Source organism: Moorella mulderi DSM 14980 (assembly GCF_001594015.1).
GTDB classification, from domain to species: Bacteria; Bacillota; DSM-521; order Neomoorellales; family Neomoorellaceae; genus Neomoorella; species Neomoorella mulderi.
In genome coordinates this window covers 1-40740 of sequence record NZ_LTBC01000018.1, presented here as the reverse complement: position 1 = coordinate 40740, position 40740 = coordinate 1, and the positions used below count along the sequence as shown (strand labels likewise).

Annotated in this window: 37 protein-coding genes, 1 tRNA gene and 1 pseudogene; 5 read left to right on the top strand and 34 right to left on the bottom strand. The window is 53.5% G+C overall.

Going from position 1 to position 40740, the window contains the following annotated elements; translation table 11 throughout:
• Positions 1 to 293: 293 nt before the first annotated feature.
• Positions 294 to 1844 (bottom strand): LexA family protein, encoded by a 1551-nt coding sequence (locus MOMUL_RS13780; RefSeq protein ID WP_169802212.1) that lies wholly within the window; start codon positions 1842 to 1844, stop codon positions 294 to 296.
• Positions 1845 to 3525: 1681 nt separating this feature from the next.
• Here MOMUL_RS13780 and MOMUL_RS13770 point away from each other — a divergent pair.
• On the top strand, positions 3526 to 4095 hold the full coding sequence (locus MOMUL_RS13770; protein ID WP_062285735.1) for a hypothetical protein: 570 nt from the start codon (positions 3526 to 3528) through the stop codon (positions 4093 to 4095).
• A 442-nt stretch (positions 4096 to 4537) separates the two neighbouring features.
• Here the strand turns inward: MOMUL_RS13770 and gltX are convergent, their stop codons facing one another.
• From gltX to MOMUL_RS13750, 4 genes are read right to left on the bottom strand one after another with little or no spacing between them, the layout of a single operon-like run.
• Positions 4538 to 6010 (bottom strand): glutamate--tRNA ligase, encoded by a 1473-nt coding sequence (gene gltX / locus MOMUL_RS13765; protein WP_062285734.1) that lies wholly within the window; start codon positions 6008 to 6010, stop codon positions 4538 to 4540.
• 12 nt (positions 6011 to 6022) lie between these two features.
• Entirely contained in the window at positions 6023 to 7156 is a 1134-nt protein-coding gene (locus MOMUL_RS13760) for a glycosyltransferase family 4 protein (RefSeq protein ID WP_062285732.1), read from the bottom strand.
• Positions 7157 to 7174: 18 nt separating this feature from the next.
• Complete coding sequence (locus MOMUL_RS13755; protein ID WP_062285731.1) at positions 7175 to 7630, bottom strand: CBS domain-containing protein; 456 nt, start codon at positions 7628 to 7630, stop codon at positions 7175 to 7177.
• A gap of 32 nt (positions 7631 to 7662) precedes the next feature.
• Positions 7663 to 8130, bottom strand: coding sequence for an HAD family hydrolase (locus tag MOMUL_RS13750; RefSeq protein ID WP_062285729.1), 468 nt, complete (start codon positions 8128 to 8130; stop codon positions 7663 to 7665).
• A 112-nt stretch (positions 8131 to 8242) separates the two neighbouring features.
• Here MOMUL_RS13750 and MOMUL_RS13745 point away from each other — a divergent pair, with 112 nt between their 5' ends.
• Positions 8243 to 8887 (top strand): CBS and ACT domain-containing protein, encoded by a 645-nt coding sequence (locus MOMUL_RS13745; protein ID WP_054937633.1) that lies wholly within the window; start codon positions 8243 to 8245, stop codon positions 8885 to 8887.
• Between the two features lie 3 nt (positions 8888 to 8890).
• On the opposite strand, the gene MOMUL_RS13740 is transcribed toward MOMUL_RS13745, so the two are convergent.
• The 5 genes from MOMUL_RS13740 to MOMUL_RS13720 form a co-directional block, all read right to left on the bottom strand.
• Complete coding sequence (locus MOMUL_RS13740) at positions 8891 to 12307, bottom strand: LAGLIDADG family homing endonuclease (RefSeq protein WP_064774445.1); 3417 nt, start codon at positions 12305 to 12307, stop codon at positions 8891 to 8893.
• A 73-nt stretch (positions 12308 to 12380) separates the two neighbouring features.
• On the bottom strand, positions 12381 to 13085 hold the full coding sequence (locus MOMUL_RS13735) for a two-component system sensor histidine kinase NtrB (protein WP_062285728.1): 705 nt from the start codon (positions 13083 to 13085) through the stop codon (positions 12381 to 12383).
• A 69-nt stretch (positions 13086 to 13154) separates the two neighbouring features.
• A complete protein-coding gene (locus MOMUL_RS13730) occupies positions 13155 to 15887 on the bottom strand; it encodes a UPF0182 family membrane protein (RefSeq protein ID WP_062285725.1) in 2733 nt (910 codons plus the stop codon).
• A 110-nt stretch (positions 15888 to 15997) separates the two neighbouring features.
• Complete coding sequence (locus tag MOMUL_RS13725; protein WP_062285723.1) at positions 15998 to 16927, bottom strand: D-alanine--D-alanine ligase; 930 nt, start codon at positions 16925 to 16927, stop codon at positions 15998 to 16000.
• Between the two features lie 2 nt (positions 16928 to 16929).
• Positions 16930 to 17781: a PHP domain-containing protein gene (locus tag MOMUL_RS13720; protein WP_084785669.1), complete on the bottom strand. Its 852-nt coding sequence runs from the start codon at positions 17779 to 17781 to the stop codon at positions 16930 to 16932.
• A 113-nt stretch (positions 17782 to 17894) separates the two neighbouring features.
• On the opposite strand from MOMUL_RS13720, the gene MOMUL_RS13715 reads away from it, so the two are divergent.
• A tRNA-Trp gene (locus tag MOMUL_RS13715) sits at positions 17895 to 17970 on the top strand.
• Between the two features lie 219 nt (positions 17971 to 18189).
• Here MOMUL_RS13715 and fusA read toward each other — a convergent pair.
• Positions 18190 to 20235 (bottom strand): elongation factor G, encoded by a 2046-nt coding sequence (gene fusA / locus MOMUL_RS13710; RefSeq protein WP_062285718.1) that lies wholly within the window; start codon positions 20233 to 20235, stop codon positions 18190 to 18192.
• Between the two features lie 184 nt (positions 20236 to 20419).
• On the opposite strand from fusA, the gene MOMUL_RS13705 reads away from it, so the two are divergent.
• Positions 20420 to 21961 (top strand): putative polysaccharide biosynthesis protein, encoded by a 1542-nt coding sequence (locus MOMUL_RS13705; protein WP_064774444.1) that lies wholly within the window; start codon positions 20420 to 20422, stop codon positions 21959 to 21961.
• Here the strand turns inward: MOMUL_RS13705 and surE are convergent.
• The 8 genes from surE to MOMUL_RS13670 all read right to left on the bottom strand — a co-directional run bounded on the left by surE (position 21922) and on the right by MOMUL_RS13670 (position 28364).
• Positions 21922 to 22704, bottom strand: a complete 783-nt coding sequence (gene surE / locus MOMUL_RS13700) for a 5'/3'-nucleotidase SurE (protein WP_062285714.1) — start codon at positions 22702 to 22704, stop codon at positions 21922 to 21924. The genes MOMUL_RS13705 and surE overlap by 40 nt on opposite strands.
• Positions 22705 to 22706: 2 nt before the next feature.
• Positions 22707 to 22862 (bottom strand): YpmA family protein, encoded by a 156-nt coding sequence (locus MOMUL_RS15420; RefSeq protein WP_064774443.1) that lies wholly within the window; start codon positions 22860 to 22862, stop codon positions 22707 to 22709.
• Positions 22863 to 22868: 6 nt separating this feature from the next.
• Complete coding sequence (locus tag MOMUL_RS13695) at positions 22869 to 23774, bottom strand: tetratricopeptide repeat protein (protein WP_062285712.1); 906 nt, start codon at positions 23772 to 23774, stop codon at positions 22869 to 22871.
• An 89-nt stretch (positions 23775 to 23863) separates the two neighbouring features.
• Positions 23864 to 24349, bottom strand: coding sequence for a Fur family transcriptional regulator (locus tag MOMUL_RS13690; RefSeq protein WP_054937623.1), 486 nt, complete (start codon positions 24347 to 24349; stop codon positions 23864 to 23866).
• Positions 24349 to 25314 (bottom strand): hypothetical protein, encoded by a 966-nt coding sequence (locus MOMUL_RS13685; protein ID WP_062285710.1) that lies wholly within the window; start codon positions 25312 to 25314, stop codon positions 24349 to 24351. The genes MOMUL_RS13690 and MOMUL_RS13685 overlap by 1 nt, the downstream gene beginning before the upstream one ends.
• A 17-nt stretch (positions 25315 to 25331) precedes the next feature.
• Positions 25332 to 26294, bottom strand: coding sequence for an acyl-CoA dehydratase activase (locus MOMUL_RS13680; RefSeq protein WP_062285708.1), 963 nt, complete (start codon positions 26292 to 26294; stop codon positions 25332 to 25334).
• Entirely contained in the window at positions 26269 to 27381 is a 1113-nt protein-coding gene (locus tag MOMUL_RS13675; protein WP_062285705.1) for a 2-hydroxyacyl-CoA dehydratase, read from the bottom strand. Before MOMUL_RS13675 ends, MOMUL_RS13680 begins: the two co-directional genes overlap by 26 nt.
• Positions 27378 to 28364, bottom strand: a complete 987-nt coding sequence (locus tag MOMUL_RS13670; protein WP_062285703.1) for an acyl-CoA dehydratase activase-related protein — start codon at positions 28362 to 28364, stop codon at positions 27378 to 27380. Before MOMUL_RS13670 ends, MOMUL_RS13675 begins: the two co-directional genes overlap by 4 nt.
• Before the next feature lie 138 nt (positions 28365 to 28502).
• Here MOMUL_RS13670 and MOMUL_RS13665 point away from each other — a divergent pair, with 138 nt between their 5' ends.
• On the top strand, positions 28503 to 28862 hold the full coding sequence (locus tag MOMUL_RS13665) for a TIGR04086 family membrane protein (protein WP_169802211.1): 360 nt from the start codon (positions 28503 to 28505) through the stop codon (positions 28860 to 28862).
• A 1-nt stretch (position 28863) separates the two neighbouring features.
• Here MOMUL_RS13665 and MOMUL_RS16735 read toward each other — a convergent pair whose 3' ends face one another.
• From MOMUL_RS16735 to MOMUL_RS13610, 15 genes and pseudogenes are all read right to left on the bottom strand, one after another.
• Positions 28864 to 29010 (bottom strand): hypothetical protein, encoded by a 147-nt coding sequence (locus MOMUL_RS16735; protein ID WP_161485026.1) that lies wholly within the window; start codon positions 29008 to 29010, stop codon positions 28864 to 28866.
• 2 nt (positions 29011 to 29012) lie between these two features.
• Complete coding sequence (locus tag MOMUL_RS13660; RefSeq protein WP_062285700.1) at positions 29013 to 29480, bottom strand: hypothetical protein; 468 nt, start codon at positions 29478 to 29480, stop codon at positions 29013 to 29015.
• Positions 29481 to 29695: 215 nt separating this feature from the next.
• Positions 29696 to 32476: a helicase C-terminal domain-containing protein gene (locus MOMUL_RS13655; protein ID WP_153018420.1), complete on the bottom strand. Its 2781-nt coding sequence runs from the start codon at positions 32474 to 32476 to the stop codon at positions 29696 to 29698.
• A gap of 28 nt (positions 32477 to 32504) precedes the next feature.
• Positions 32505 to 32885, bottom strand: coding sequence for a biotin/lipoyl-containing protein (locus MOMUL_RS13650; RefSeq protein WP_062285696.1), 381 nt, complete (start codon positions 32883 to 32885; stop codon positions 32505 to 32507).
• A complete protein-coding gene (locus tag MOMUL_RS13645) occupies positions 32882 to 33103 on the bottom strand; it encodes a hypothetical protein (RefSeq protein WP_062285694.1) in 222 nt (73 codons plus the stop codon). Before MOMUL_RS13645 ends, MOMUL_RS13650 begins: the two co-directional genes overlap by 4 nt.
• Positions 33104 to 33134: 31 nt before the next feature.
• Positions 33135 to 34691, bottom strand: coding sequence for an acyl-CoA carboxylase subunit beta (locus tag MOMUL_RS13640; RefSeq protein ID WP_153018419.1), 1557 nt, complete (start codon positions 34689 to 34691; stop codon positions 33135 to 33137).
• 161 nt (positions 34692 to 34852) lie between these two features.
• A complete protein-coding gene (gene thiL / locus MOMUL_RS13635; RefSeq protein WP_062285692.1) occupies positions 34853 to 35857 on the bottom strand; it encodes a thiamine-phosphate kinase in 1005 nt (334 codons plus the stop codon).
• 128 nt (positions 35858 to 35985) lie between these two features.
• The gene (locus MOMUL_RS13630; RefSeq protein WP_062285690.1) at positions 35986 to 36546 is read right to left on the bottom strand and encodes a tetratricopeptide repeat protein; all 561 of its coding nucleotides are present in this window, start codon (positions 36544 to 36546) and stop codon (positions 35986 to 35988) included.
• A gap of 107 nt (positions 36547 to 36653) precedes the next feature.
• Complete coding sequence (locus MOMUL_RS13625; RefSeq protein WP_489671601.1) at positions 36654 to 37508, bottom strand: DUF8753 domain-containing protein; 855 nt, start codon at positions 37506 to 37508, stop codon at positions 36654 to 36656.
• Positions 37509 to 37528: 20 nt separating this feature from the next.
• A complete protein-coding gene (locus MOMUL_RS13620; RefSeq protein WP_062285687.1) occupies positions 37529 to 38167 on the bottom strand; it encodes a DUF3786 domain-containing protein in 639 nt (212 codons plus the stop codon).
• Positions 38168 to 38280: 113 nt separating this feature from the next.
• Entirely contained in the window at positions 38281 to 38409 is a 129-nt protein-coding gene (locus MOMUL_RS17585; RefSeq protein WP_269085219.1) for a hypothetical protein, read from the bottom strand.
• Positions 38410 to 38615: 206 nt separating this feature from the next.
• Positions 38616 to 38732: an ATP-binding protein gene (locus tag MOMUL_RS17410; protein ID WP_236713123.1), complete on the bottom strand. Its 117-nt coding sequence runs from the start codon at positions 38730 to 38732 to the stop codon at positions 38616 to 38618.
• 54 nt (positions 38733 to 38786) lie between these two features.
• A pseudogene (locus MOMUL_RS17930) lies at positions 38787 to 38864 on the bottom strand (hypothetical protein); the annotation flags it as partial.
• Positions 38851 to 39285, bottom strand: a complete 435-nt coding sequence (locus tag MOMUL_RS13615) for a DUF362 domain-containing protein (RefSeq protein ID WP_062285685.1) — start codon at positions 39283 to 39285, stop codon at positions 38851 to 38853. The gene MOMUL_RS13615 and the pseudogene MOMUL_RS17930, both read right to left, overlap by 14 nt.
• 86 nt (positions 39286 to 39371) lie before the next feature.
• Positions 39372 to 40322 (bottom strand): sugar ABC transporter substrate-binding protein, encoded by a 951-nt coding sequence (locus tag MOMUL_RS13610; protein WP_161485025.1) that lies wholly within the window; start codon positions 40320 to 40322, stop codon positions 39372 to 39374.
• Between the last annotated feature and the right edge of the window lie 418 nt (positions 40323 to 40740).

Sequence of the window (40740 nt, the reverse complement as noted above, 5' to 3'; positions counted from 1 at the left end):
ATTTCTTTTGCACCTCATTCATACGGTTTCTCGCCTCCTGGTGGGTTTGTTTGTTTTGGTCTATTTTCTTTTTACCAGGAGGCTTTTTTATTGGCAACACCTACCTTAATTCATTACAGGAATGCTTTTATAAATTTTTCTACCCTTTATATCCCACTGCAACGATGTCAACACTGCAACAGAAACCCGGAAAGCCTTGGTATATAAGGCTTTAGCCTGTTGCAGTCAGTGTTGCAGAAAAGGAGGGTGTTGCAACAGTAGCTGCAACACCCTTTACCTGGGGAGGGGCAAAATTAAACCCCCGCATTTTTAAAAGCGAGGGTTAACTCTTCCGGCTTAGGTAATACCGGGTTGTTATCAGGCGGTGGGTCACCGGGAACAAGCATTGCAGGCTGACCTGGCTTATCTTGTAGGTTCCTTACATAACCCTTCGCTAAAACAGCCTGTAGACGACGGGAGGCTGCTGATTTATCTATCCCTAACGCATCGGCAAGTTGTCGTAGGGTCATAGAGCAGCTGTGACTTGCATAATGATGCCGCACCGCTTCTACCAATTCATTTTGCGCCGGTGTTAGTGCTTCCATAGAACTACTGCTGAAAAGGTTATTAGCGATATGGTAAATGTTGGAGTAATCTTCGATGGTAGCAACGATTGTACCTTCATCCTTGACTTGCCTGGTTGCCTGGTGTAACAACGCATAGGCCATTATTAACGTTAACAGTTGCTTAAAGTCGCGGCGTACTCTTACGCTGCTTGGCTTCAATAGCTTAGCTAGGGTTTCAGCGTAGGGTACGACTACATTCGCTGGCCCATTTAGCTCCAACCACTTTTGCAGGGCCACGAATTGGCTTAAATCCGGCATGGTAGCCTGTCCAGCAGCTTCCCGCGCTTCCGCTTCCAGAATTAGCCTGGTTTGCTCCGGGGTGTCTTTCAGTTCCACGACCAGTAGGCGTGTGGCTAGCTCGCCTTCGACGTTTTTAACAGTTGTGGTGATTAGGCCGACTGGGCCATCTTTGATAATTTTACGTGGCCGCAGGCCGTCAGGGGTTTTCTCTACAACTTCATAAGCCAACTTGTTCCCCCAAATTAACTCACGTACAATTGTTCCCGCGACACCATCCGAATGCAAGCCTGCTGCTTCGGCTACGACAACTGTCCGGTGAGCGAAATTTTCATCCGAATAAATAAAAGCCCGCTCACTGGAAGCGGTCAATTTATAATATGCACTTTCTGGAAACATCTGTAAAACACGGTCTACCAAATAACTCTTGCCTGCCCCCGGTGGGGCCTGGAGCAGGAGGTTAATAGGTCTGGGCAGCAACCTGGAGGTCAACGCCAGGTAAAGGACAGCCAGGGCTTCACGTTCACCGGCGACAACCTGGCTGAGGGTATTCAGAACGTGTATTAAAATATCAGGCTCCGTAGCCAGGTCTTTACATTTCTGCCAGGCCGCTTCCCGTTCTGTCCTCCTGGCGGCTCCCTGCAGATCGTCTGCGGTGGTTGCTGTTTGTAATAACTCATTAATACGCCGGACGAAATCCGCCTTATCCCTGGAACTCAACCATACCTGCCGGGGGTCTTTTTCCTCCACAGTGGTTTTAATAATTTTCGCGTCCGGGAAGTCGCGTAAAACCTTTTCTACCAGGACGTGGCCCTCATCCGGTTCCTGCCAGATGTAAATTTGCACTCCTTCAGGGATTAAAGCTGACCATTCCCTCTGCCACGCAGCAACTCCGGGACTTCCTAGAGCCGGGATACCCGCATACCAGCAAATGTGGCAGTCGCTCTCGCCTTCGACTAGGAGCAAGTAACCCGCTTTTTTAGCCAGATACAGGTTTTCCAAGCCGTAAGGTAGAATGCCTTTGCCGGTGCCCCAGGTAAAACGTGTGCCTTGCTTGCTGAGGGATAAGCGGTAGCGATACCTGAAAACTTGCCCATCAACATTGCAATAGGGTATTTTTATTCCCTTGGTGCATTCCGTTAGGCCTAACTTCTGGAAAAAAGGCACCGGCAGATTACAGTAGGCGGCATACGCTTCAAGGTTAAGCGGGCCTGGGATAATGTTTGGTGGCAAAGACCCGCATAGCTCCCGGATTTTATCCAACGCGGCGTCACCTTCAAGGCCGTCTACTTCTGCCAAAAAGTCAAGCGGCCAACCCGCCCCACACCCTGCCCGGCAGAGCCAGTACCCGGACCAGCGGTTAAAGGAGAAGGAAGGTCTGGTGTCGTCGTGGAGCGGGCAACAGCCGTCCATCCAACCATCATCGCGCTCATTGAGCGGGCTGCCATTCGCGCCGCTGACGTAAGCCTCGTACAACGGAGTCCAGTCGAATTTATTCGCGTTATCTCTCTTTGTTAGTGTGACTACAGCACCCATCTTCTGTCGTACCTCCCCAGGATTGTTTTAGCTGCCTTAACTACCTGTTAAGTGTCCTTCGCCATGCTTCGTATTGGTTTTCAAGCCTCTCAACGTCAAACCCAAGTCTCCCCAACGCCTCCCGCAAGCTCCGTGGAATCCTGGAAGGGAACCCTCTTAAAGTCGCCCCCAACAAATAATAATTCACCCCCCATTCAACCGCTAACGACTTGCGGCTCTTACCCGTACCTTTAATGACTGCTTCAATCGGATTGCCCATAGTCTTCCCGTCCCTTTCATCAGTTACAAATTTTGGCATCTTATATTTACACCCCCAAAATTAAAGCCCCTGATTTCAGGGGCTTAAGATTTTTATTTTTATTTTTCCACCATTACCATAATCACATATAAAAAACAAGCATTTGTAGCCGACAGCATCTTAACATTCTCTTAGCATTACCAGTAACAGCTATATTTTTCATCCGCGTGTCCTCCAAAAAACCTACTTCTTTCCTCAGTATCATATTACCATAGAAAAACAAGTAATTCATTTGGTGAACATCTTAACGTTCCCTTAACGTTGGCCCCAGTGCCCATACGTTTTAATAATTTTTTACCCACTACCATAATAACACGGAAAAAACAAGTAATTGTAGTTTACAGCATCTTAACATTTCCCTAACATTACCAATTACGACTTTATTCTTCATCCGTTTGTTCTCCAGCAGGTAATACTTTTACCACTACCATAATAACACAGAAAAAGCAAGTAATTCATCTGATTAGCTTCTTAACATTCCCTTAACGCTAATCTGTTTAGCGCAGGTGGAGCAATCACGCATCTAAATATCCTCCAACAGAACATTCTTTTACCAATATCATAATAACACGGAAAAAACAAGTAATTCACTTGGTGAGCATCTTAACATTCCCTTAACCTCCACACTACCGGTTACTGTTGCAACACCTCCCTGAACTGCAACACCCCCTGCAACAGTCTTAAGCCTTGCAATCCCTAGGTTTTCTGGCACCTGTTGCACCGTTGACGGCGTTGCAGTAGGGGTTAGAGGGTAGAAAATTTTTTAGCGATACCAGAGAAAACGGCCCTCTTACCAAGCAGGATTTAGAAGCCGTATGCAGTAAATAAATGGTTAGGGAGGTGGTATGAGTGCGGAAGGCTCTTGCTATATGGTTGGCGATTACGGTAGTAGCCACTGGTTTTGGTGTGGCGGCGGCTATTGTCGGTAACATGCGGTATAAAGAAGGGTCAAAAGCATATCAAGCTGCCCTTGATTATCAACAGCGTGCTGAAGCGTATCAGAAAGCGTATCAAAAAGCGGTTGATGACTGGCTTAAATCAGATGAAGCGGCTAAATTTAAGGAAAGCAATCAGAAATTAATGGCGGAAGCATTAACCTCTTTATTGCGTTCAAATACTCTAACTTACAACGATATAAAGGCAGCGGCAGAGGATCTTAATAAACGTACTCAAACAACGGCGCAAAAGAAGGCTGTAGAAAAAATAGGAAACGCCCCTACACCACCTGTAACTAGTATGGATGAAGCCAAAGAGATGCTCAAAAATGCTGATCGTTTATTGGCTTTTAGTGAGGTTATAGGGTACTCTTATTTAATATTGTCAATAGCATATTGGGTTATTATTTGGGGGTTCCGCAAACGCTCAGTTAAGCCAGGGGAAGTTGCTACTGATGGAAGCGGTAAAAACATATCGGCGTAAGACAAAGGCATTGCTGGCATCAGAAACCAGCAACGCCCTCCTAGAATAGCGTAATTAAACATAATAATCGCTCTTATCATGCTATTTAGGATGTTCACTTTGTAACTTAGTTACGTCTCCCGCCTGCCGGGGATTTACGGCCAAGGGGTTTGACGACAGTTTGACGACAGTACAGGATAAACATAACGGATTCTATGAACATATTAAACACCTCCGAAACCTGCAAAGCCTTGAAAACTGGACACTCCCGGACTGGTAGATACTGGTAAGGACGGTTAGTTTAGAACTCTGGATCATGTTGCCCTGGTTCGAATCCAGGTCCCGCAGCCAGAAATTATCTTCCCCTTCCTGTTGGAAGGGGGTTTTTGCTTTTTATAACGCCTGCAAGTCTATACCAATATTGCTAAGGGGCCAGTATGCTACTACTGGCCCCTCCCTTTTCCTAAGCCAGGTTTTCCCGGATCCACCTGGAGGCCCGGGACAGGCGCTCGAGGACGGTTTCCTTACCCAGGAGTTCCAGGATCTCAAAGAGGCCGGGGCCCATGGTGCGGCCGGTGACTGCCAGGCGGGTGGGATGGAAAAGCTGCCCCGTACTTATCCCCTTTCTTTCAGCCAGGGTCCGGTAAGCCTCTTCAGCTGCCGCGGCAGTAAATTGGGGTAAAGCTGCCAGCTCTTCCCTGGCTTCATCCAGCAGGGCGGCGGCCCCGGGTTTACTGAAGTGCTTACGGACACCCTTTTCCTCATAGGTGGTTACATCGGTAAAGAAATAGCTGGCGGCATCGGCCACTTCGCCCAGGGTCTTGACCCGGTCGCGGACGGCAGCAATGATGGCCCGGACATGGTCATAATCCTTCTCCGGTAACGGGTCAGGAAGGAGCCCTTTAGCCTGTAAAAAGGGCACGGCCAGGCGGGTGATCCGGTCGAGGTCACCCTCCCGCAGGTAGTGGCCATTAATCCAGGTTAGCTTTTTGGTATCGTAAATAGCGGCATTTTTAGAAACTCGCTCTAGGGAAAAACTGTTAATCATCTCCTCCAAAGGGATAATTTCTTCATCCCCTTCGGGTGACCACCCCAGGAGGGCCAGGTAATTGATAATGGCTTCCGGCAGGTAACCTTCATCCCGGTATTCTTCTACCGAAGTAGCACCATGGCGTTTACTTAACTTGCTGCGGTCGGGGGCCAGGATCATGGGCACATGGGCAAAGGCCGGTAACTCATACCCCAGGGCCTGGTAAACCAGGATCTGTTTGGGAGTATTGGATAGGTGCTCCTCAGCCCGGATGATATGACTGATCTGCATTAAGTGATCGTCAACCACGGTGGCAAAATTATAGGTTGGCATGCCATTGGATTTAACAATGATAAAATCATCGATGGTATCATTATCAAAGGAGACATCACCGCGAACAATATCCTTTACGGTCGTTGTACCCTGGTCGGGAACTGCCAGCCGGATAACCGGCTGCCGCCCCTCCTTTTCCAGGCGGGTACGATCTTCCGGCGTAAGATAACGGCAGCGGCGGTCGTACATGGGGGGGCGACCTTCGGCCTGGGCAATCTTACGCCGGGCGGCCAGTTCTTCCACGGTACAGTAGCAGAGGTAGGCTTTACCTTCATTTAACAGCCGGGCTGCCGCCTGGCGGTAAAACTCCTGGCGCTGGGACTGGAGATAAGGTCCATAAGGGCCGCCCTTTTCCGGTCCTTCGTCCCAATCAAGGCCCAGCCAGCGCATGGCGGCCAGGATCTCCCGGTAGGAAATATCCGTCGAACGTTCGGTATCGGTATCGTCAATACGCAGGACAAAGGCACCTCCATGGTGCCGGGCAAAAAGCCAGTTAAACAAAGCTGTACGGGCCCCGCCGATATGTAAGCTGCCGGTAGGGCTGGGGGCAAAACGGACACGAACCGTGGACAAACGACAACACTCCTATCTTAATAACACTTGATACTGGGCTTCCAGGCGGCGGGCCATGGCCGCTGCCGCAAGGCCGGCAGCATTATGACGGGCCTGTTCACCCATCCGCCGCCTGAGGCTTAAATCCTTAACTAATTGCAACACACAAGCGCTGAAGGCATTTATATCTAGTGGGGTTAAAAAACCATCTTTTCCATTGACAACCATTTCCTCGACACCGTAGGCCTTGACGGCAACTACCGGCAGGCCGGCAGCCTTGGCTTCCGCGATTACCAGTCCCTGGGTTTCGGTGACTGAAGCAAAAATAAACAAGTCGGCCCCCGTATAGACGGCCGGCATTTGTTCAAAGGGAAAAGACCCGGCAAAGGTAACGGCCTGGTTGATTCCTAAAGAACGGGCCTGGCTTTGCAGGGTTTCCTTTAAGGGGCCGCTGCCCACCAGGACCAGGCGGGTATGCGGTACTTGCTGGTGTACAAGAGCAAAGGCCTGCAGGATAAAGGTGATGTTTTTTTCCTTACCCAGGCGTCCTACATGGAGGAGCATGACCTCCTCCGGTGGTAGTTGCAGGTAGCGGCGCAACCAGGTGGGATCGAGGTTTTGAAAGCGGTCCAGTTCAATACCAGTGGGGATACTAACCACCGGTACTTTGACGCCGTTTTCCTGTAAGTAAGCGGTAATGACCTCTGTCGGCGTAATTACCAGCTGGCAACGGTTACAAAAAGATACGGTATAATGGCGGACTGCTTTGCGCATCAGCCTGGGTGCCAGGGGAAAATAGTGCACATATTCTTCATAAAGGGTGTGATAAGTGGCCACCAGCGGTAACCCCAGCTGCCTGGCCATCCGTGCCCCCAGCTGCCCCATTAAAAAAGGGGAATGTACATGGATAAGGTCAATCCTTAACTCCCGCAAGGCCCTGGGCAAAGCCGGCGCCACCGGGATGGCCAAGGCAAATTCTTTAAAGGTAGGTGCCTTTAGCGAACGGAAACGGTAGATGTCTTTTTCGGGCCGGCATTTACCATAACTGGGAGCAAAAATAGATACCTGGTGACCCAGGTTCCGCAGTTCATTAGTAAAGGTGACAATGGATCTTACTACCCCGCTGGTATATGGTAAATAGCTGTCAGTGAAAATGCCAATATGCAATTTTGGAGCCGCCTTTCTTTAGGTGGCATTCCGGGCAACAGCCTGGACAATATCGTGGCGCCGGACGAGCCCTATTAGCTGGCCTTCGCGGACAACTGGCACCTGCTTGATTTTATGGTCCGTCATTAAACCGGCGATTTCAGCGATACTGGCGTCTTCCCCGACGGCAATAACTCTGCGCGTCATGATTTCTTTAACAGGTCTGGCGGTGAGGAATTGGACCTTAGTGGTTAAATCATTATTGTCTTCCAGGACAAAGAGCGAATTAAAAAGATCGACAAAAACCGGGCGCCGCTGGCGAACGGCAGCCATGATATCGCCATCGGTAATTATGCCCTTGATCTTACCCTCCTTATCAACAACAACAGCGCTGGTAACGCCCTTCTGGACAAAAAGCTGGACTACATCACCAACCTTATCATCCGGGTGGACGGCAACCATATCGGTAGTCATAATATCCCTGGCCAGGATCACGGTTTATTCCCCCCATTAAACTTATTATATCACTACGGTCGCAGGGTAGCTACTACCCGCTGGGGTTTTAAGAGGAAATCAAGGGCGGCCAGGATACTGGTAAAAACCACGTCCGCCTGTTGCAGGGCCTGGAAGGCGGCTCCTTCGGGTCCTAAAACCAGCAAACCCAGGGCGGCCCGGCTGAGCATTTGAGCATCATTGACGCCATTGCCAATGGCAGCTGTATGTTCTGCTCCTAATTCCGTAATTATACGTTCCTTATCCGGCCCGCCGGCCTGGCTGTCGACTTTAGTTAATACCACCGGCAAGTGCCGGCAGGCAGCGGCAGCTGTACCGAAGGTATCGGCCGTCAGGATATAAACCTTAAGCCTACTTGCCAGGGCCTGCAGGCGCTCTGCCACCCCCGGCAGGAGCTGGCCGTCGCAGGCAATGGTACCGTTAAAGTCCAGGACTACCTGGTGAATTTCTATCCTGCGCCCGGGTACTTCATAAATTAGCATGTGCTTTTCCCTGCCAAAAATATTTATAATGTTCTTCCTGCTTGCCGGCAGGATTTATAAAAGGGTAAACGAAATAAAATTAATTAGACATTAACAAAGGAGGTTGGCCAGGATGTTTGTCCGCGACCATATGACTCCCAATCCCATTACAGTTACCAGGGAGACTTCCGTCCTGGATGCCCTCGAGCTAATGAAGAAGCATAAAATCCGGCGCTTACCTGTGGTCCAGGATGGACGGCTGGTAGGGTTGGTTACTGAACGAGATATCTTAAGGGTTTCTCCTTCCCCGGCTTCAACCCTCAGCGCCTTTGAAGTCAATTACCTGGTAGCCAAGATGACGGTTAAAGATGCCATGATTAAACGCCCCATTACCGTTCCTCCAGATATGACCATTGAAGAAGCGGCCCTTTTGATGCGGGAGCATAAAATCGACAACCTCCTGGTCATGGAAAAGGAAAAGCTCGTCGGCATCATTACCCAGACCGACCTATTTGAGGCCTTGATTAAACTCTTCGGCCTGCGGCGCCCGGGTGTGAGGGTTACCCTGGAAGTAGAAGACCGCATTGGCGTCCTGGCTAACATTGCCCGGCGGGTAGCAGACGCCGGCATCAATATTATTAACGTTGCCAACCGCCATAAAGACGATGTCCATACCTATGTCGTCCTGCGGCTGGCAACGGATGATGTTAGCAATCTCCTACCCGCTCTGGAAGCCGGGGGCTACCGGGTAGTCCATGTGAGTTCTTATAGCGGCTAAAATTTAACCGCATTTACTGAAGCCACAGCTACAGGTGACGCAGCCTTCCTGGAAATGGAGGTTAGAACCGCACTCCGGGCAGATACCCTTCTGGATGAGTTCGGCTTCTGCAGCCGGGCTTAAAGGCTGGAAACTGGCCTGCTGGTTTTCAATGGTAGCGCTAATCTCGGCCAGGGCGCGGGCGCTGAAATCAGATGGTAGCTGGTAAGAACCGTGGTCGTGCCAGTTTTTCAGCTCCTGGGCCAGGACGCGGCCGATGATGTCCGGGCAGGATTTACCGACTATACTTTTATCGGTGGCCCGGCGCCGTAAGAAATTGGGGCAGCTTACCGAGGTGAGCTGGTCAATAATGGCCTCCGGGGCAATATTGGCCCGCAGGGCCAGGGAAATCAGCCGGCTGACACCTTCGGTAAATCCGCTGCAGCCACCGGAAGAGCCGGTGGTGATAAAGGTTTCGATTAAACCCTCCTGGTCATAATTGACGGTGATATACATTTTACCGCAACCCGTCTTAACCTGCTCGGTAACGCCGCAGGTACGTTTCGGCCGCGGCCGGGGATGGGTTTTCTCGCCGGAGGGCGTCTTGACAGCAGTATTTTTGGTGCCGCTTACCAGCACTTCCTGTTCCCGGCTGCCGGAACGGTAAACTGTCACCCCTTTACAACCCAGCTGGTAGGCCAGTTCATAGACCCGGCGGACATCTTCCCTGGTGGCACTGGGCGGGAAGTTAACCGTTTTGGAGACGGCATTATCGGTACTGGCCTGGAAGGCGGCCTGCATGCGGATGTGCCACTCCGGGGCGATTTCCAGGGCCGTGACAAAAACCCGGCGCATATCCGGCGGGATCTGCTTGATATCATGGATACTTGTCCCGGCGGCAATTTGCTGGAAAATTAACCTGGCCTCATCCGGCGCAAAATTTTCCTCTATGTAGGCCTGGAAAACGGGATTAACCTCAATAAGGCCTTCGCCATCCAGGACGTTCTTAGTATAGGCCAGGGCGAAAACCGGTTCTATCCCTGAACTGGTACCGGCAATCATGCTGATGGTACCGGTAGGGGCAATGGTGGTGCAGGTAGCATTGCGGAGCTTCTGCCCCCGGTAAATGCTCCTGTCGATATTGGGAAAGCTGCCCCGCTCTTCCGCCAGCCTCCGGGAAGCCTGGCGGGCTTCTTTTTGAATAAAGGCCATGACCCTGCGGCCCAGCTCGACTGCTTCTTCTGTATCATAAGGAATCCGGAGCAAGAAAAGCATATCGGCCCAGCCCATGACTCCCAGGCCGATTTTCCGGTTACCCATGACCATGGCCTTTATCTTTTCCAGGGGGAATTCGTTGATCTCAATAACGTTATCCAGGAAGCGTACCGACCAGTAAACTGTTTCCGCAAGCCTCTCCCAGTCTACGCCGCCCTCCCGGACCATATTGGCCAGGTTCAGGGAGCCAAGGTTACAGGCTTCATAAGGTAAGAGGGGCTGTTCCCCGCAGTTATGGGCGTAGATGCCGTTGGCGTCGAAGGCGTTGATGCCGGGAACCTGGACGTCATATACGTCTTCGACCCCGTCATCTTCGATGGCAAGGACCGTGGCTGTAAAGCGCTCACGATTCATTCCTCGCCGGTAAGACGCAAGGAGTGAATTTAATTTCCTCGCCTTATCGACATCGCCAAAGCCGATCCGCTCGGCGAAAAAGGCCAGGTTATCCCCGCTGATGACCAGCTCATGCTGGGCCTTGATCTCATACTCCCGGGTACCTCCTTTACCATCGGGCAAGGGCCGGCTACCGGCCGGACGCCGTTCTGCATAAATGGTACTGGCAATGCCCAGGCGAAGGAGCATGCGCTGTACCGTGCGCAGGAGATCAAGGTTGCTCTGGGCCAGGCGGATGCTAACGCCCTTTTGCTGGCTCCCCTGGACCGAGGCATCGCAGTCAAACAGACCCCGCAGGAAGCCCCGGTAGCCGTCTGACGAAGCACGTTCGATTGCCGGGGTAACGGTCTTGACGCCGGGCCCCATACCCATCCGCCCGGCCAGCATTTTCAGACTGGCTGACTTGAGGCGGAATTCGTCGCGCCCTTTAACGGCCATCCAGCCGGTAAAGTCGGAACGGTGGGGTAATGCTCTGGCGTAGCTTAAAGCCAGCTTCATGACTGAGGCTGTACCGTCTTCTGCCTGCAGGTCGCCAACTGCCTTCTCCCTGGCCCAGACGGAAAGAATAGCGCTGTCCTTCTTGAGGACGCCGTCACCGACCAGGAGACCAAGGAGGTAACCTTCACCTTCCGTCAGTTCGCCAGGCCACCCTGCCAGGGGGCGGTGGTTATGCAGGAGAATCTGGTCGCCGGGCTTCAGCTCTTTGACCGGGACCCATTCGGAAGCAATACGGTAGCGCGTCCGGTCAACCACGCGCAGCACCCGGTGGTCAGCGGTGAGCCGGACACTGTATCCTTCCCGGGTGTGCAGGCTGACGACCGGCTTTGTCGCCGTCTTGAAGAAGCCTTCTTTATCTGTGGCGTAGGGCCGGCCGTTGACTACTGCTGTAAAGGGGCGGCCCACCAGTTCCCATACCTGGCGCGGGCCTTCACTTGTAGTCACCCAGGTATCGCCGGTCACGCAAGGGTTGGTGGCTTCTATCTCTCCCAGTTCAGGGGTGGGATTATCTTCATTTAAACGGTCCAGGAAGATGATGCCCGGCTCGCCGTTGGCCCAGGCATGGTTTACGATTTCCTCGAATACCTGCTGCGCTTTCAGCTTCTGGTATACTTTGCCGCCAAATTTTAGCTCATAGTAATCGTCCCGGGCCAGGGCTTCCATGAATTCCTTTGTCAGGCCCACGGAGATGTTGAAGTTAGTTAGTTCATTGTTATTTTCCTTGCAGCTGATAAATTCCAGGATATCGGGGTGATCCACCCGTAAAATCCCCATATTGGCCCCCCGCCTGGTCCCTCCCTGCTTGATGGCCTCGGTGGCGGCATTGAAAACCTTCATAAAGGATACGGGGCCGGAGGCTACCCCGCCGGTAGAGCGTACGGGGCTGTTTTTCGGCCGCAGGCGGGAAAAGGAAAAGCCTGTTCCCCCGCCGCTTTTATGAATCAGGGCCGCATCTTTAACCGCAGTGAAGATGGCCTCCATACTGTCTTCCACCGGCAGGACAAAGCAGGCCGACAGCTGGCCCAGCTCCCGGCCGGCGTTCATCAGGGTGGGGCTGTTAGGTAAAAAGTCCCAGCTGGTCATGAGCTGGTAAAACCGCAGGCTTATGTCTTCTAGCTGCTCTTCTGTCAAGGCGGGGTTGAAAATTTTTTCCGCCCCGGCTACGGCCCTGGCCACCCGGCGGAACATCTCCTCCGGTGTTTCCACCGGGACACCATTTTCTTTCTTCAAGTAACGTTTTTCGAGAATTAAGCGGGCATTGTCTGTTAATTTCATCCTGTCACCATCCATATATTGACATAAAAGAAAGTTATCTACATAGTTATCCACTTTATCCACTGGTTCCAGTTTAAGTTATGGGTAGGTAAATGCTGAAACAACTTCCCTCCCCTACTTTGCTTTTAACTTCTATTTTACCACCATGGCTGGCAACGATACGGTTGCTCAAGGTTAGGCCCAGGCCGGTGCCGTTTTCCTTGGTGGTATAAAAAGGTTCAAAGATTAATTCCAGCTTTTCCGGGGGAATCCCCGGGCCATTATCTTCAACGGTGGTGACGACCTGGCCGGTAGTCGTATCCAGGTAAGAAGTTACAATTACCTTGCCTCCTGGACCGGCCGCCTGGATGGCATTGGAAGTCAGGTTGAGAATAACCTGTTTAATCTGGCCGGGATCCAGGCATAAAAGGGGCAGATCTGGTGCCAGGTGCTGGACCAGTTTTACCTCATGCATTATAGCTTCCTGCTCGGCCAGGAGCAGGGCTTCGGCCACCAGCTGGCCAAAAGGCGTTATCTGCAGCTGGGGCTGGGAAGGTTTGGAAAGGGACAGGAACTCTTTGATAATATTATTGATGCGGTCGAGTTCTTCAAACATAATGGCGAAATATTCCTGCTCGAGGGCCTGGGGGTCAAATTTAGTTTGTAAGAGTTGTAAAAAACCGCGAATGGAAGTTAGAGGATTGCGGATTTCGTGGGCCATACCGGCAGCCAGTTCACCGACAATGGCCAGTTTTTCTGTTAAATATTCCCGGTCCTCTTCAGGAAAAGAATAAGCCACTACCCTCTCACCTCCGGCCCATAACTAATACATTTCCACAAGATGGCCATTTTTCCTCCTGGCAGGAGATTACTGGCGATAATTTTGTTGCATCTCCTGGAGAAGCTGGCCCAGTTTCTTCATATTTTCGCCATAACCAGCCCAGTCGCCCAGTTTTAGTTTTTCCTGGGCCTCACTGTAAAGGCGGTTGGCTTCCTGGATGGAAGTTGCTAAATTGCTAGTTGTAAGCGGGCCGGAAGGAGGTGCCGTTATTGCCGGTGGCGGGGTAACAGGTGCCCGGTCACCGAAAATGGCCTTCAGGGCGCCGGCCAGGGTATCGGCCATGACTATTTTCTCCCCGTAAGCTACTACCACCTGGCGGAGTTCCGGCAACTTGCTCTCCTGGGCCTGGAGGAAAATTGGTTCCACATAGAGCAATGCTTCCTTAATGGGCAGCACTAGGAGGTTGCCGCGGATAACCCGGGAACCGTGCTGGTCCCAGAGGGTAAGTTGCTGGGAGATAGCGGGTTCCTGGTCAATACGGGCTTCAATTTGCATGGGGCCATAAATGGAACGATTTTTAGGGAACGTATAAAGTAGGAGCTGGCCGTAGTGGGGGCCGTCGTTGCGGGCCGCCAGCCAGGCCACCATATTAACCTTGCGCGCCGGGGTGAAGGGCAGCATCAATATATATTCCGCCTCCTGTTCGCCGGGCAGGCGCAGCAAGGTATAATAGGGCTCCATAGCCCGGCGCTGATCGCCTACCATTTCCTCGGCGATGCTCCAGGCATCTTCCTTGTTATAGAAGAGCATGGCGTTTTCCATGTGGTAGCTGGCCAGCATCCTGGCCTGGATGGCCAGCAGTTCCGCAGGATAACGCAGGTGCTGCCGCAGTTCGGCCGGCATGGCCTCCAGGGGCTTAAACAGGCCGGGAAAAATCTTACCTAGGGTCTGGCTTAAGGGATCGCCGGGGTCCACAATATAGTAATCGACCGTACCGTTATAGGCATCAATTACCACCTTGACGGCATTGCGGATGTAATTAAAACCCTCATTGACCGGTTCGGAATAGGGGTACATACTGGTTAAAGTATAGGCGTCAAGTAACCAGTACAGCCGCCCGCCGGCGACCACCAGGTAGGGGTCGGCGTCATAACGCAAGTAAGGCATAATCTTGCGGACCCGTTCCTGGATGTTGCGGTAGTAGAGGATTTTGCTCTGGGGAGTCAGTTCCTTGCTCATCAATAACCGGTAATCATTAAAGCGGAAGGCAAAGATGAGGCGCCGCCAGTAGTTATTGAGTGCTACTCCTCCCCTGCCCTCATACCTGGTTTCCACGAAGTTATCGCCACCGCTGGAGGGATAATCGAATTCAGCCGCCTTGCCGCCGGTAATAACGTAATCGCCGGTCAACTCACCGTAATAGATGCGGGGTTCGTTAAGCTGGAGGCCGGCAGTGCTGCGGAAGGGCAAATCGCCGGCAATAAATTCGGGTTGGCCACCGGGGGTAACGGTGCTGGCCAGATTCATGGCCAGGCCGTAGCCATGGGTATAGCGCATTTTTTCATTAATCCAGGTCCTGGCCCGGTCAGGCAGCTTATCCTGGTCCAGTTCGCGGGCTGAAAGCATGACCTGGCGCTGGCTGCTTCCGAAGGTATAACGGTCGACATCAATATCCTTAAAGCTATAATAGGAGCGGATTTCCTGGAGCTGGCTGTAGGTTTGCTGGAGGGGCCGGTAATCCCACAGGCGGATATTATCCAGGGTAATCTTCTCCTGTTCCAGGTCGGCCGGGGTAAGATTATCACGGGCCGGGAATTCCCGGACGGTTATTTTATCTAAACCATAGGCCCGGCGGGTAAAGTCAATATTAAAACGCAGGTAGGGCTCTTCCCGGGCAAACTCATTGGGCTCTACCTGGAACTTCTGTACTGCCAGGGGTAGAATAACTACCAGCAAGGCATAAGCAGCAATGAAAGCCAAGACACCTATGCCTACCAGCTTGAGGTTACGGCGGAAGGCATTGAGGAAGATAATCAAGGCACAGGCCACGGCTACGCCGGCCAGGATGTTATACCCCGGTAGCAAGGCGTGAATATCCGTATAACTGGCGCCAAAGGCTACACCCCGGGGCGAACGTACCAGGTCAAAGGCCTGCAGGCGGAAACCCCAGGCCTGGACCAGGAAGAAGAGGGCCACCAGGGTGGAAAAATGAACCTGGGGACGGGCAAAGCGACCCTTTCGCAAGCCCAAGAGTTCCCCTGGATTAAAAAGCAGGTAGAAAAATCCGGTAACCAGGGCGGCCCCTACCAGGGCCGTAACTAACATGCCATAGAGAAAATGATAAAAAGGTAATTTGAAGACGTAAAAGCCGACATCTTTGGTAAATAAAGGGTCAGAAACCCCGAAGTTAGTTGCCTGCAGGTATTGCTGGACAACCAGCCATTTACCGGCTGCCAGGGGACTGAAGAGCAAGGCACCAATAAGGCTCACCAGGAGGTAAAGGATGGTTAACCGGCGCCGGGTAACGAAACGGTCAACCAGGTACTCTTTTAAGGTCCAGCTTTCCCGGGCGGGGGAAGGAGTTAAATTTAGACCCCGGTAAGTAAAAAGCAGGTTGAGGTAAAAGAAAAGGAAGAAAAAGGATATAACTCCCAGCCGCAGGCCCCAGTCGGATAAAAGCCTGGTAATGAGGACCTGGCGGTAGCCGACTTCGCCAAACCAGTACCAGTCAGCCAGGAAATGGGAACCCAGGAAGGCAATACCCAGGCCGGCAAAGATGATGATTAACAGGATTATCCGTATGCGGTTCAGGATGCTCATATTAAAAACCTCCTGCAGGGGGTTACAAGTAATACTTCGCCACCGGGGTGGCCTTTCCTCCTGGTTAAAAGAAAAAGCCCCGTGGTACCGGGGCTGTTACATGACACTTTTCAGGCTTCCAGGGCCAGGTCGACTATTTTTTGCACCAGGGTCGGGAAGTCCAGCCCGGCAGCCCGGGCAGCGTCGGGAACCAGGCTGGTGGCCGTCATCCCCGGCACGCTGTTGACTTCGATGACCTGGGGAGACTGCCCCCCGGCCACAATCATATCCACCCGGGCAAAGCCGCGGCAGCCCAGGAGGATATAAGCCTGGCGGGCCAGGGAGGCGGCTGCGGCCAGGACGGCCTCCGGCAGCCGGGGTGGGATAATATGATCACTTAAACCCGGAGTATATTTAGCCGTATAATCATAAAAGCCGGTATGGGAAACAATTTCAATAAGAGGCAGGACCAGGGGATCGCTATTGCCCAGGATGGCGGCCGTTATTTCCGGGCCGGGAAGAAAAGCCTCGGCCATAAAGCACGGATCATACTTTAAGGCGCCTTCAATGGCGGTAGCTAGCTCTCCTTCCTCCCTGACGATAAAGGTGCCGATGGTGGAACCCTGGGTCGGGGCTTTGATGACCACCGGTAAACCCAGGTCCTTTAAAATGCGTTTCTTTACCTCTTCCCTGCCGGCAGCATACTGGCCGGCAGTCCAGCTCAAAAAAACAGGTGTGGGAATGCCGGCCTGGCTTAAGATACGCTTGGTCATGATTTTATCCATGGTAATGGCGCTGGCCAGGACGCGGCTACCCGTATAGGGGATGCCCAAAATCTCCAGCAAGCCCTGGACAGAACCGTCTTCTCCCGGCCTGCCGTGCAGGGCATTGAAAACAACGTCAGGGGCAAAGGCCTTTAGTTTAGCCACTACTTCCTCATCCAGGTCAATCTTCATTACCTCGTGCCCCAGGCTTACCAGGGCGGCAGCAACAGCGGCCCCGCTCTTTAAGGAAATTTCCCTTTCGGAAGAAGGGCCACCCATTAAGACGGCGATTTTCATGTTTATACAGGTGCCTCCTTATAATCCTTTAGCCTGGCAACCATCCTGGCGGAAATGCCCATAGAGCCCATTTCTACTGGCGTATAAATACCGTGGAAATCGGTGCCACCGGTAATGAGAAGCCGCCGTTCCAGGGCCAGCCGGTAGAAATAACGGATAGCGTCTCTCCCTTTATCCCCTAGATAATAATAAAATACCTCCAGGCCGTCAATGCCCTCTTCCAGGATGAGCTCTAACAGTCCTTCATCCCTGATCAGGCCAGGATGGGCCAGGATGGCGATACCATTAGCGGCGTGAATCAAGGATACCGCCCGGGGCAAGGGGTTACCTTCATAGGGGATGTAGGCCAGGCCCCCGGGGGATAAATAACGCCGCAAAAATTCGATTGTCTGGGCAGGTTCCCGGATATAACCAGCCTGCCGTAAAAGCTGCAGGATGTGGTTTTTACCCAGGACGCCGCCGGGAGGGATAAGCTTCAAGGCCTGCTCCCAGCTGATATTAAAACCCAGGGCTTGCAGGCGCTGGATAACTTTGCGGGCAAGGAAATTTCGTTCCCGGCAGATAGTTTGTAAAGCGGAGATTAGTACGGGAGAATAGGGATCAAAATTATAACCAAGGAGATGGATTTCGTGACCTTTAAAACTTGTAACCATTTCAATCCCAGGCAGGAGATCCAGGTCGAGTTCCCGGGCATAATTGCAAGCCTGGTAATAACCGGCAAGGCTTTCATGATCGGTAAAGCTAAGGGTCTTGAGACCGATTTTTTTCGCCTGTTCCAGGACTGCATCCGGCGCCAGGCTGCCGTCCGAAGCCAGGGTATGAATGTGGAGATCAGCGTATACCAAGGGCAACACCTCGAAAAGTTGACATTATATCTATATTCGGCTTATAAAAAAAGAAACCTGCCTGGCGGTAAAAATGTTATCCTTGACTGGCGGGCGGAAAGGGGGTATAATAAAGTTGCTGTAGGGGTGTAGCTCAATTGGTAGAGTAGCGGTCTCCAAAACCGTTGGTTGCGGGTTCGAGTCCTGCCACCCCTGCCAGAAAAATGTAAGGCGCCGCAAGGATTGCGGCGCTTTCGCTTTTCCATTGAAAATCTGGTTAAATTATGCTTAACCCTCCATCCCTCCCTATTTCTCCGCTTTTCCTCCACATCTACTCCGTTATTGTACTTATTTTCACAATTAAATATAATTAAACCTCTAGCCAAGAAAAACGATAAATCAAAGCCCCCTCCTAGCGAGGGGGGCTTCTTAATATCCTTACTCTTCCTTTTCCCTTCTGGCTTCCTGGATAATCTTTTCGGCAATGCTGGCCGGGACTTCTTCGTACTGGGCGAAGTCCATTTTAAAGTGGCCGCGGCCCTGGGTGATGGACTTCAGGTCGATGGCGTAGCGGTACATTTCAGCCAGGGGTACCTGGGCGCGGATGATTTGATTTTTACCCTGGGGTTCCATTCCCAGGATCCGTCCCCGGCGGCTATTTAAATCGCCCATGATGTCACCCATGAACTGTTCGGGCACGGTAATTTCAACGTTCATGATAGGCTCCAGCAGTACTGGCTTGGCCTGTTCCACGGCCTTGCGGAAGGCTATCCCGGCGGCAATCTTAAAGGCCATTTCCGAGGAGTCGACCGTATGGTATGAACCGTCGGCCAGGTTGACCTTAATATTGGTAACCGGGTAGCCGGCCAGGATCCCTTCCTGCATGGCTTCCCGGATGCCCTTCTCCACGGCCGGGATATACTGCCGCGGGACGGCACCGCCGAAGATGGTTTCGGTAAACTCAAATTCCTTGTCCGGCAGGGGAGACATGTCAATAAAGACATGACCGTACTGGCCGTGACCGCCGGTTTGTTTCTTGTGCTTGCCTTCCACCCGGTTAACGCTGGCGCGAATGGTTTCCCGGTAGGGTACCCTGGGAGTGCTCATTTCTACTTCCACGCCAAATTTCCGCTGCAGGCGCTCCAGGGTAATATCCAGGTGGGACTCGCCCATACCGGTGAGAATGGTTTCCCTGGTCTCGGTATTTTTACTCAGGCGCAGGGTCGGGTCTTCTTCCAGTAGCCTTGCCAGGGCATTGCTGAGCTTATCTTCATCACCTTTACTTTTAGGCCGGATGGCCACGGGAAGGGTCGGTTCGGGGAAGTTGATTCCTTCCAGTTTAACCGGGCTGGCCTTGCTGGTAAGGGTATCGCCGGTAGTGGTAACCTGCAATTTGGCAATGGCCCCCATGTCCCCCGGCCGCATTTCGGTAACGGCTACCTGGTTTTTGCCCTGGAGGGCAAAAAGCTGGCCGATTTTTTCTTCACTTTCCCGGTTGGCGTTGTAAACGGTAGAGTCCGATTTCAGAACGCCGCTGTAGACCCGGAACATACTTAACCTGCCGACATAGGGATCGGCCAGGGTTTTGAATACCAGGGCGGCCAGGCTTTCCTTTTCCAGTTCGGCCGCTGTTTTACCGGCCACGTCTACGGGCGAAGGTAAATAGTCCACAATATAGTCTAGCAGGGGTCTAACCCCCATATTTTTCAGGGCCGAACCGCAGAGGACCGGTACCACTTTTCCTTCGGCAATGGCTTTTTTGAGACCCAGGCGCACCTCATCCGGCGTAAGTTCCTCGCCTTCCAAGTATTTCATTAAAAGTTCATCATCGCCTTCGGCAGCAGCTTCAACCAGGGCTTCTCGTAAAGACGCAACTTCGCCGGCGTATTCAGCCGGGACAGGGACCTCTTTTTCATTACCGTTACCGTCATAGGTGTAGGCCTTCTGATTGAGAATATCGATGACACCGCTAAAGGTTTCGGCGGCTCCTATTGGTAGCTGGACGGGGACAATACGACCGCTCAAACGTTCCCGCATGGATTCTATGGCTTTCTGGAAATTGGCGTTTTCCCGGTCCATTTTATTAACATAGGCCAGCCGCGGCAGGTGACGGGCCTCGGCTTCTTCCCAGACAACCTCCGTCTGGACTTCTACCCCGGCCACGGCACTGACAACTACCAGCACACTATCAACTACCCGTAAGGCACTTACGACGTCACCAAAGAAATCGCTGTAACCCGGCGTATCAAGGATATTTATCTTATGATCCTGCCACTCGGCAAAAGCGAGGGAGGTATTAATGGTTACCTTGCGTTTAATTTCTTCCGGGTGGTAGTCGGTTACGGTGTTGCCCTCGTCAACCCGGCCCAAACGCTTGGTGGCCCCGGCATTATACAGCAGTGCTTCCGTGAGGCTCGTTTTGCCGGCGCCGCCATGGGCTACAATGCCAACGTTACGGATATTGGTACTGGGGTAAACCTTCATTAAATTAAGCCCTCCTCATCCTTCTGCTGTTAACGGAAACTTAACAAGGTATATATTAGCCTTCTCTTTGCAAAAATCCTCTTTTTCTAGTCAAATATTTTTAAGATAGGCCGTTTCTACTTTTCCCCACTTCTGGTTCTTCTAAACATTTCCCGGCCGGCATAAGTTTAGATGGGGTGAAAGTATGCGCGCATCTATCTGGCAGGGTGCTGCTATTCTCATGCTGGCCAGCCTGTTAAACCGGATTATCAGTTTTGCCTACCGCATCCTAGTGGTACGTTTCATTGGCGCCGAAGGCATGGGCCTCTATGAAATGGTTTTTCCCTTTTATAGCCTGGTATTAATGATCGCTACGGCCGGTGTGCCGGTGGCCCTGGCCAAGTTAATAGCGGAAAGGGTGGCTATCCAGGCCTGGGGAAAGGTACGCAGTGTTTTCCGCCTTTCCCTGCACTTTTTAGCCGGTAGCGGGCTCATAGCAGCCTTAATTTTATGGTTTCTGGCTCCTTATCTAACTGGCAGGATCTTCGCCGATGCCCGGGTTTACCAGGCTTTTATGGTTATGCTGCTGGCCCTCCCCGTGGTCTGTACTTGCTCGGCCTTTCGCGGCTATTTCCAGGGACTGCAACTGATGCAACCGGTGGCCCTGGCCCAGGTAAGCGAACAGGTGGTACGGGTAGGCGCCGGCCTCTTCTTTGGCCTCCATTTCCTCCCCTACGGGGTGGCTATGGCTGCCGCCGGCCTGGCTATGGGTATGGTCCTGGGGGAACTGGCAGGGCTGGTTATAAGTATCGTTATTTTCTGGCGGGCACGTTCCTACTATGATGTTGCTATCTACCAGGAAGGTTCAATGCAAGCCGATATCTTACCCCTGGCGCGCCTGTCCCTGCCGGTCATGCTGGCCCGGGCAACCGGCGGGGTTATGTTGACCCTGGAGGCCCTGCTGATCCCCCGCCAGCTGCAGCGCTGGGGAGTAAGTGTAGCGGAAGCGACGACTATTTATGGCCAGTATGCCGGCATCGCCCTGACCCTGGTTTACCTGCCCATGGTCATTACCGTGGCAGTAGCCATGGCTATGGTCCCGGCTATTGCTGAAGCCCAGGCCATGAAGGATTATGATCTGTTATCTAAACGTTGCCGGCAGGCTTTAAAACTTACGGTATTAAGCGGTTTACCCTTTGTGGTAATCTTTTATCTCCTGGCTACACCCCTTTGTGATCTTATTTTCTCTACGCCGGCTGCCGGGGTAGCCTTGCAAATGCTTTCCTGGGGCAGCCTTTTTATCTACCTGGAACAAACTACCGTCGGCATTCTTAATGGCCTGGGGGCTATGCCGACCGTTCTCCGGACCACCGTTACCGGCGGGCTTGTAGATATTCTGGGGATTTATTTCTTTACCCCCCTGCTGGGGATTACCGGAGCTGCCCTGGGGGTGAACCTGGGTAGCGCTACGACGGCTATTTTAAACCTCCTGGCTCTATCCAGGTATACCCCTTTACGCCTGGATCTGCGGACCTTTGTTTACTGGCCGGCGGTGGCCGCCGGGGGGCTGGCCCTGGCCGCCTCCTTTTTCTGGACGGTTCTCGCGGCTGTACCGGCTACCTGGCGTCTTATTCAGACTATTACCGGCAGCGGGTTAATCTATCTCTTAATCCTCTTCGGATCCGGCATGATTAACCCCAACCATCTTTACTTATTACCGTGGCCCGGCCAAAGAAAAGGCAGGTAGGTGCTTAATTCCTCCTGAAAGGCGTAATGGGTTAAATCTAGCTGCAGGGGTGTCAGGGAAATCAAGCCGCGGCTCAAGGCGCCGATATCGGTATCGGGGCCCTGGTCAAGATCCTCTTTCTCACCGGCCAACCAATAGTAAGCCCGCCCCCGGGGGTCCTGCCGGCAGCTGACGGTATTGATGTAGCGCCGCCGGCCCAGGCGGGTGATAGCTATCCCTCTTATCTCAGCTTCAGGCAGGTGAGGAATATTCAGGTTTAACAAGGTACCATCCGGCAGCCCCCGCTTGAGTATTTCCCGGGCCAGGCGGGCCGTGAAACTGGCGGCAAAGGTAAAATCAAACTCTCCTTCCCCCACCAGGGATACCGCCAGGGAAGGCCGGCCGTTGATACAGCCTTCAATAGCCCCCGAGACGGTACCAGAGTAAAGGACATCGGTGCCCAGGTTTTCACCGCGGTTAATACCGGAGACAACCAGGGCCGGTGGTTCCTCCAGGAGGGCGTCCAGGGCCAGTTTGACGCAATCGGCAGGGGTGCCGTTAATGGCCAGGCCCTTGCCGATGGGCTCTTCCCAGGGGACTTCGGTAATCCGTAACGGTTTATGCATGGTTATGCCGTGGCCGATGGCGCTGCGTTCTCTTTCAGGAGCTACAACGACCACCTTGCCGATGGCCGCCAGGGCCAGGCTAAGGGCTTTGATACCCGGCGCGTGGATACCGTCGTCGTTAGTTACCAGGATTAGCAATGTTACACCTCGTAAATGGACAGGGTCATGGTTTGCCCACCTGTATCTTTGGACAGGCCAAACATGAGGTTATAATCCTTCAGGGTTTTATTTAATAAGTCGACGATTTTATATAATTCATCGTTACTGGTAAAACTCTTGCTGGCCAGCAGGCGCATGCTGGGTCATCCCTTCCTTCCTTCTTCCCTGGTAGGGGTCAATCCCCAGGCCCGGTTGTAACAGCAGGCGGCAGTTTCAGGCTCACCCATGGCATCATACAGGGCTCCCAGCAGTTGCCAGCCATCGCCGTGCCGGGGGTCAAGGCGCAACAATTCTTCCAGGACTTCCCGGGCTTCCTCTAAACGACTTAATTTCATCAAACAGGCGGCATAATTTAGTCTAACCTGCAGGTCACCCGGCTGGAGGGCCAGGGCCCGGGCATAGAGGGGGGCAGCCAGGTAATATTTACCCAGGGCTTCCAGGCAGGTGGCGGCATTATTGAGTACGGAGACGTCCGCCGGTAACAGGCGCAGGGCCATTTCCAGGCATTCAATTGCTTCCAGCCAGCGCCGGCCCTGGACCAGGGCGGCCGCCAGGTTGGCGATAATTTCCCCCTGCCGGGGAGCCAGGGCCAGGGCCTGGTGGTAAAATTTGATGGCTTCTTCAATACGGTTGAGCTGGGCCAGGCAGACACCTATGTTATTCAGGAGATCGGCATCCCTGGCACCATACTGGCTGGCCCGCTGAAAGCAACGACAAGCTTCCTGCCATTGCCCCAGGCGCTGGTAACAGAGCCCGGTATTAATTAAAATGCCCGCATCCCTGGGGGCAAGTTTCAGGGCTTCCTGGTAACAGGCCAGGGCCTCCTTTGCCTCTCCCATTTTAAGAAGGCAATAACCCAGGTTGTTCCACCCGGCAGCATCACGTTTCCTGGTATGAAGGATTCTTTGATAAAGCGGAGCCGCCTCGTGAAAGCGACCCTGTTCCAGCAGTTGCCAGGCCTGCTCTTCTTTACGTAATGTTACCTTTTGGGAGAGGGCAACTGGCTGCTGGTCCCGGCTGTAAGCTGGATTTTGGACAGGACTGGACACGGTGCATCGCTCCTTTTCATATCCATCCTGTCCTTAATTTTTCGTCCTCCTCTATACCATTTCCTCCCAAATATACCAAAAATCGTATGTCAAATAGCGTCACCACCCGACTTCCCCTGGTCTTTGGCGGCGCATTCGCGACAGTATCCGAAAAATTTTAGCTGGTGATCGGTGATGTGGAAACCGGTCTGCTGGGTTAAAAGTTTTTCCAGGGATTCCAGCAGGTCATCATCAAACTCCTGGACCCGGCCGCAGCCCAGGCAGATCATGTGATGATGGTAGTGGGTCTCGTGCTGGTCCAGTTCATAACGGGTGCGGCCATCACCAAAATTGATTTTCTGTAAAATATCAAGTTCGGCCAGGAGATCCAGGGTGCGGTAAACGGTAGCCAGGCCAATATCGGGGTACCGTTCCTTGACTATATTATATACCTCTTCGGCACTCAAATGCTCGGCCGAATTCTCCAGGAAGGCCTTGAGGATTACCTGGCGCTGGGGGGTTACCTTATAATCCAGCTGGTGGAGCTTTTGACAGATGGCGTTGAAGGTATTTTCCATAATAACACCTGTATCCATTAATCCCTGGCCATTAAGGTTTCCATAAACCCCTGCCCGGTAACTTCCTCTTCCGGCCGGGTGGCCAGCTTTAGCTGCCCGTTGAAGTGGCAGTAGAGACCTTGAGCACCCATGGTGGTGACTAATCGCGGGCCCAAAGCTGTTGTTTCTTTAATATCCAGCCTGATGAGGGGTGTAGTACCGGCCTGCAGGGACAGTTCGGCAGGATAGCTCAAGCCACCCTTGGTTTGCCGGTCAAAGACCTGCACTTCCAGGTTGCCGGTGGCAGCCAGGATTTCCTCCTCGCGAGCCAGGTAAAGGGCAGTTACGTGTTCACCACTGTAAAGGAGGTTGCCCCAGAAGTCGGCCCACAGGAGGGTATAGGCATCGGTATAATAACGCCCCAGGATGGCGCCCCCTAAGGTCCGGGGTAAAGGGAAATTATAACGGCGGTGATCAATATATCCGTGGCCGCTAAAGCTCTCCTCTTGTCCTGCCAGGACTATCTTGCCACTGACACGGGCGCGAGGTACCGGTACGGACCAGAACAGGTATTTATCACCCTTCTCGCCATAGTTAATCCGGCCGTGGCCCGGTTGCCAGCCAGGCAGGTGGGGTTCATACTCTAACTCCAGTACCGGCTCCTCTGATCGCCATTCCAGGCGGAAAAGGTTTCCTTCCTGGTAGATACGATTACCGGCCATTTGGACATTGAGGTGATCGGTGGCAGCCGTAAAAGGGGCAGCGACTTCCCGGATAATCACTTCTTTACCAGGTTGGGCCAGGAGGAGACGGGCTTTCCCTTCCTCCCCGTAGACGGCAAAGAAAACGTTCAGGTAGGTACCATCACCACTGCTGGCTTCCCAGAACCAGCTCTCTTCCTCCCCGGCCCGGCCCTGGTAAGCGTTGTCAGCTGCCGCCAGGGGTTTACCTGGTAAAGCGTTAAACTCGGTATCCTCCCAGAAAGAAAAGGTACTTTCGCGCAAGCCTCTCCACTCCTTTCCTATTCACCAAGGGTATCCCATTTGCCACAGCGGCTGCCCCAGCGGGCAATTATACTACCTTCTTCTTCTATATTAACAATTTCACACAGGTTTGAACACCCCTGGCAGGTAAAACTGCGGGCCCGAAATTCTTCTTCGGCTACTTCGAAACCTTTAAATTTAGTCTCCCGGTTATTGTTGACATAATCTCGAGCTAGGAGGGCGGCGCCCAGGGCCCCCATAACGGCAAAGTGGCGGGGCACGATAATTTCCTGTTGCAAGGCTTTACTGAAGGCGGCCCGGATACCGGCGTTGGCCGCCACTCCCCCCTGGAAGACGATGGGGGCGAGTATCTCTTTGCCCTTGGCGACGTTATTTAAGTAGTTACGGACCAGGGCCTCACAGAGGCCGCCGATAATATCTTCTATATTGTGCCCCATTTGCTGTTTATGAATCATATCGGATTCGGCAAACACGGTGCAGCGGCCGGCAATGCGTACGGGATGCCGGGCCTTTAAAGCAAGTTCGCCGAAGTTTTCAATAGGAATCCCTAAACGGGCGGCCTGTTGATCCAGGAAAGAACCCGTCCCGGCGGCACAGACGGTGTTCATGGCAAAATCGATAACTACCCCCTGGCGGAGAATGATAATCTTGGAGTCCTGGCCACCGATTTCCAGGATGGTCTGGACCTCCGGCACTTCCAGGCGGGCGGCCACGGCATGGGCTGTGATCTCATTTTTAACAATATCAGCGCCGATAATGGCCCCGGCAAGATAGCGGCCGCTGCCGGTGGTACCGGCCCCGGCGATGATCACGTCTCCTGGCAGGGTGGCCTTCACCCGGCGGAGGCCCTCTTTCACGGCCTGGATGGGCTGGCCGTGGGTACGTATGTACAGGCTGCTTAATACTTCTCCTGCAGCGGTAATGACAACAACGTTGGTACTGACGGAACCGACATCAATACCCAGGTAACAGGGCTGCATTACTCCTGGCCTCCATTTGCTCGCGCCGCTGGCGCAAAAGATCGACAAAGGCTTCCAGCCTGGTTTCTACCCCGGCCCGGCCGGTCTGTTCGTCAATGGTCAGGCTTAAAATGGGGATGCCCAAGTCCCGGCTAACTCGCGGCAAAATACTTTTGGCTACTATTTCAGGAATACAGGTAAAGGGAGACAGCTGGATGACACCGTCAAAACCATTCCGGGCGTAAAGGATGGTTTCGCCGACGCTATTCTGGCCATGGCCGCCGACAAATTGATTTAGATAAGGGTGGGCCAGCTGGCGTACGTCCTGGGCACCGCGGGCCAGAACGTCGGTGGCCGTGTACTGGGTCAGGTAAATAGAACGGTGAGTAACGACCCCCATCTCCCCCAGGGTTTTTTCTATTTCCAGGTTCATAAAAGGCTCCAGCAGGACGTAAATTTCCCCCACAATACCCACCTTGAGGGGGCGGCGGCCGGTATCCCGGGGAATATTTTGTAAAAGCTGCCGGCATTCTTCCCGGGCGGCAGCTAATTCTTGCAGGGTGCGGGCCTGGTCGACGATTTTAAGACAGCTATGGAAGGTACGGGTAGTTTCCCCGCGTTTTAATTCATAGGGGCGGATGCTGGTAGCTAGCTGTTCCAGTTCATCCAGGAGCTTTAACTTGGCCCAGGCGCGGCGGACGACATCAACAAAGGCCAGCCAGGAAAGGCCGGCTGCCTTGAGTATGCGCCTTAATTTAATAAAGAAGGGCCAGAGCCCCGTCAGGGGAGGGTCAAAAATAAAGATTTCAAAGTTAAATCCCAGGTTGCGTAAAATCCTTTCATGCATCATGCCGTACAGGCCAGCCCGGCATGGTCCCACCCCCCCGGAGGTAATAATCATCTCCGCCCCCCGTTCCAGGACTTCCAGGTAGGTACCCAGGACCATTTTAAAGGGGATACAGGCATATTCCGGGGCATACGTAACGCCCCGGTCCAGGGTGGCGGGGCTGGGGCTGGGCGGGACGACGGCTTCGAAGCCCATATCTTCTACCAGCTGTTTGAAACCCAGGTAGGAATACCCCATATGGGCAAAGGAAACCTTTTTCACCTGTTACCCCTCCTCTGGTGCAGCATATCGACGAAGGCTTCCAGGCGGGTGGTTATGCCGGCATCACCCGTTTGCTCATCGATGCTCACCGACATAAAGGGTAATTGCCCCCGGCTTAACTTACGGATGTCCAGTTCCATAATCTTATCCACCATGGCATCGGGGCCACAACCGAAGGCAGTGACATGAATGATGCCGTCTATATTTCCCTGCTGGAGATAATGATAGGTGGCTCCCAGCACCAGGTTGGAAAAATGCCAGAAAAGGCGCTTGGGAAGGCGGCTGCTTAACCGGTAAAGCCGGGCCGGGTGGACCATTTCCATGGTCCAGACATTAACGCCCATCTTTTTTAACTTGCCAATGATATCCAGGCTAATATATTGATCATAAACCTGGTAGGGATAGCCCAGGACGGCCAGCTTCAGGGCTCCTGGTTCCCTGGCTGGAGCTTCTACTGCCTCGCCCCGTAGTTTGGCCATGGCCTGGAGGGGCAGGTAACCTGCCAGGAGCAATTTCTGGTAGGCATGCTGGTGGTGCCTTCCTTCCCGGTAGGCAGACCAGGCCCGCCACAGGCTACAGCCCAGCAGTTCGGCCAGGCCCCGGCAGGTCGGCCATAAACCCCATAAACCCCGGCCCGCATCGACCTGGAGATCGATGATGGGGGGCAGGTGGGCCAGGGTAGCCCGCACCATATCCGGTAAACCCAAAAATTTGGGACAAAAAGTGGCGCGCTTATTTGTTCTTACCATACGCGGGATAAAGATGGCATCAACTTTATCTTTAAGGGTCAGGACATGACCGTGGTAGAGCTTAATAGGAATACAGGCATCGGCGACTGCTTCGCGGGCGCCGTCATCCAGGATAGCCTTGGTAGTCAGGGGTGACGTGACAATTTCGATTCCCAAACGGTTAAAATAGGCCTGCCAGAAGGGAAAATGGGTGTAATAAATCAAGGCCCTCGGGAAGCCAATATGTAACGCCAAAGATTTCTTCCTCCTGCTGAACTGTCCTTCCTAGATTTCGACGTCCATTTAAAAATACCTGCCGGGTTTATAAAGAAGCAGGTATTTTCTCTAGCGGGCCGGCATAGGGTTTAGGTGAGACAAGAATGAGGTTCGGGGGTGGAAATTTTGCTGCGGGCTGTTTTGATAGGGTTACTTTATGCCATGTTGGCCGGCCTGGGTATGGCCACCTTGCTGGGGTTACTGCTGTATTTTACCCCCCTTTCCGAGGGCCTGCTACCCCTGCTGGCCAGTATTATCGTGGCCCTGGCCGTCTTTTTGGGGGGCCTGCAGGCGGCAAGGATAGCCACGGCCAGGGGACTTGTCCAGGGCTTAACTGTAGGCCTGCTCTTTTTCGCAGTCACCCTGGCCATGGGCTGGAGCGGCGGGCCCCTGGCCCTGGGAGCTACCGGCCAGAAGATGGGGCTCTGTCTCCTGGCCGGGGCCATGGGCGGGGTGGCCGGTATGACCGGCCGTTAATTTAATGCCTTAAAGCTACCAGTAACCAGCAGAGGAACCCTCCTGCCAGGAGGAAAAGGCCAAAGATCAGGCGAAAACGCAGGCCCCCACGGGGAGTAAAACTGCCAGGCCACCGGGCCTGTTTTTCTTTGGATTCTTTAATGCTCATTTTTATCCCTGCTCTTTGATATCTTTTATTTTCCATTTACCTTGGTCGTTTAAAATAATAATTGTCTGGGGAACGGAAAGGGTACCCTGCCGGGCTGATACCCACTCGGCATTTCCCCGGGCCCGGGCAGTCCCGGTTTTAAGATCAACCTCCTGTTCTTTGATCAGGAAAAAAACGAACCGCAGGGAAGGATCCTGCTGGCGGCGTTGCTGCCACTTTTGTAGAAATTGATTTTTTTGCAGGGTTATTAGCAATTCCGGGGTAACCAGTAAGGAAAGCTGGTCCTCCCTTCCTGTGGCTAGGGCCTGGTAAAAGTTATAAATAACAGCAAAGGGTGCTTGCTGTTGACTGGCCGGAGCCAGGGCCGGCAGGGCAGGCTCTGCTTTGTTTTTTTCGCTAAAGGAAAACCACCCCCAGGTCAGCCCTATTCCCAGAATTAAACCCCAGGCGAAATATTTACAAGGCCGCATTCTCAATCCCACCCCCATGGTTAATTGTAATGGTGGGACCGGCCTTTTATGCTAAAAAAGAAGAGAGGTTACCCCCTCATTCCTGGTGCAAAATTTTTTTTAACAGGCGTTTCAAGAAGGACGGCAGGGGAATAAAGTAAACCCGCATGCTATTCACCTCACTCTGGTCTTGCCTCCTTAATTATAGTATTAAAGCCACGACCAAAAAGTGCATGTTACCTGGTGGCAGGCGGGTTAAACCAGCTTGCGAGCCTTTCAGGGAGTTCGGCCGGGGTCACTTCGGCTGTGGTAACCGGCGGCAGGGATTGGAGGAAATGGCGGCCGTAACGCTGGGAGAGGAGGCGCTGGTCGAGGATTACCAGGGCGCCGCGATCGGCAGCGCTCCGGATCAGGCGACCAAACCCCTGGCGGAAACGGATAACAGCCTGGGGCAGGCTTAAAGTGGTAAAGGGATTTCCTCCTTGAGCAGCCAGGTGTTCCGTGCGGGCGGCCAGGGTTGGGATGCCGGGAGACGGGAAAGGCAGGCGGGGAATAATGACACAGCGCAGGAGATCCCCGGGCAGGTCGATGCCTTCCCAGTAACTGTTGGCCCCCAGGAGAACAGACCGCGGTATTTGCCGGAATTCCTCCAGGAGCTGGGAACGACCGCCGTCAATCCCCTGGGCCAGGACGCTATAATCACTGCCAGCCAGCATAGTGCTCAAGATGTGGTACATATCGCGCAAGAAACGGTGGGAGGTACAGAGGATCAGGGTGCGGCCGCCCACGGCAGGCAAAATCTGCGTTATCACCGGCGCAATAGCTGCGGCGTAAGCACTGTCATTAAGCTGGCCGGGGTTGGGGAGCCCCCTGACGGTACACACCAGGGCCTGGGAACGGTAGTCAAAGGGCGATGCCACCTGGCAGGTAGCTATTTGTCCGGGAGGTAACGCCGTTAATCCCACCTGTTGCTGGTAAAAATCAAAGGTATTATCAACAGTTATGGTGGCCGAGGTTAAAATTACGGCTTCTTTTCGGGCAAAGAGCAGTTCTGCCAGCAGGGGTCCAACTTCCAGGGGGGCTAAACGTAAGGTATACTGGCCGGCATTGTTTTTTTCCAGCCAGCTAACGTATGCTTCCGGGTCGGCCTCGAGAATTTCCCCCAGGTCATGGCTGTACTGGGCAAAGATGTTACCCAAATTGGTGGCATCAGCGGCCATTTCTTCAGCACCGGCAGCGAAAAGCAGTTCCGCCAGGCGTACCAAGCGACTGGCCAGGCCGTTCAGGGTTTCCTCCAGGCGGCCAAAGATGGTTAGCAGGCTGTCCCAGGCCGGCGTTTCCTTCAAGCGGGCCGTGAAACGTAAAGTGGAGTTACCCTGTTCCCACAGGGCAGCCTCACTTAATTGAGCCAGGCCATCCCAGAAGGCCTGCCATTCCTGGTGCATCCTGGCAACTGTTCCCTCCAGATCTTCTAACAAAGGTAGCAGTTCGGCGTTTCCTTCCCCGGTTAAACGGCGGGCGAGGTTCCAGGCCCGGCCTAAAAAGCTAAAGGTACTACCTTTCCCTCCCAGGCGGTGGAGGAAAAAGTCACAACTGGCCTGCCTGACCGAGGTGCCCAGGTGTTCGGTGGCCGCTTCTTCCAGGTGATGGGCTTCATCAATAATGAGATAGGGATACTCGGGCAGGACCTGGTTGTTTAAGCGGACATCACTTAAAAGCAGGGAATGGTTTAAGACCAGGATACTGGCCGCCTCAGCCTCCCGCCGGGCAGCATTGACGAAACAGCTGTCATTAAAGGGACAGCTGTTACCGGCACAGGTGTCCTTTTCGGCGGCCAGGGCGAGCTTCAAGCTTTCTTCTTCCGGTTTCAGCTTCATTTCGCTCCAATCGCCGGAAGTAGTCAGCTTGAGCCAGCGCAGTACCCTGAGGATAAAGTGGCGTTCCTCTTCCCCGGGTGGCGGGTTATGCAGGTAATCCCTGAGCTTCCGCCGGCAGAGGTAGTTATTGCGCCCCTTGACCAGGGCGGCCTTGAAGGTGAAAGGAAGGATATCCTTTAACAGGGGCAGGTCCTTATTCATAAGCTGTTCCTGGAGGCTGATGGTATGGGTGGCAATGGCTACCCTCTTGCCCTGGTGGCAGGCCCAGTAAATGGCCGGCAGGAGATAGGCCAGGGATTTACCCGTACCTGTTCCGGCTTCAACAATAAGGTACCGGTTCCCGGCCAGGGCCGTAGCTACGGCCCGGAGCATCTCTGCCTGCTGGGGGCGGTATTCATAACCGGGGAGTTTACCGGCCAGCAGGCCCCCTGGAGCCAGGAGGGCCGCTATTTCGTCCGGGCAAAAGTCAGGGAGTGCTGGCGGTGGTGCCGGTGTTTGCTCCAGGGCAAAGAGCCCGGTAGCGGCTACTTCTGCCGGGGTTGCCGGGATGGATTCGGCGGCCAGGGCAGCCTGGAACCAGGGTTGCAGGCCTGCCGGAGCCAGCCTGAACAAGTCGGTTAGTAGTTTTTTATCCAGGGCCAGGGTAGCCCGCCAGAGGGTATGTAACAGCTGGACGGTGGTGAGTACATCTCCCAGGGCGCGGTGATGTTCAGTCACTTCCAGGGCGAATTTTTGGCTTAAAAACTCCAGCCGGTAAGAAGGCAGGCAGGGATAGAGGATGCGGCTTAAGGTTAAGGTATCAAGCAAGGGGCGGTGCCAGGTAGTAGAACCCAGGGCCTGGCTTAAAAAGGCCAGGTCAAAATTGCCATTATGACCCGCCGGGATGGCTTCCCCTATAAAGTCCAGCAAATCAGGCAGGATTTCTGCCAAACAGGGTGCTTCCCGGACCATGGCGTCATTAATACCGGTAAGTTTCTGGATATAGGCCGGTATCGGCCGGCCGGGGTTGACCAGGGTGTGGAACTGGCCCGTTATATGACCTTTCTCCAGGCGGACGGCGGCTATTTCAATGATCTGGTCCCGGCCCGGATCCAGGCCGGTTGTCTCCACATCCAGGACGACATAAGTATGGGGTAGCACTTCCCAGCACTTCCTTTTGCGGGGCTGATTAGCCCAGTCTAACCAGGGGCTGGCCACTGGTGACGTTAGTACCAGCCTGGACCAATACCTCCTGGACAACTCCCCCGGCTGGAGCCTGAATTTCATTTTCCATTTTCATGGCTTCGATAATGAGCAGGACCTGGCCGGCAGTTACCTTCTGTCCTGGTTTAACCCTGACTTCTACTACCGTACCCGGCAAAGGAGATGTAACTGTACGGTTATCCTGGGGTAAGGAGGTTCGCGGGGAAAGGCCGGCCTGGTGGACGGGAGGAGCTTTCTTCGCGGGGGGTTTCACCGCCGGGCGCAAATGCTCAACCGTCCCACCTACCTCCTCTACTTCTACACTAAAGGTTTCCCCATTAACGGTGACCTGAAAATGGCGCTTCAACCGGCCATCCGCCTCCTTTCTAACGCCAGCGAACTATGCATCAGCTCCTGCCGCCCGACCAGGACCCAGCGATTGGCAATCCTGTTCAAGGGCCGGATGGTTGTGATTTGCCAGCCGGTTTCTGCCGGCATATATACTGCTATGGCAGCGGTAATGGCGGCCACGATTTCCGGGGCAACTGCTTTATTTAAAACAATTTGCTGGTAAGAAACGACCATAAAATATCACCTGCCCTGAAAATAAAAACTGTTAAACGGGGAAATTACCGTGTTTTTTAGCCGGGCGGCTTTCCCGTTTGTTAAGTAAAGTTAACAGGACCTGGACCAGGTGCCGGCGGGTCAGGGCCGGGTCAATGACGGCATCCACCAGCCCCAGGCCGGCGGCTATATAAGGATTGGCAAATTTCTCCCGGTATTCGGCGATTTTTTGCCGGCGCACCTCAGGAGGGTCACTGGCCTGGCTGATTTCCTGGCGGAAGATAATATTGGCCGCCCCTTCGGGACCCATGACGGCAATTTCCGCCGTCGGCCAGGCTACCACATGATCGGCCCCCAGGGAGCGGGAACACATGGCCAGATAAGCACCGCCGTAGGCCTTGCGCAAGACCAGGGTCATTTTGGGAACGACGGCTTCAGCAAAGGCATACAGCAGTTTGGCCCCGTGGCGGATAATACCGCCCTGCTCCTGGTCGACCCCGGGTAAATAGCCAGGGGTATCGACAAGGGTCAGGAGGGGGATGTTGAAGGCGTCACAGAAACGGACGAAACGGGCGGCTTTATCGGCAGCATTGATATCCAGGCAGCCGGCCAGGTGCCGTGGTTGATTGGCGACAATACCTATAGTATACCCGGCCAGGCGGGCCAGGCCGATAACTATATTGGCGGCATATTGAGCCTGGATTTCCAGGAACAGGCCGTCATCTACTACCCCGTAGATTATTTCTTTGACGTCATAGGGTTTATTGGGATCGACAGGGACCAAATGCCGCAAATTGGGGCACTCCCGGTCAACGGGGTCAGGGCTGGGCACATAAGGCGGATCTTCCAGGTTGTTGCCTGGGAGGTAGCCGAGCAAGGTCCGGATTAAATGCAGGCAATCTTCTTCTGTGGGAGTGTGGAAATGGGCTACCCCGCTTTTCATGGCATGGGTGGCAGCCCCGCCCAGCTCTTCCGGGCTTACCTCTTCGCCGGTAACGGCCTTGATTACCTGGGGCCCGGTAATGAACATCTGGGCCGTACGATCAACCATGAAAATAAAATCCATTAATCCGGGCGAATAGACGGCACCGCCGGCACAGGGTCCCATAATGGCGGCAATCTGGGGGATAACACCGGAAGCATGGGTATTACGGCGGAAAATTTCCCCATAACCATTAAGGGCCGCCACCCCTTCCTGGATGCGGGCGCCGCCGGAGTCGTTTAAACCAATAACCGGTACCCCTGTCTTCAGGGCCAGGTCCAGGACCTTACAGATTTTGGCGGCATGCATTTCCCCTAAAGAGCCGCCCATGACGGTAAAATCCTGGGCATAGACATAAACCTGGCGGCCATTGATGGTACCAGAGCCAGTAACCACCCCTTCCCCCGGTGTTTCTATATTTTGCATGCCAAAATCAGTGGCCCGGTGGCGGACAAACTGGTCCAGTTCCAGGAAACTGCCCGGGTCCAGCAATAACTCTATTCGTTCACGGGCCGTAAGCTTGCCGGCAGCATGCTGCCTGGCGATGCGTTCCTCACCGCCGCCGGCTAAAACTACTGCGCGCCTGGCTTCTAGGTCGGCCAGCCTGGCCTTAATATCTTCACTCAATTAAACTATCCCCCTTATTATTCCCTACCTCCTTATATTACCAGGTAATAAGGGCAGCTTGCAAGTCCTGCCTGTAAAACTTTCAACCCCTCTACCGGGCTATAGCTTGCCCTGACGCTCCCTGAAACTCCCCTGGGCAGCAAGAACAGGGTTTTAAGCCATTACTGGAAATGGTTATAACCCCCGGGATTTAAAGGCAATCTCTTCCCATCGATGATGATAGTAATACCTTCCGTAGCCGGGACCACATTACCGATGGGCGTAACGGGGGTCTGGCAGGCCCTGGCTATGGCTTCCTGGACGGCAGCCACCTTGTCCGGCCGGCAGGTGAGGAGGAGTTCGAAATCCTCACCGCCGTAGAGGGCATAAGCCAGGGGATCTTTTTGATAAATAGCGGCAAGCTGCCTGGTGGCCGGGGCGATGGGAACGGCAGCGGCTTCCAGGATAATACCAACACCAGAGGCCTGGGCAAGGGTATATATTTCAGCTACCAGGCCATCGCTGATATCATCGGCTGCCGTTATCCCCCCTGCCGGTAGGGCGGCCCGGATTTCAGTTACCCTGGGGGTGGGCCGGAAGTGGCGTTCCCGGGCGAAGACCACGGCCTCCGGTGGGGCCGGGCGGGGCGAAAGCAAGGTATCCAAGCCGGCAGCCGACCCCCCGAGATCGCCCGTTACCAGCAGGACATCTCCCGGCCGGGCGCCGCTGCGGTAGAGACAGGCCCCCTCTTCTACCCGCCCCAGGATGGCCAGATTGATCACCATGGCCCGGGGGGAAGATACGGTATCGCCACCGATTATATTGACCCCAAAACGCTGGCCGCATTCCCGTAAGCCTGCGTAAAGCTCGTCCACAAAGTCCACCGGTTGCTCCGGCCTTAAACCGAGGGAAACAAGGGCCTGTTCTGGTATACCACCCATGGCGGCAATATCGCTCACATTTACCGCCATGGTCTTGTAGCCGATTTCCCGGGCTGTAGCCGTGGCCAGGGTAAAGTGGATATCTTCCACCAGCATGTCCGTAGAGGCCAGGGTCAGGTAACCACCTTCCCCCTTTAAAACCGCAGCATCATCGCCGATACCCATAATGACTTTATCCGGGACCACAATGGCCCCGGCTTTCAGGCGTTCGATCAAACCGAACTCGCCAATAGTTTTCAGATCCAAGGCTTACTCTCATCCCCCTTTTTCTGGCTATCTATATATTGCCACAGGGACAGGACAGGCGCAAGCCTTTAGTGCTGTGGCACGGCTGGTTGGCTGCCCTGGATTTGCTTCCCAAAACTGGCGATAGCTCAGTTTTTTTGCTGTTCTGAGGTAAGTAATAATTGCTGTAATAACGATAGAATGTCCTGGAGGCGTTCCTTGATGAAGGCATCGTCCGGGTCCAGGTCGTGGGCGGCCCAGTAACTGGCCAGGGCCGGGGCAAAACGGCCATGGTATTCATGAATGACCCCCAGGGCCAGCCGGGCTTCCAGATCCCGGGGATCATTTTCCACCCGGCGCAGGTAGGTAAGGTATTTTTCTTCATCCTCAAGGAGGTCCTGGTCAAAAAAGACGCTACCTATTTTAACCCGCCAGTTACAGGTATTATCCTGGACTTCAAAAGGACAGGTGCAACTAAAACGAATACCGCGGTTTTTTAAGGCTTTCCGGAAATAACGGCAGAAGGCGCAGCGGCCGTCATAGCCCTGGCCCTGGATAGCCAGGTCATTACCGCCCAGGTTGATGCCGGTACAGGTGGGTATGCGCTCCCGGGTCAGGTCCAGGCAATAGGCAATTGTTTTTCTCTCCCCGGCGTGCCGGAGCTGGAAATTAATCCGGCAGGTCGTAGGGTTGCCACTGGTTCCAGTCATTATTTCTCTCCCCCATTCCTGTTACATCCTATGGCCAGGAAGGGGAAGAAATGACTGGTTCACGGAGTGGGGTTAACCCCCAGCAGGGCTGTAAGAGGGATCACCTTTTATTTCTGCAGGCAGTAAAGGGAGGGCAACCAGCCTAACTTCCCGGCCAGGGCCGGGTACTGGGGCGCTGCAGCGCCCAGGGCCACCAGCATAGCTTCCATGGCATTGGCCGCCGGGCTGAAACCCTCGAAGACGGGGGTTGTTGCCAGGAGCCAGGCAGCCCCGCGCCGGCGCAGGAGTTCCCGGTCGCCGGGCGTGGTGCCGCCGGTAATAACTACCTTACCGGCTAGAGAAACAGGTAGATGGCGACGGATAAAATGCCAGTCCCCGGCAATGATTTTGACCCTGGCAAAGAGATGATGGTAATGGGGGTACGATTTTTCCTGGTCATGACCCAGAGGGTAAAGGTAGCCCAGGGGCAAATGGGCCAGCAGGGGCATGGTTAAATAACCCAGGATCATGAAGGTTGATAAAGGAAAGCCAAGGGGGAGTTTTAAACCAAAGGCAGCATCCCCGGCCAGGACGGGATAGCCGGCTGCCTGTAAAGCCCGGGCCAGCCAGAAGCGGTCCAGGACGGAAACTACCAGCGCCCTGCTACCGGGGGGTAAAAAAGCCAGCTGGTCTATGGCCCGGGGCTCCACCCATTGCTTCCAGCCAGAGCCATCCACCAGGGGGGTCTCTTTAACCTGGCGGGCTAAATACCGGCCTGCCGGGCAGGGATAACACCGCGAACCCAGGTGGTAGTTAAAGTTGGCGCCACCCAACCCCAGGGCATCCACCCGTCCATCCAGTTTTTTAAGAAGGCGGGCAGCCAGGTCCAGGCGGCCATTGCAGCCGCGCCGTTCCAGGAGGATTGTCTCTTGGCCGCAGTTCAGCTTTACCTGGTAATCCCTGCTATTAGTACCCAAACTGATACTGACTACATGCTTGATAGCTACTTCGACTCCCTCGCCTGGCCCTGTAAACGTTTGACAAGGTATTCAGCCAGCACGGCGTGATCTTCCGTGGCCAGGATTGCCGCCGCGGAAGCATCGAAAAGGATAGTACCGCTGGGGGGGATTTCATCATCGCCGGCCCAGATAACCAGCCTTACCGGCAGGCTGGGAAAAGGATAAAGTTCAACGGCAGCATCTCCCAGGTTTACGGGCCGCCCACCAAGGGGCCGGGCGGCCTGGAGGAGGCCGGCGGGATCGTGGCCGAAGGTGCGGACCAGGGGCAAGACGGCCCGGCCATAAAAGGGTTGCTGGTAGATGAGGCCGCCGGGCAATTCCTTAAAGGAAACCCATTCACCCCGCCGGGCAACTGCCGGACCCACCAGGTAGTGGAGGATTAAAACCTGCACCCGCGGGTCGACGCTGCTGCCGTCACTGGTACTGATGGTCCCGCCGGGGCAGGATATGTGAAATACGTCACTTAAAGAGGGCAGGATTAACACCTTTTTTTCCCTATCCCAGGTAGCCCCCTTATTGACGGCTATTTCCCGGGGGTTGCCTTGCTCCAGTTCCTTGCGGGCCAGGTCCAGGGTGACATCCAGGTTATAGGGGAGGGCCAAGTAAACCACGTCCTCTTTCATTATTTGCCTGGAGAGGGTGTTACCGTTACCAGGAGTTCCTTCCTGTTAATGTTTTTTCTAGAGTACCATGGTTTAAGAAAAAATAAAAGCCGGCTCATGCCGGACCGGGGTGCCTAATGTAACGGGACAACGATGCAGTTTTGTTTTTCTTCTTCAGCAGCCAGGACCCTTTGTAACTCTTCAGCGCTGACAAACCGGTAATCTACCTCTTCCCCGTTAATCCAGGTCAGCAGGTAATCCATAACCCCCGCCTCCTCCGGTGTTTTGTATACACCATCCTGTCTTCAGGATAACACCTGGAGGAGGAAAATGCAAGGGGAAAATTAAAGGTTCCTGAAAAAACCTTCATTGATGGCTTTTAAGGGATCGATATTGCTGGCCAGAGCCTCCCTCGCTGCCTTGATGGTAAGCGCTTCATCCATATCTCTGACCCCCGCAGATAGCAAGTTTAGTTGCCCTGTTCGATGAACGCTTTGCCTTCTTCAATTGCAATGGCCTTCACCTTACAAACCTCTACGCACTTGCCGCAACCGTTACAGAGGGACGTCTCAACAACGGGTTTCATGTGGGAATGGATGGCCTGTTTTCCAGGCCGAGCGATAGCTCCCATCCCCAAGTTTTTTATAATACCTCCGAAGCCTACATCATCATGACCCTTGAAATGGGTAACAACGACTAACTTATCAGCTTCGTAAATAGCTGGATCCCACTTTGACTTCGCTTAAACCTTCCCGGGCCCTGGCCAGTCTGTAGTCCAGACCTTTAAGGCCGTCGGCTATAATTAGGGGCGCCCCCATGGCCGCCTGGTCGTAACCATTGAAATTAGCTGTTTCCAGGTGACAGACAGCGTTAAATCTGCCCCGGTAAAACAGGGTGTTGCAGTCCGTTAGAAAAGGATGACCACCCCTCTCTTTCACTAACTGAATAATTATTTTTAAGAACTGCGGTCTGAGCATTCTGGTATTACCCAGCTCACCAAAATGGAGTTTGATGGCAACTAGGTCACCTTCTTCAATTATCTTATTTAAACCCGCGTGGTTACAAAGCCTTTTTAACTTGTCGAGGACACTATCGCCTCGTGTTCCTTCAAGGTTAACAAAAAATACCTCGCCGCCCATATCCAGTCACCATAGTATTGGATTAATTTATGGACAAAAGCCGATGAGCGTTTCGTCATCGGCCTGTCATTCTAATGAAGTATTGCCTACTTCCATCCTTCAAAAGAGTTCACATTCTCCCTATCTACAATTGCCAGGGGGGTCCAGTAAATCTGTTGCTTTATTTCGTGCCCTTCCAAAACTTTCAGGGCAAGTATTAGGCCACCTTTGCCAAAAAGGTAGGGTGACATAGCCACTGAGGCATCTAATTCTCCTTTAGCTATGGATTTACGGGCATCATCGATAAAATCAACGCCAACCACTGTTACCTGGTCTTTCTTACCAGCTGCCTTGAGGGCCTCCACAGCGCCCAAAGCCATAACATCGTTGGCACAAAAGATGCCCTTCAGGTCGGGGTTAGCCTGAATAAGGTTGGCCGCTATATTATAAGCCTTTTGCCTGTCCCAGTTACCCGGCTGGATTGCCACCAGGGTAATATCTTTGTTACCTTCAAAGGCTTTCTTAGCACCTGTTTTCCGGGCCTCACTCTGGGCTGCACCGGGGAGCCCTTCAATTATCGCCACTTTGCCAGCACCTATTTTTTTAATTATATACTCGGCACCCAGTTTACCCTGATCTTCAAAATTGGAGGTAATAAAAGCCTGGACCCTGGCCCCCGCTCTGGTAGCTGCTTCCTGGTCTACACTGGTACCCACTGCGACAACCGGTATGCCTTTTTTTGTGGCTGCAGCAACGCCTGGGACCAGGTTAAACGGTGTAATAGCCGAGATAGCAATGGCGTTATAATCTTTGCTAACAATGGTTTTCAGAGTTTCTAGTTGAGAATTTACATCATCTTCTTTGGGGGCGGACATCACATCTACTGTTACACCATATTCTCTGGCTGCATCTTCATACCCTTCTTTCACAGTAACCCAAAATGGATTGGCCAGGGTAATTAACAGGGCAGCAATTTTATATTTTTGCGAGGCTTTGGGAAGGGGTTGCAGGGATTCTAGGAGCTCGGCTTCCGCTTCTTTAAAGGCTTTATTATTCACAGTTGCCTGGGGTTGGGTATTGGTGGTTTGGGGGTTGTTATTCGCAGTTCCCCCTTTGCCTGAACAACCCGCTATACCTATCAATAGGACAAATACTAACGCGAATGCCAAGAGCTTCCGCATACTTAAAGTCTCCACCCTCTCTTTTTGAATATATTTATCACCAAACAAGTATACCTGTTGGCGGCCCTTCTTTAAGGCCCCATTTTATTGTTTTATTGATTATTCCGGGTTAGAAAAGAATTCACCTCCTCTAAACTGGCCTTGAAGCGGGGTAAGCGTCAAATACAACCCACCTTGGCACCAATCGCAAGTATAGGGGATAATCCTCTTCAGAACACAAGCTGAGGAGGATTTTTTGTTATGACCAAAGCCGAACGGCAAGCACTATGGGAAACCCGGATAGCCGAATACAAGA

Bases quoted from the DNA above. Each gene is read 5' to 3' on its own strand.
- MOMUL_RS13740 (WP_064774445.1), bottom strand. From the start codon at position 12,307: ATGAAATTAACAGACAATGCCCGCTTAATTCTCGAAAAACGTTACTTG.
- MOMUL_RS13690 (WP_054937623.1), bottom strand. From the start codon at position 24,349: ATGGATACAGGTGTTATTATGGAAAATACCTTCAACGCCATCTGTCAA.
- MOMUL_RS17585 (WP_269085219.1), bottom strand. From the start codon at position 38,409: ATGGATTACCTGCTGACCTGGATTAACGGGGAAGAGGTAGATTACCGG.
- MOMUL_RS13645 (WP_062285694.1), bottom strand. From the start codon at position 33,103: ATGGTCGTTTCTTACCAGCAAATTGTTTTAAATAAAGCAGTTGCCCCG.
- MOMUL_RS13630 (WP_062285690.1), bottom strand. From the start codon at position 36,546: ATGACTGGAACCAGTGGCAACCCTACGACCTGCCGGATTAATTTCCAG.
- MOMUL_RS13745 (WP_054937633.1), top strand. From the start codon at position 8,243: ATGTTTGTCCGCGACCATATGACTCCCAATCCCATTACAGTTACCAGG.
- MOMUL_RS13730 (WP_062285725.1), bottom strand. From the start codon at position 15,887: ATGAGCATCCTGAACCGCATACGGATAATCCTGTTAATCATCATCTTT.
- MOMUL_RS13725 (WP_062285723.1), bottom strand. From the start codon at position 16,927: ATGAAAATCGCCGTCTTAATGGGTGGCCCTTCTTCCGAAAGGGAAATT.
- MOMUL_RS13680 (WP_062285708.1), bottom strand. From the start codon at position 26,294: ATGCAGCCCTGTTACCTGGGTATTGATGTCGGTTCCGTCAGTACCAAC.
- MOMUL_RS13620 (WP_062285687.1), bottom strand. From the start codon at position 38,167: ATGAAAGAGGACGTGGTTTACTTGGCCCTCCCCTATAACCTGGATGTC.
- MOMUL_RS16735 (WP_161485026.1), bottom strand. From the start codon at position 29,010: ATGAGCATTAAAGAATCCAAAGAAAAACAGGCCCGGTGGCCTGGCAGT.
- MOMUL_RS13705 (WP_064774444.1), top strand. From the start codon at position 20,420: ATGCGCGCATCTATCTGGCAGGGTGCTGCTATTCTCATGCTGGCCAGC.
- fusA (WP_062285718.1), bottom strand. From the start codon at position 20,235: ATGAAGGTTTACCCCAGTACCAATATCCGTAACGTTGGCATTGTAGCC.
- MOMUL_RS13615 (WP_062285685.1), bottom strand. From the start codon at position 39,285: ATGGGCGGCGAGGTATTTTTTGTTAACCTTGAAGGAACACGAGGCGAT.
- MOMUL_RS13750 (WP_062285729.1), bottom strand. From the start codon at position 8,130: ATGCTAATTTATGAAGTACCCGGGCGCAGGATAGAAATTCACCAGGTA.
- MOMUL_RS15420 (WP_064774443.1), bottom strand. From the start codon at position 22,862: ATGCGCCTGCTGGCCAGCAAGAGTTTTACCAGTAACGATGAATTATAT.
- MOMUL_RS17410 (WP_236713123.1), bottom strand. From the start codon at position 38,732: ATGAAACCCGTTGTTGAGACGTCCCTCTGTAACGGTTGCGGCAAGTGC.
- MOMUL_RS13660 (WP_062285700.1), bottom strand. From the start codon at position 29,480: ATGCGGCCTTGTAAATATTTCGCCTGGGGTTTAATTCTGGGAATAGGG.